Source organism: Planktothrix tepida PCC 9214, assembly GCF_900009145.1.
Lineage (GTDB): Bacteria > Cyanobacteriota > Cyanobacteriia > Cyanobacteriales > Microcoleaceae > Planktothrix > Planktothrix tepida.
The window spans coordinates 576,311-633,981 of sequence record NZ_LN889812.1 but is presented as its reverse complement, the minus strand read 5'-3'; the positions used below and the strand labels follow the sequence as shown (position 1 = coordinate 633,981).

The 57,671-nt window shown below is 39.3% G+C and carries 44 protein-coding genes and 1 pseudogene (2 of these 45 running past the window's edge); 11 read left to right on the top strand and 34 right to left on the bottom strand.

Annotated features, from left to right (window positions below; translation table 11 throughout):
* Positions 1-1,923, bottom strand: the 5' portion of a protein-coding gene (locus PL9214_RS22625; RefSeq protein WP_139295131.1) for an ABC1 kinase family protein. It extends 147 nt beyond the left edge of the window; only the first 1,923 of its 2,070 coding nucleotides appear in the window; it begins with the start codon at positions 1,921-1,923; its stop codon lies beyond the left edge, outside the window.
* A 160-nt stretch (positions 1,924-2,083) separates the two neighbouring features.
* The gene (locus tag PL9214_RS22620) at positions 2,084-2,518 is read right to left on the bottom strand and encodes a hypothetical protein (protein WP_072721114.1); all 435 of its coding nucleotides are present in this window, start codon (positions 2,516-2,518) and stop codon (positions 2,084-2,086) included.
* Positions 2,519-3,260: 742 nt separating this feature from the next.
* Between PL9214_RS22620 and PL9214_RS22615 the strand changes: the two genes are divergently transcribed.
* Entirely contained in the window at positions 3,261-4,535 is a 1,275-nt protein-coding gene (locus PL9214_RS22615) for an NAD(P)/FAD-dependent oxidoreductase (RefSeq protein ID WP_072721112.1), read from the top strand.
* A 348-nt stretch (positions 4,536-4,883) separates the two neighbouring features.
* On the opposite strand, the gene PL9214_RS22610 is transcribed toward PL9214_RS22615, so the two are convergent.
* The 3 genes from PL9214_RS22610 to PL9214_RS22600 all read right to left on the bottom strand — a co-directional run bounded on the left by PL9214_RS22610 (position 4,884) and on the right by PL9214_RS22600 (position 9,498).
* Entirely contained in the window at positions 4,884-6,731 is a 1,848-nt protein-coding gene (locus PL9214_RS22610) for an AAA family ATPase (RefSeq protein ID WP_072721110.1), read from the bottom strand.
* 169 nt (positions 6,732-6,900) lie between these two features.
* Complete coding sequence (locus tag PL9214_RS22605; protein WP_083580133.1) at positions 6,901-8,802, bottom strand: ArsA family ATPase; 1,902 nt, start codon at positions 8,800-8,802, stop codon at positions 6,901-6,903.
* Between the two features lie 12 nt (positions 8,803-8,814).
* Positions 8,815-9,498: a GvpL/GvpF family gas vesicle protein gene (locus tag PL9214_RS22600; protein ID WP_072721108.1), complete on the bottom strand. Its 684-nt coding sequence runs from the start codon at positions 9,496-9,498 to the stop codon at positions 8,815-8,817.
* Positions 9,499-9,640: 142 nt separating this feature from the next.
* Between PL9214_RS22600 and PL9214_RS22595 the strand changes: the two genes are divergently transcribed.
* Complete coding sequence (locus PL9214_RS22595) at positions 9,641-9,958, top strand: gas vesicle protein (protein WP_072721106.1); 318 nt, start codon at positions 9,641-9,643, stop codon at positions 9,956-9,958.
* Positions 9,959-10,160: 202 nt separating this feature from the next.
* Here the strand turns inward: PL9214_RS22595 and PL9214_RS22590 are convergent, their stop codons facing one another.
* The 12 genes from PL9214_RS22590 to PL9214_RS30805 all read right to left on the bottom strand — a co-directional run bounded on the left by PL9214_RS22590 (position 10,161) and on the right by PL9214_RS30805 (position 19,147).
* Positions 10,161-10,403, bottom strand: a complete 243-nt coding sequence (locus PL9214_RS22590) for a gas vesicle protein GvpG (RefSeq protein WP_072721105.1) — start codon at positions 10,401-10,403, stop codon at positions 10,161-10,163.
* A gap of 14 nt (positions 10,404-10,417) precedes the next feature.
* Complete coding sequence (locus PL9214_RS22585) at positions 10,418-10,633, bottom strand: GvpL/GvpF family gas vesicle protein (protein WP_437126728.1); 216 nt, start codon at positions 10,631-10,633, stop codon at positions 10,418-10,420.
* Between the two features lie 131 nt (positions 10,634-10,764).
* Positions 10,765-11,685, bottom strand: coding sequence for an IS5/IS1182 family transposase (locus PL9214_RS22580; RefSeq protein WP_072717485.1), 921 nt, complete (start codon positions 11,683-11,685; stop codon positions 10,765-10,767).
* 67 nt (positions 11,686-11,752) lie between these two features.
* On the bottom strand, positions 11,753-12,298 hold the full coding sequence (locus PL9214_RS22575; RefSeq protein ID WP_083580132.1) for a GvpL/GvpF family gas vesicle protein: 546 nt from the start codon (positions 12,296-12,298) through the stop codon (positions 11,753-11,755).
* 15 nt (positions 12,299-12,313) lie between these two features.
* Complete coding sequence (locus PL9214_RS22570) at positions 12,314-12,790, bottom strand: gas vesicle protein K (protein WP_072721103.1); 477 nt, start codon at positions 12,788-12,790, stop codon at positions 12,314-12,316.
* A 90-nt stretch (positions 12,791-12,880) separates the two neighbouring features.
* Positions 12,881-13,327 carry a gas vesicle protein gene (locus PL9214_RS22565; RefSeq protein WP_072721220.1) on the bottom strand — a complete coding sequence of 149 codons (447 nt, stop codon included), beginning with the start codon at positions 13,325-13,327 and terminating at the stop codon, positions 12,881-12,883.
* An 8-nt stretch (positions 13,328-13,335) separates the two neighbouring features.
* Complete coding sequence (gene gvpN, locus PL9214_RS22560; RefSeq protein WP_072721101.1) at positions 13,336-14,481, bottom strand: gas vesicle protein GvpN; 1,146 nt, start codon at positions 14,479-14,481, stop codon at positions 13,336-13,338.
* Between the two features lie 399 nt (positions 14,482-14,880).
* Positions 14,881-15,267: a gas vesicle protein GvpC gene (gene gvpC / locus PL9214_RS22555; RefSeq protein WP_072721099.1), complete on the bottom strand. Its 387-nt coding sequence runs from the start codon at positions 15,265-15,267 to the stop codon at positions 14,881-14,883.
* Positions 15,268-15,481: 214 nt separating this feature from the next.
* On the bottom strand, positions 15,482-15,697 hold the full coding sequence (gene gvpA / locus PL9214_RS22550) for a gas vesicle structural protein GvpA (protein ID WP_002735503.1): 216 nt from the start codon (positions 15,695-15,697) through the stop codon (positions 15,482-15,484).
* An 878-nt stretch (positions 15,698-16,575) separates the two neighbouring features.
* The gene (locus tag PL9214_RS22545) at positions 16,576-17,220 is read right to left on the bottom strand and encodes a hypothetical protein (RefSeq protein WP_072721097.1); all 645 of its coding nucleotides are present in this window, start codon (positions 17,218-17,220) and stop codon (positions 16,576-16,578) included.
* Between the two features lie 96 nt (positions 17,221-17,316).
* Positions 17,317-18,720, bottom strand: a complete 1,404-nt coding sequence (gene mgtE / locus PL9214_RS22540) for a magnesium transporter (RefSeq protein ID WP_072721095.1) — start codon at positions 18,718-18,720, stop codon at positions 17,317-17,319.
* Between the two features lie 232 nt (positions 18,721-18,952).
* On the bottom strand, positions 18,953-19,147 hold the full coding sequence (locus PL9214_RS30805; RefSeq protein ID WP_139295130.1) for a hypothetical protein: 195 nt from the start codon (positions 19,145-19,147) through the stop codon (positions 18,953-18,955).
* Between the two features lie 182 nt (positions 19,148-19,329).
* Between PL9214_RS30805 and sbcD the strand changes: the two genes are divergently transcribed.
* Positions 19,330-20,556 carry an exonuclease subunit SbcD gene (gene sbcD, locus PL9214_RS22535; protein WP_072721093.1) on the top strand — a complete coding sequence of 409 codons (1,227 nt, stop codon included), beginning with the start codon at positions 19,330-19,332 and terminating at the stop codon, positions 20,554-20,556.
* Between the two features lie 2 nt (positions 20,557-20,558).
* Here sbcD and PL9214_RS22530 read toward each other — a convergent pair whose 3' ends face one another.
* Positions 20,559-21,857, bottom strand: coding sequence for a CBS domain-containing protein (locus PL9214_RS22530; protein ID WP_072721091.1), 1,299 nt, complete (start codon positions 21,855-21,857; stop codon positions 20,559-20,561).
* Between the two features lie 174 nt (positions 21,858-22,031).
* Between PL9214_RS22530 and PL9214_RS22525 the strand changes: the two genes are divergently transcribed.
* Both PL9214_RS22525 and PL9214_RS22520 read left to right on the top strand, forming a co-directional pair.
* Positions 22,032-23,912 (top strand): hybrid sensor histidine kinase/response regulator, encoded by a 1,881-nt coding sequence (locus PL9214_RS22525; protein ID WP_072721089.1) that lies wholly within the window; start codon positions 22,032-22,034, stop codon positions 23,910-23,912.
* Positions 23,913-23,951: 39 nt separating this feature from the next.
* A complete protein-coding gene (locus PL9214_RS22520; protein ID WP_186440436.1) occupies positions 23,952-24,638 on the top strand; it encodes an N-acetylmannosamine-6-phosphate 2-epimerase in 687 nt (228 codons plus the stop codon).
* A gap of 58 nt (positions 24,639-24,696) precedes the next feature.
* Here PL9214_RS22520 and PL9214_RS22515 read toward each other — a convergent pair whose 3' ends face one another.
* Together PL9214_RS22515 and PL9214_RS22510 are read right to left on the bottom strand one after the other, a co-directional pair.
* Positions 24,697-25,707: a lysylphosphatidylglycerol synthase transmembrane domain-containing protein gene (locus PL9214_RS22515; protein WP_083580131.1), complete on the bottom strand. Its 1,011-nt coding sequence runs from the start codon at positions 25,705-25,707 to the stop codon at positions 24,697-24,699.
* 1 nt (position 25,708) lies between these two features.
* The gene (locus PL9214_RS22510) at positions 25,709-26,449 is read right to left on the bottom strand and encodes a C40 family peptidase (RefSeq protein WP_072721086.1); all 741 of its coding nucleotides are present in this window, start codon (positions 26,447-26,449) and stop codon (positions 25,709-25,711) included.
* 72 nt (positions 26,450-26,521) lie between these two features.
* Here PL9214_RS22510 and PL9214_RS22505 point away from each other — a divergent pair, with 72 nt between their 5' ends.
* Positions 26,522-27,457, top strand: a complete 936-nt coding sequence (locus PL9214_RS22505; RefSeq protein ID WP_072721085.1) for a serine hydrolase — start codon at positions 26,522-26,524, stop codon at positions 27,455-27,457.
* 58 nt (positions 27,458-27,515) lie between these two features.
* Here PL9214_RS22505 and PL9214_RS22500 read toward each other — a convergent pair whose 3' ends face one another.
* From PL9214_RS22500 to grrP, 8 genes and pseudogenes are all read right to left on the bottom strand, one after another.
* Positions 27,516-27,710: a hypothetical protein gene (locus tag PL9214_RS22500; protein ID WP_072721083.1), complete on the bottom strand. Its 195-nt coding sequence runs from the start codon at positions 27,708-27,710 to the stop codon at positions 27,516-27,518.
* Positions 27,711-27,828: 118 nt separating this feature from the next.
* Complete coding sequence (locus PL9214_RS22495) at positions 27,829-28,224, bottom strand: response regulator (protein WP_072721081.1); 396 nt, start codon at positions 28,222-28,224, stop codon at positions 27,829-27,831.
* 35 nt (positions 28,225-28,259) lie between these two features.
* Complete coding sequence (locus PL9214_RS22490) at positions 28,260-32,225, bottom strand: PAS domain S-box protein (protein WP_072721079.1); 3,966 nt, start codon at positions 32,223-32,225, stop codon at positions 28,260-28,262.
* A 101-nt stretch (positions 32,226-32,326) separates the two neighbouring features.
* Positions 32,327-33,007, bottom strand: a complete 681-nt coding sequence (locus PL9214_RS22485; protein ID WP_072721077.1) for a winged helix-turn-helix domain-containing protein — start codon at positions 33,005-33,007, stop codon at positions 32,327-32,329.
* A gap of 276 nt (positions 33,008-33,283) precedes the next feature.
* Positions 33,284-33,409, bottom strand: a pseudogene (locus PL9214_RS33290) (ChaN family lipoprotein); the annotation flags it as partial.
* Positions 33,410-33,649: 240 nt separating this feature from the next.
* Positions 33,650-33,868, bottom strand: coding sequence for a superoxide dismutase family protein (locus PL9214_RS32790; RefSeq protein WP_254175459.1), 219 nt, complete (start codon positions 33,866-33,868; stop codon positions 33,650-33,652).
* Positions 33,847-34,233 (bottom strand): superoxide dismutase family protein, encoded by a 387-nt coding sequence (locus tag PL9214_RS22475; protein WP_083580130.1) that lies wholly within the window; start codon positions 34,231-34,233, stop codon positions 33,847-33,849. The genes PL9214_RS32790 and PL9214_RS22475 overlap by 22 nt, the downstream gene beginning before the upstream one ends.
* A 110-nt stretch (positions 34,234-34,343) precedes the next feature.
* On the bottom strand, positions 34,344-35,237 hold the full coding sequence (gene grrP / locus PL9214_RS22470) for an extracellular substrate binding-like orphan protein GrrP (RefSeq protein ID WP_072721075.1): 894 nt from the start codon (positions 35,235-35,237) through the stop codon (positions 34,344-34,346).
* 131 nt (positions 35,238-35,368) lie between these two features.
* Between grrP and grrA the strand changes: the two genes are divergently transcribed.
* Positions 35,369-35,710: a GrrA/OscA1 family cyclophane-containing rSAM-modified RiPP gene (gene grrA / locus PL9214_RS22465; RefSeq protein WP_072721074.1), complete on the top strand. Its 342-nt coding sequence runs from the start codon at positions 35,369-35,371 to the stop codon at positions 35,708-35,710.
* 85 nt (positions 35,711-35,795) lie between these two features.
* Entirely contained in the window at positions 35,796-36,986 is a 1,191-nt protein-coding gene (grrM, locus tag PL9214_RS22460) for a cyclophane-forming radical SAM/SPASM peptide maturase GrrM/OscB (protein WP_072721072.1), read from the top strand.
* A gap of 81 nt (positions 36,987-37,067) precedes the next feature.
* Here the strand turns inward: grrM and PL9214_RS22455 are convergent, their stop codons facing one another.
* Positions 37,068-37,667 (bottom strand): hypothetical protein, encoded by a 600-nt coding sequence (locus PL9214_RS22455; RefSeq protein WP_245824336.1) that lies wholly within the window; start codon positions 37,665-37,667, stop codon positions 37,068-37,070.
* Positions 37,639-38,265, bottom strand: coding sequence for an orotate phosphoribosyltransferase (gene pyrE, locus PL9214_RS22450; RefSeq protein ID WP_072721071.1), 627 nt, complete (start codon positions 38,263-38,265; stop codon positions 37,639-37,641). The genes PL9214_RS22455 and pyrE overlap by 29 nt, the downstream gene beginning before the upstream one ends.
* Positions 38,266-38,418: 153 nt before the next feature.
* On the opposite strand from pyrE, the gene PL9214_RS22445 reads away from it, so the two are divergent.
* Positions 38,419-47,259 (top strand): CHAT domain-containing protein, encoded by an 8,841-nt coding sequence (locus tag PL9214_RS22445; RefSeq protein WP_072721069.1) that lies wholly within the window; start codon positions 38,419-38,421, stop codon positions 47,257-47,259.
* 117 nt (positions 47,260-47,376) lie between these two features.
* On the opposite strand, the gene PL9214_RS22440 is transcribed toward PL9214_RS22445, so the two are convergent.
* Entirely contained in the window at positions 47,377-49,710 is a 2,334-nt protein-coding gene (locus tag PL9214_RS22440; RefSeq protein WP_072721067.1) for a VIT domain-containing protein, read from the bottom strand.
* A 148-nt stretch (positions 49,711-49,858) separates the two neighbouring features.
* Here PL9214_RS22440 and PL9214_RS22435 point away from each other — a divergent pair, with 148 nt between their 5' ends.
* Both PL9214_RS22435 and PL9214_RS22430 read left to right on the top strand, forming a co-directional pair.
* Positions 49,859-50,653, top strand: coding sequence for a hypothetical protein (locus PL9214_RS22435; protein ID WP_072721065.1), 795 nt, complete (start codon positions 49,859-49,861; stop codon positions 50,651-50,653).
* Positions 50,653-51,882: a DNA methyltransferase gene (locus tag PL9214_RS22430; protein WP_072721063.1), complete on the top strand. Its 1,230-nt coding sequence runs from the start codon at positions 50,653-50,655 to the stop codon at positions 51,880-51,882. Before PL9214_RS22435 ends, PL9214_RS22430 begins: the two co-directional genes overlap by 1 nt.
* A 157-nt stretch (positions 51,883-52,039) precedes the next feature.
* On the opposite strand, the gene PL9214_RS22425 is transcribed toward PL9214_RS22430, so the two are convergent.
* The 3 genes from PL9214_RS22425 to cobN all read right to left on the bottom strand — a co-directional run.
* Positions 52,040-52,960 carry an NAD(+) kinase gene (locus tag PL9214_RS22425; protein WP_072721061.1) on the bottom strand — a complete coding sequence of 307 codons (921 nt, stop codon included), beginning with the start codon at positions 52,958-52,960 and terminating at the stop codon, positions 52,040-52,042.
* 152 nt (positions 52,961-53,112) lie between these two features.
* Positions 53,113-54,645 (bottom strand): DUF1574 family protein, encoded by a 1,533-nt coding sequence (locus PL9214_RS22420; RefSeq protein WP_245824335.1) that lies wholly within the window; start codon positions 54,643-54,645, stop codon positions 53,113-53,115.
* A gap of 77 nt (positions 54,646-54,722) precedes the next feature.
* Positions 54,723-57,671: the 3' portion of a cobaltochelatase subunit CobN gene (cobN, locus tag PL9214_RS22415; RefSeq protein WP_072721057.1), read on the bottom strand. 789 nt of this gene lie beyond the right edge of the window; 2,949 of the gene's 3,738 nt are visible here — the last part of the coding sequence; its start codon lies off the right edge, out of view; its stop codon occupies positions 54,723-54,725.

Genomic DNA, 57,671 nt, shown 5'->3' with positions numbered 1-57,671 from the left:
TCTGGCGGCAGCTCGTTGGGCTAATTCTCCAGCTACTTTTTGACTCAACTGTCGGACTTCCGGTTTAACAATTAAACTCGGAACACGCTGCACTAATAGCATCGGATCAAACCCTTTCGTTTCTTGAAGAATACTCACAATGCGTTGAATATGTTCTAAATTATTTTGAGTGGAGGTGACTTGAGGTTCTTTTGCAGGAGTAGAAACCAGTTTCACCCCCATCCATTCGGCGACTTTAGATTGAGCCGTCGTTAACGCATTACGAGAAGCAACATCAATACTTTTAACAAACTCATTGCCTAACTGTTCCCGAATAAATTCTCCCCGTTCTGAGAATAAAAAGTCTAGGGTTTGATTTAACACTTCATTAATATCATAATCATCACTATTTCGAGCATTCTTGAGTAAATTTTCTAATCGATTCCATCGGAATGAACCCTCTTTAAACAATAAATCTTTCAAGGACGTTCTTAATTCAACGGAAGGATCAGTTAACAATCGTTTGGCTACATAAGGATAAGCTTTACTTAAAACTTTAAAGTTCGGATCAACATTAATAGCAATGCCTTCTAATGTTACTAAAGATCGAATAATTAACGCATAGTATGCCGGAACGCGGAATGGATAATCATACATTAATTCCGAGAGTTGATCCGTAATACTCTTAAAATTCAATTCAGCAACACTCGCTCCTAACGCATTACTAAATACTTTTTCTAAAGCCGGAACAATCGGTGTTAAATCGGTATCGGGCGTTAAAAATTCCAACTTGACATAATCTTTAGCTAACCCTTCAAAATCTCGATTCACTAAATGCACAACGGCTTCTAATAACCCATAGCGTTGATAGGGTTTAACCTCGCTCATCATGCCAAAATCCAGATAAACTAACTTACCTTCAGGGCTGGCTAATAAATTACCTGGATGGGGATCGGCATGGAAAAACCCATGTTCTAATAATTGTCTTAAAGAACATTGCACCCCAACTTCAATTAAGTAACGGGCATCAATGCCTTGGGCTGCAACTTCTTCTAAATTGGTTAATTTAGAACCGTTGATCCACTCCATTGTTAATACACGGCGTCCCGTATATTCCCAATAAATTCGAGGCACATAAATATCCTGAATATTGCCGTAAAGTTGTCGAAATCGTTCCGCATTTCGTCCTTCATGGTTGTAGTCCATTTCTTCATAAATGCGACCCCCAAATTCATCCATAATGGCGACTAAATCACTACGGATAAACTTAAAGGTTTTCTTAGCCCATTGTGCTAAGGTTCGTAAAATATAAATATCGAGGGCAATGCTTTCAGATAACCCCGGACGCTGGACTTTGACCGCGACAACTTCCCCAGTTTTTAATTTACCTTTATAAACTTGTCCTAAAGAGGCGGCTGCTAAGGGTTCAGGGCTTAATTCAGCATAGATATTTTCTGGGCGATCGCCTAATTCTTCTTCAATAAATTGATAGGCGACTTCATTGGCAAAGGGAGGGAGTTGATCTTGTAATTTGGTTAATTCTTCTAAATATAAAGGGGGTACTAAATCCGGTCGAGTGGATAACGCCTGTCCCACTTTAATAAATGCCGGGCCGAGTTCTGTTAAGGTGGTTCGCAGTTGAATTGCGCGTTTGCGATCAGTTTTTAGGTTTTTTCCGCCTTTGCCATCTAACCATAATCCCAAGGCAAAGAAACCCAATTTTCCAATAATGCTTAACAGGCGTCCCCAGACTTGGAACACACGAGAACGGTAATAATCTGCAATGGCAATCGGATCGTACCGTAATGCAGGCTGATTAGATTCATCATCGATTGTCACCTCTGACGGTTGAGGCAGTTGGTGATGTTCTTCCACAAATTCTGAGGACACATCAACGGTTGGCGGAAAAACAGATCTGCTCGGTTGCAGGGGAGTAATGGTCATCAGGGGTGAATCTGAATCAAGCTGGGGCTTTGCAGGCAATACCGTCTTGACTTCCATAAATGTAGGACTTAGGTGGGAATTTCTGTTAACTATTGTAACAATATCTCAATCAAGTCCTTTACTTCCCCAGAAAGACCGTCCGATTGATGGGGAATTAACCCTACTCACAATTCCCTGTTTCTGTTGTGTGGGTCAGTCGGTTGCAAATATTCAAGAGATAGAGGCGGGTACTCACCGGAAGACGGGGTAAGGGAGCTTCCAGATTCGGCCAGGTGGGTAAATCGAAGCAGGGACAACAATTAGGAGGCATTCCCGCAACTTTCACCGGAACTGAGAGAGAACAACGGGCACAGGATTCAATTTCCCATTGTGAGGAGAGCAGATCTTCAATGGTTTGCTCTGTGCCTTCCAAATAACACTCCCCAGAGTCAGGGGAAAGGATTTCCTTCCAGCAGTCCTCAAACTCGCGGCTATATCTGTCTCCTTGAACGACAGGTTGGGGTAAGCGAGATTCTGCACCGTTGCGAATTAACACTTTTTTACCTAACTGAAACCAGTAGGCTAAATATTGTTTAACTTGGTGTTGTGAAGCCATAAGTCTACTGTTTTAAGGTTTTAATTGCTAAATTTAAGGTTGACGGAGCAGAAATTTAACCTAAAAGCAGAGCCAATCGACTAATGGGTATTTCCTTATTTTTATTCTAGGGGTTAAATTGCCTCTTAACTCCTCCTTAAATCTATATTAATCCTAAAATTAAATTCCGAATAGGATAAATATTTTACAATTACTTTCGAGGAATCCGTAATCCTTTAATACCGATGAGATGGCTTTGTTTTGGAAAAAACATAGAGTTTAATTATAAATATGTACTATATTATCGATTGATAACCAGGTACTTTTTTATGTATTAATAAATATAACAAATAAATTAATTTTTGTAAATCTTCATAAAGATAGATTTTTATTTTTTAAATGATGAGCAATAAGTGATTGTATTCATAGACTTTTAAAATAAATTCTAAAAAAGCAATATCCTTTAGCAATCAATCCATAAATGATTAGAATATAGATTCTAAATTAATACTTTTAAAGCTCTTTATCAAAAATTATAAAATAAATTTATTGATTAATGTTAATAATTATTCTCCCCAAGATTTGCGGTGAAGGAGTTAAGGTAGATATCTAAAAAAATTTCTAACAGAGAATAAAAGGGTTGAGGAGAAGCCTAAAATCATCCTTTGGGCCATAATTCTTAAAAGTTGTTAATGGATTGTGCCCAAGGGTGACTTCCCCTCTACACTCAAAAAGGAGATTTGTCCAAAAGCGACCAGCCATTATGTCAAGTACAAACCTACAAGCATCAAATTCCGATACAACACCCCATACAGCCCGCCATCAAATTGTGATTGTTGGGGGAGGAGCCGGAGGAATTACCGTCGCCGCCCAACTGATGCGGAAAGATTCTAGCCTGGATATTGCTATTATTGAACCCTCAGAGAAACATTACTATCAACCCGCTTGGACGTTAGTGGGTGGGGGTGCTTATAACATTGACGATACGATTAAAGACGAAAAAGACTGTATTCCTCCTGGTGTCAAGTGGATTAAAGCTTATGCGGATCAATTTGAACCGGAAAATAATGTAGTCATTACCCAAGATGGCCAGCGCATTCAATATCAATACTTAGTGGTTTGTCCAGGGATTCAAATTGATTGGCATTTAGTCGAAGGATTAAAAGATGCCATTGGTAAAAATGGAGTCACAAGTAATTATTCTTTAGAATACGCGCCCTATACTTGGGAATTGTTAAAGAATTTTAAAGGGGGAACGGCAATTTTTACCTTTCCATCCACACCCATTAAATGTGGAGGAGCACCCCAAAAGATTATGTATTTAGCGGATGATACCTTCCGCAACAATGGGGTACGGGAAAAAAGCCAGGTTATGTATTGTACAGCCGTTGGTAAAATGTTCCCCATTCCGGGCTATTGTGAAGCATTAGAAAAAGTCGTGGAACGTCGCAATATTGATGTTAAGTATCAACATAATCTCAAAGCGATTAAACCCGAAACCAAAGAAGCCATTTTTACTGTCACAACGGCTAATGGAGTGGAGGAAGTCAGGATTAAATATGATTTAATTCACGTCACGCCACCCATGAGTTCCCCGGATTTTATTAAAAATAGTCCCTTAGCAGTACAACCGGGGGGATGGGTAGATGTGAATAAAACAACGTTACAACATAACATTTATCCGAATGTATTTGCGTTAGGAGATGCTTCTTCCCTACCGACTTCTAAAACCGCAGCAGCAATTCGGAAACAAGCACCTGCATTAGTGGAAAATCTCTACAGTTTAATTCAGTCTCAAAAACTAACAGGAAGTTATGATGGTTATACCTGCTGTCCGTTAATTACGGGTTATGGAAAAACGATTATGGCGGAGTTTACTTATGAAAATAAACCTGACTCTAGTTTTCCCTTTGACCCCACACAAGAACGTTATAGTATGTGGTTAGCCAAGCGTTATATTTTACCTTGGTTATATTGGAATCGGATGTTAAAAGGTGCGCCCTTTGAGGCAGATCGTTTGAAGTCGTTGAAAGGTTAATTTTATTTGAGAAGCCGGGTTTTTTCAAAGAACTTTAGGAAGAACTTAAAGCTTAAAAAATCCGGTTTCTCGAAAAAAAGAGTTTTAAGATTAAAACCCACATTCCGCAGATGAAGGCTAAAATTTTCCACTGATTCTAAAAAAATGCGTGGTGCTATATTTTACCCTTTCTCTCAATTATTATCCTACATTAAAAAAAGCCCAAATTATTGCTATGTAATAATTTGGACTTTTATTGGTTCCAATTTAATCAGAAATTAAATCTTCTGAAATATCTGTGGAATGGGAGTTGTAAGTTAACCAGAGATGCTTAACTTCGTTCACCCTGACATAGGGGACAGTAGGATATTAAGTTGCACGCTGTTCAACTAACACTTGATAAGCAGCATTGAAATCACCCGTTGTAATCCGAATCTCAGTCGGGTCAGTCATTCCCTGATGCCGATAACGACGAATCGCTACCAGTGCGGCTTGGTTACATAATAACGCTAAATCCGCCCCATTCCAGCCTTCCGTTGCTTCGGCCCAATAACCTAAATCCACATCCTGTAAAGGACGTTCATCGTTATGGACTTGTAAAATTGCTAAACGACTAGAAGCACTCGGTAAATCCACTTTTAACTGTAAATCTAACCGTCCCGCCCGTAATAAAGCTGGGTCTAACGCATCCGGGCGGTTTGTAGCCCCAATCACCAAAATCGTCGCCCCCGTTTGCAATCCATCTAACTCGGTCAAAATTTGTCCCACAACTCGGTCACTTACCCCAGAATCCCCGCTATAACGGCCTCTTGCTGGAGCTAAGGTATCAATTTCATCAATAAACACTACACAAGGCGCAGCTTGACGAGCTTTGGCAAATAACTCCCGTACCGCTTGTTCACTGGCTCCCACCCATTTACTCAGAAGTTCCGGGCCATTAATACTAATAAAATTCGCTCGCGCCTGAGATGCAACGGCTTTCGCCAATAAGGTTTTCCCCGTTCCCGGTGGCCCCCAAAGCAAAATGCCTTTGGGTGCTTGGGCTTTGGTTTGCATATATAATTGGGGATGGAGTAATGCTCCTTCCACAGATTCCTGTAGGGTTTGTTTAATTTGTTCAAGTCCGCCAATATTGTCCCAAGCGATATGGGGAGATTCCACTTCCACAGACCGCAACACCGCAGGTTTAACTTCTTTGAGGGCTTGCAAAAAGTCGGACTGGCTGACTGTCATGATTTCTGGAATTTTGGATTCAATCGTAGGAACCTGACGTCGCAAAGCACTATAGGCTGCTTTCTGGCAAACTGCTTTTAAATCTGACCCCACAAATCCCACGGCATTATCCGCAATCAAAGCTAAGGAAACCGATTCATCTAAGGGCATGGAACGGGTGAGAATCTGGAGAATTTCTAAACGTCCATTGCGGTCAGGAACCCGAAACTGCACTTCTCGGTCAAACCGTCCGGGGCGGCGTAAGGCGGGATCAAGATGGTCGGGGCGGTTCGTGGCGGCAAGAACAATCACCCCTTGAGCTTGGGAAAAGCCATCCATTAAACTCAGCAGTTGGGCAACGAGTCGTTTTTCCACTTCCCCTTCCACTTTGCTGCGATCAGGAGCCATGCTATCAATTTCGTCAATAAAAACGATACAAGGCGCATTTTTTGCGGCTTTCTCAAAAATTCCTCGCAGTCGTTGTTCGGCTTCCCCATAATATTTACTCATCACCTCTGGCCCGACTAAGGCAATATAGTTAACACCGAGTTCTTCCGCCAGGGCACGGGCGGTCAGGGTTTTGCCTGTTCCTGGGGGGCCAACCAACAGCACCCCACGAGTGGGTTCGAGTCCTAATTTCGCTAATAAGTCGGGGCGTTTTAGGGGAATGGCAATCAGTTCTTTGAGTTCTTTGAGAACTTCTGTCAATCCGCCAACGTCTTTAAGGGAAGGGGTGGTAGCTTCTTCTGGGGGTGTCATAGTGTCTTCAAATCCTGAATCTGAGGGGGAAGATGAGCGACTGCGATTGACCTCAAAATCACCCCCACCAGAACTGCTCGTGCGGGGAATGCCGCCTGGACGGGGAATCCCACCAGAACGGGGAATATTACTCAAGGGACGAGAACTAAACTGCACTTCAGTTTTAATTTCTCCTTTTTCAAGTTTTTCTTCTAAGGTTTTCGCCAGTTCGACTAATTGCTCAAAACCTTTGAATAACTCTGTCATAAAATTTCTCCTGAATCAATTGAACAATAGAGGCTGGGTAGATAAGATGGGGTTGAGGAATCTAAGGTTTACACCTATAGTAGCGATGAGTCCAGGTAAAAAACCGAAAAACCGGGGTTTCAATGATTTCTCATGTCCTAATTGCACCAGGGGGTTGCTATCAATGCCTTTAAAACAGAAGATCGGCAGCCCCTTTAACTCGGGCTAGAGGTTCCACTGACCGAGGTAAACTGGGTAGGCGAATCAGAGTTTGATCCGGGAATAAATCCCGATCAATTTCCTCATGCGCGTGATAACGGTTCTGCACGACATAGCGTTGATAGACTCCCATTTTTTTCAAAGATGCTGTTAATCGAACTTGTTCGGCAACAATGGCATCTTGGGCTTGCAGAATCCCAATAAATTCTGTATGTTGGGGATTTTTTAGTTTTTTCTGGGCTTGCATCACTTGTTGCCTTAAGGTTCGCAATCGCCCCATTAAATCTAAACGCCCTAATACATTTTGATACTTCATCCACAGCTTAAAAATCCAAGCTAACCACTCCCCTAAAGCGGTTGGCATTTCTAAAAAACGCAGAAGATGACCGGTAGGAGCCGTATCTAAAATAATTAAGTCTTGTTGTTTCTGGTCTAATAAATCCATGACGGTTACTAACGAGAGCATTTCATCAATTCCCGGTAAGGATTGAGCTACAATTTGTCGCCAAGCCTCAGGAGTATAGGCCAGTTTTATCGATCCGTCTTCCTTGCCTTCACCGCTAATCATTTCTGCAAGTTCCCACAAATAATCATTGCGAAATTGCTCTAAAACAATATCAGCATCGACTTCTTGACCGCTTAAATTGGCGGTTAATTGTGTGGGTTGATGTCCTAATTTTTCCCCAAAGGCATCTCCTAAAGAATGGGCTGGATCAATAGAAATAATCCGAATATTTTTCTCAGGATAACGATGGGCTAATCCCCAACCTAGGGCAGCAGCAACAGTTGTTTTACCTACACCTCCCTTTCCTCCAATGATAATTAATTGACGTTTTTCAGCAATAAAATCGCTAAAACTAGGGAGAATTTTTTCTGGCCATTGGATAAGAGGTGGGGGAACTAATTCTACAGTTTCAAGGGTTTGAATTTGGCTCATGATCAGATCTAAAGCTTCACCCCCTAGAGGTTCTGTTGATTGTTGGGGAAGGGTAAAAATGGCATCTTGACCCGGAAGTTTAAGGAATTTACTCAGAAGTTCTTGTTGTTCGCTATAGCGATCTAAGTTTAGGTTTGATGGGGATAAAATTCGATTGATAAATAAACTACCGCAGGGAATATTTAAGTGCTGCAAACTCTTGAGTAATCGTTCGGTTTCTAATAAACTCATCGGTTCTGCAATGGCCACAACTAAACAAACAGTGAAACTGGCATCTTGCAATAGTTGTTTTCCTTCGGTTAATTCCGATTTCATTTTGACCAAAAAGTCATCCACTTCATCCGCATTGTAAGTTTTTACAAAGGTTTGGGAGATGACTCGATGTTTTTCTTGAAATAATTCCAAAGAATTTAAAATAATCTCTAAAAAATCTTTAATTCCTAATAAATTTAAGGTATGACCGGAAGGAGCCATATCAACAACAATTCGATCAACTATTTTTTCAGTGAGTAACCGTTGAATTTCTAATAACCCCATAATTTCATCTAAACCGGGCCAGTCTAAATCCCAAACAGGGGTTAAATCTTCTCCTTCAACAAAGCTGCCTCGTTCAACTAAGAGTTCTAAAAATTTTCCATATTTTTCTTTAAATTCTAATAGTAATTTTCCCGCATCTAACGCTCTAACCTTTAAGTTCGGTAAGTCTTTTAAAGGTAATGCTTGATCTAAGACTTGTGTTTGTAAGATATCTCCTAAAGAATGGGCTGGATCTGTTGAGATTAATAGGATTTGTTCATCAGGAAATAATTTAGCCCAACGACGAGCAAATCCACAGGAAAGGGTGGTTTTTCCCACTCCTCCTTTGCCACTAAACATGACTAAATGGCGAGAGTCATAAGGGTTAAGAATGTTGTTTACAGGGTGAAAGTTAGTCATATATAAACTCAGTTAAATAAAGTGATAGGGTGGAGAAACTTGTCCTAATTGCAATTCCCAACGAGGACAAACTTTCTGCCAATTCAAGAAATGATTAGTTAGGAAAGGTTCATCTTGACAAGGCACTAAAAGATAAATTCGTGATTCTGCTCCTGGACAAGCATTGATAATCGTTGATTGATACTGATCGGTAACTAAATGAACGACCTTTTGCCATTCTGTTGCTTGCAGGATATAAAAGTTTTGTTGGGTTTGATAGTGCTGTTTTTTAACTAAAAAATATTGTCTTCCCGTCATCTCTGAACCTAGAACAGGTTCCTCTAACTTACGAGGAATACATTTTAAAATATATTCCCCTTTTCCTTGGAGTTGTTGGAGCTTTTCTTGGTATTCTTCGCTATTAGAACCGAGATGATCAAGTAAATTGTCTCCCTCTAAAAAAGACGTGCCAAAACGTAAGGGTAAAACTGTCGTTTGCTGAAACAATTCGCAGATGACACGATCATGGGATAAAACCGCTTGAATTAAGCGTTCATTATCCTTTTGTAAGGCATCTAAACAGACATCTGGTTCTACTAGAGCCGAGATTTTTCCTGAAGCCATCAGTAAAACTGGGCTGGCAATTCCAACAGGTAATTTCAAGATCTGTTTTGGAGTTTTTAAAAAAGCGTAAGCATATAAATTATATAATTTCATAGGGCTGGCAAAAGAAATTTTTCAAAAATTTTACAAATCTTTGTATTGGAAAGTTAAATTTCGGTTTTAGTCTTTTTTTTAAGGAAACCCTGTATAACATCCAATTCCTCGCTATAATATTATAAACTATTCAGGAATTCTTATGACCAGTAATCGTGTTAAAGGCCCAATCAAACCTAAAATCAGCACTATGCCTCGGAATAAATCTGAAGCATCTCAGCAACTTGAATTGTATAAGTTGATTACTGAAAAACAGCGCATCCAAAAAGAATTACAATTGATGGAACAGCGACTTCAACAGTTAAAAAATCGTCTCACGGTTCTGAATCATCAAATCGATAGTACAGAACAGACTATTCAAGATTTACGCCAAGCTAATCCCACTATACCTAAAATGCTTCATCCTTCTAAACCGATTGCTCAGTCTTCTAATTTCCAAGCCTTTTACCTGGAATATTAAAACTGAAGAGTGCGGGTTAAAGATGAGAATTGCTTGAATTCTTTACCTTGTAAAACCCGCTTTTTTAAGATCATGATAGAAAAAAATAATCCTATCTCTAGTTTTTATCAATCAATTAGATTATGAAAACGCAAGATTAGGATTTTAATTCAACAATAATTTTTATCTTTTTCTACTCATGAAGACGATCAGAACATTGAGGCTAGTTCTCTACAGACTCTTCTTCTAAAGCTTGAATTTTTAATAAAAGTTCTTCTTCCTGAATTTCAAATTCTTCCTCAGAAATGTTGCCCATATCATAAGCTAGTTGTAATGATAATAATAATTTGTGCAAATTTTCAGTGTCATCATATTCCGTATTTGCACGCTCTTCAATTTTCTCTCCGATCCAGATTAAGCCATTCAGGGGCCCGGTAACAGGAAAGCATAAAAGATCAAGAAACATAACTGATACTCTCCTTACATGAGTTGAGCAAAGGTATAAGGTGCTGTTAAATTGTTGTAGCGAATTCGCAAGCGATCGCCAAATTGTTGATCGATCGCTTCAACTTTCTGACTAAATTCAGATTCTTGATCCCAAGGAATTAAATAAGCCGTATTGTAAATCATATCATCCATCATCGGCTCGTTTTCTACAACCTCTTGAGCACAATAGACATCTCCGAAAATCTCCAAATGCCCTCTATCGCTACTTTTGGAATCTCTAGCACTCCTGTGACGGCTTCTCCAAAAGTAACGGATTCATAGGCTTTTTCAGTCACATTAATAATAACTAATGAATTTTATCTCTGATATACAATTATTTCTCAAAAGAATTCTGGGCAATTCTTAGATGGTAATACAATCGCTCCTATTCGCCATCTTATTAATCCACATACTGTCAAGATTACTGCTTCATAATTTTGCCTCTTTAACCGAAATCTTTCTGAAGCAACTCGATAAATTTTTATCAGTCTTATTAAATGTTCAACTACAATCCTTTGTTGGGCTTTTAACCGATTTTCTTCTCGCTTTTCCGCCGACATCTCTTGATTCCTCGGTTTCTTATACGGTGTATTAATTGCTGTTTCTCCTACATAAGCTTTATCCCCTCTGTATTTTTGATTATTCCCCAATTCCTGGCTTCTTTCTCTCCACAATTTCAGATCACTTGTTGCTCCGGTATAACCCACAGCTACATCCACTATTTCTTTTCCATTTGGCATGACAATGACTTGATTTTTAAAGGTATGTGTCTTTTTCTTTCCTGAGTAATATTTTTTCTGCTCTTCATTGTCTGTTGGTCTTTCCCTGGGCTGTTCATAGCTATCTACTACTAACTCAAATTCCACCAGAATTTTTTCTACCCACTCCCAATCACTCTCGTTTTTTTTTACTTGCTCTAGCAAACTCGCTGGTAGTAATTCTCTCAAGATTTTTATCCAGTTATGGAAAATATCATTCGCTGTTGATTCACTGACTTCAAACTGTAACCCTAACATTTGAAATGTCGGCATTTGATGCAGATAAATTAGAGTCAGTAAGATTTGTTCCTCCACAGATAATTTCTGCCGACGACCCCCACCTGCTTTAATCAACCTGATTTTAGTTTTTTCTTTTTCCTGTCGTTTTTCTTCTTCTAATAACTCCGCAGCTTGAATGAGTTCTATCATCTGTTCATATTCCATCCCTAATAGCCTTTTTGCTTGCTGGGGATTCTTGTCCAGATAGTCTCTTAATTTACTCATCTCTAATCCGGGGTAAAATTTAATTTTATCATCTTTTTACCCCTCCTTTTTTCTATTTTGGAGATGTCTAATGATTTAATTGATCTCGAAAGACCTGAACAATTTCTTGTTTACATTGGTATAAGCTGTTTTCAATCCTTTGACCAATATAGATAATTTCTTCCATCGTTAACGTTTTGCCGAGCATATCATCCCGTTGTTTTTTTAACTCCTGATCGCACTCCAGAATTCTTTTTAATTCAGAGGAGCTATCCCAAAAAATCTTAATGCTAACTTCTCGTTTTCCTGACAATTTGGTAAATAAATCTTTGAGTTGATTCTGATAAGGGATAATCAATTGTTCTATCACCGTTTCCCAGGTTTTAACAACCAATCCAAAACGCAATGGTAGCAAAGTACGGAACCCTGCTTCCATTACGTTTTCTAGGACTTTTTCATGACAAATTAGATAGCGACGGGAAGCCAAATATTTCTCTTTATGAACAACAGAGTAGAGAAAACTAAATCCTTCAATGACTTCACTGTGAACGAGTTCATGATCAATCCCTTCCCAAACCATTTCGTCAGGAATCTGATCGGCAAATATTCCATATAAATAAAGACCCGTAGCCATAAATCATCTCCAAAATTAAAGGGGCTGAGAAGTTAGCACTAAACGAAGCTTTAGATGAATTAAATCAAGTTTGGCTAAACCTAAATCGACATTTCCTTCTACAACAACTCCAGTATTTAAAAGTCGGTCAACCAATTCTAATATAGAAGGACTGGCGCTATATTCTCCAGGGTAATAGCTTCCTGGGGAGGGTAAAAGCGTACCAAATTCTCCAAGATTGATATTCAAATCTTTCGGATCGACTTCAAAAATTGCACACAAATGGAGAATTTGCTCTTGTAATTTTTGCAAACTTTCTGCGGCTCTATCTAAATCAGCCTCGCTGAGAATTCTGCCTTCTTCCATGCGGCGAATGATTTGAGCTTCTAACAGTTGACGTACCAGTTCTACCACCGTTAACAGTAAAGGTGCTAAACCCCCTTTACTATGAGTTGTTTCAGAAGTCGGTAAGATCTCATCGGCAGTATCACAAGGTGTGCAAACAAGTGCCATAATCGCAGTTAGTAAATAGGTTTTTGGCGACGAAGCTCAAGCCTGGAAGTTCGCAAACTTGAAATTTTATCTAAGTTTAAATGAGGCAAACTACCCCCTAACTTGTTTGGACTTAAGCAAAGAATTGTTTGGCTTTTCGGAATGTTCTTCATCGTTCGGACTGGTATCATGGCTTTCTATTGCACTCGATTGGGTTAAGGATTTTAAGGCTTTAAGTTCAGCTTCTAAGCTCTGGAGTCGCTGTGAAAGTTCTTTATTTTCTGTTAATAAAGCTTGAGATTGACTATTAAGATAGGGGTCACTTTCCCACCAATTAATTCCAATCTCCCGTGCTTTATCAACAGAGGCAATTAATAGACGAATGCGGATATGTAGAAGTTCAGTAGAAGCGATCGCCACAGAAATATCGCCCGCAATCACAATTCCTTTATCTAAAACTCGTTCAAGGATATCCGCTAAACTAGAACCTTGAGTAGCCGTTGTTATGGAGCTATTTGAGTGGCTTTTGATGGGGGGAGCAAAAGTAGAGGAAGTCACGGTTGGTTTCACTCAAAAAGAATATAAAACTGGTCTTGTTGCTTCAACAATTTCTTTTGCAGTAAAGAACGAATAGCTTTTTCCGCTTGATTTTGCTTGAGGTTTAAAGTCTTGTAAATTTCATGAAAGCTGGCTTTGTGGGTTTGCTGCAAATAATGATAAATTTTCTGTTCATGTTCCTTTAAAGCATCAGGAGGTAACGCACTGGCATTTGGACTATCCGTTTCCTCTACGACAGGTAAGGATTCTGTTGAATTCTCGTTGAGAATTTCCCATAAAATAGTTGTCGATTGATCGATGGGTAAATTAGTCCGTGATAAGAGAACATCTGCACAAATATCGCGGAAATCTGCGTGATTGGGGGTGGCAACAATCTCGTGTTCGGCGCAGACTTTGGCAATCATTAAACAAGAGCGCAAACCTGATGTTTTTTCAGCCGTAGTTTTCAGACGGAAAGTTTTGACGAGGTTGACAATAAATAACGCATCTTCTCGACGAATACCTGTTTTTTGGGCGAGAATTTCAGTCTGAGTTAGTTCATCCGGTTCTGGCATATTAATGGTTACCAACCGATCCATTAAGGCATCTTGGGTAGCATGAACCCCACAATATTCTTCCGGGTTAGAGGTAAAAATTGCCCGAAACTGAGAATGGACTTGCAGGTAATCGGGTTGATTGCTAGTGGGCGGCAGGGTCAGAATTTTTTCTTCTAAGGCGGAGAGTAAAACGTTGTTGACTTCGGGTCGAGAACGGTTAAATTCATCATAAACTAAGGTAAATCCTTCTCGACAGGCCATCGTCAGTCGAGAATCCACCCAATTATGTTTGAGTTCGTCCTCAACTTTGAGAACGCTGTGGATATAGTTATCCATCAGTTTTTTGTGGGTATAACCTGACTGACTGCCAATTAAATCGGAACTGGTGAAGTCATCATCTCCAAAAATCAGCATTACGGGTCTAGCTAAACAATTGGCTAGGTGCATGGCTAGTGTGGTTTTTCCGGTTCCGGCTGGGCCACGCAGATGAATGGAAAAACCAGAGTGCAGGTAACGTAAAGCCCGGGTTGTAATTTGATGAATTGAAGGTGTAACAACAAATTGACCAGGGCGAACGCGGAGGACAGATCTTCTTGTTTGAGGTTCAGCAACTGTCATGGTTGAAATCTAGTAAACGTCAATAAATTTTCTGAGAAGCTTGATGAAGAAAGTTGACAAATTGCAAACAAATGTGCTATTCTGTAAATACAGTTATATATAGTTACCAAAGCTACAATTCGTGCAAATCTGTTAGCGGTAAGACTAACCGTTATTGCCTGCTAAGGGTAAAAGGTAACTAGCCCTTAGTTTGCAGGAATCCTGTATCCGTTAGGACAGGAGTTCTACTTCTACCATGAGTTTGGGATCTCAAAAGAAGTAGGATTAGTCATACTAGGTTAAAAACCTAAAACTCGTTGTTGTATTTTAATGATAACCCTCTAGTTTAGCTCGACAAAAAGCGACTAGAGGGGTTTTTTTATCCTAGTCTTTGAGCTTGGTTAAAACGAACCAGGAGAATTATTTTCCAAAAACATAGATAGACAACTCTTTACGAAATTGGCGCAAATCTTGTTTTTGCTGCTTCGCTTGAGCTAGACGTTCTTTTTGGATAGCTGTTAAAAACACTCGATTTTCTTGTTTCAATTTTTTGTGAAATTGACTTAGGGAAATCGCTTGTTTCTTGGCTTGGGACAGACGTTCTTTGTGGATAGCTGTTAAAAACACTCGATTTTCTTGTTTCAATTTTTTGTGAAATTGACTTAGGGAAATCGCTTGCTCTTCAGCTTGTTGTTGTCTTTTAACTTGGGTAGCCGACAGAAAAGCTTGAGTCTCTTGGCAGAGTTCAGCCACTTCTTCTGCAATTGATAAACGCTCCTGTCGGAATTTTTCCATGAGAGCAGTCATGGGGTTTTCCTCAATAACACTAAATCATGACTAACCCCACTCATCAGCCGAATATTGACAGCGACTGACTGGGGTTAAACAGTACAAATACCTGCTTTTCCCGCTCCCTCATCCTATGGAGTCTTTACGAAGGTTAGGGGATAAAAGAAAAGCAGACAATTGTTCAGAACTTGAAGATTCCTCAATCAGAAGATTGAAAAATCTATTATTAATCTTAGGCAGGAACCGCAGCGGATTGAGTCAGACCAACAGCTTCAGCATATTTCAGGTAGGTTTCAACAGAAGCGATAACGACGCGGGCTTCAATTGCTAACAGTTCAATTCCCACAAGAGAGACACGAGCCCAAGCATCAATAACGATCCCTTTGTCAAGAATGCGATCAATAACTTCAGCTAAACTAGAGGAAGAATTGGTTTTTTCGACAGCCATGGTTTTGTACCTTTATTACTCATTGTTGTTTGTTTTGTCTAGGGTTAAGAAGTCTTTCACCTCTCCCTGACACTTTGAATCATACCAATTGTTTTTTAAATTTGTCAACACTTTTTCAAAAGTTTTTTGTTAAATAATGTAAAGCTTATTTTGTTTTTTTCAAAAGGTTTTTATTGCATTATGTAATAATGTAAAGTTCATTTTGGTACAATTACGGATATTTTGATTAAACATAAGAGAAATTACGGTCAATAAAATTGATCGAACATCAATACTTTGATTAGGATCAGGGTAAAATTGTTGTCCGAGATCAGTTAATATTCAGTAAAAATACAACTTGTTATAGTAATTTTTTACTCTCAATATTAATTATGTCTGACTTTAAACTCCTTACAGTGTTAGGGTTTTAGGTATTTTCAAGAGTTAACTCAGAAGTCTTTAATTCCCTGGCAATACTTACACCACCCAGAATTGATTCGAGAGTTTAGATAAGTACATCCGTATACTTACAGTATACATCCGTAAATATACGGATGTATATTTAAAGAGGTACGGAGATCTTATCGCTTGAAACAGCCGCTTCTTTGGATGGAATGCCAAGAAAATTGATTTGAGATCCCCTTTAACAGTTGGAGTCTTTAGAATCCTCGTCACTTGATGTCAAGACCAGTCTATTTAGGGTCTGCTGAGTTCAGATCAGCAAACAAAACAGCCAACAGCCCAGAGGAGAGATATGGCAACTGGTGTATCCACGGACTGTTAATAGATCTCTGCGGGTTCCCTTGTTTTTTGATCTAATATAATTAGAAGGGAAAAGACAAAGGATACTGAACCATTTAATAATGCAGCAAACCTAGACTCTTGACTTTTGACTCTTGTTATGAATTGACTTGTCGCTTAACTTCCTGTTCAACTTGCTGGGGAATTTTAGCGAGTTCTACGGAAAGTTGTTGTAGAGATTGTTCAACCTTTTGATGCAGTTCATTCATTTGATGTTGTTGTAAATTTCCCCATTGAGGTAATTGATTAATAAATTGTTGAAGATCGACAATAACATGAGTTAAGCTATTGATTTGTTCCAATTCAGGCCGTTTTTGGAACGTTTGGACAATCACTTCTAACTCAGATTGCATCATTGTTAAGGTTTTTTCTAATAAATTTTGACGTTCTAATAGATTTTGAATCACGATCATTAAAGATTGTAATTCCTGAGCTAATTGAGGATTCGGAGTAAAGGCCAGCCCTGAAGAAATATTTAAAGTATTGATTGTGTTTTTTAATTGATCCATTAATTGATCTAAATCTGCTTGATGTTGCTGAACTAAGCTTTTTGTATTGGTAGCACTTTTCCGAGTTTGTTGGGCTAATAATTGACGATTAAGCCAATTCAATCCTAAAGCTAAAGATCCCGGAATCACTGCATAAGTTATGGGTTGTCCGTTGAGAAGACTAAAAGAACCAATAATTGCAGCAATAATCAAAATTAATTCTACGAATTCAGGCCATCGTTTATGATTCAGCATATTAATAATCTCAAGTGAAGTTAAATAAAGGTTTCCGGTGGAGAAGGAGAATCGTGGACGCTGCTTTAAAAGTAACAATCCCGATAATCACCTCCTCTAAATTTGCAAAATCAATCGAGCTAAATTAAAATAAATTAACACCCCTAAAACATCAACAGCCGTTGTAATAAACGGTGCTGACATTAAAGCCGGATCTAATCCTAATGAACGGAATAAAAAGGGCAAAGAGGAACCCGCTACCGAAGCTAAGATGGAAATCGCGACTAAACTAACCCCCACCGCCACAGCAACGGGTAAATTCCCTTGTACAACAAATGTATTGGCCCAAATTGTAGCTAAAATTCCTAAGATTGTACCTAATAATGCTCCCGCTAATCCCTCGCGCATAATCACTTGTAATGGCCCCATTGCCCGGATTTCATCGGTATTCATCCCCCGAATCACAACGGTAGAAGATTGTGCCCCCACATTGCCTCCTGTTCCCGTCAGTAAGGGAATAAAAAACGACAGTGCCACCACCTGATGCAACAGATCCTGTTGCATTTTCAAAATTGAACCCGTTACACTATTTGTTAAGAGTAAAACTAATAACCAAACCACCCGTCTGCGGGCGATTGTTAGCAAATTTGCCTGAAAATAATTATCGCCATCGGTTTGCACCCCCCCCAAAGCATAAATATCTTTTGTGGCTTCCTGTTGAATAATATCTAACACATCATCAACGGTAATAATTCCCACTAATCGCCGTTCGCTATCTACCACTGGAATTGCTAAAAAATCGTACCGTTGAATAATATCCGCCACTTCCTCTTGATCGGTGTCCGTTTGCACAGAAACAATATCTTGATTCATAATTTCACCGACGGTTTGTTCCAGTTGGGCTGTGACTAAATCCCGCAATGATAAAATCCCTAATAACCGCCGATCTGAATCCGTAACATACAGAGAATAAATCGTTTCTGTTACATAGGCTAAACTGCGGATTCGTTCTAAACTTTGACTGACGGTAAAATATTCTTTGAGAGAAACATACTCCGGGGTCATGATTCGCCCAGCCGTTCCCGCTTCATAGCCTAACAACAACGCCGTTGATTGACGTTCTGTGGGGCTTAATTCGGCAACAATTCGCCGCACGACGGAGGCGGGTAACTCCTCAAATAAACGCGCTCGATCATCGGGTGACATTTTATCTACAATGTCGATGACTTCTTGGCGCTTGAATTTCTCGCACAGAGACTGTTGAACGCTAGAGTCAAGCTGTTCGTAGACTTCGATCGCCTCATCTTTGGGTAACAACCGAAAAGCAATCACCTGCATGGTTTCGGGTAAACCTTCGATGGCTTCGGCGATATCCGCCGGTTGTACAGGCTTAAGGATGCTTTTGGCGGCTGTTAAGTCTCCGAGCTCCAGTAACACTTGTAGTTGTGTCCGCACCAACTCGCGTAACTCTTTACGAGAGATGGTTGAGGTTGGGGGTATTGATTGATTGGCTTCAGTCAAAGGCAGCCCTCCTAAAACAGTTCTGCATCCAGATCAAGTCTAAAGGCTTAGGGTGAACCTTAACCTTTTAAATCAAAAAGTCAACAATTTATAAGTAAATAATAGGGAACAGGGAACAGGGAACAGGGAACAGGGAATTAGAAATATGTAAATCATTATGTTTGGGTACTTACAACGAGGTTAACCTACCATTTCATCATCGGTAAAGGATTTCGCTGATTTGTGAATAATTCTATCTTCGCTTATCATGAAAGCAACCTGCAATGATGAACTTTTCCCGATCATCGGGTGTAGATTGGTGAAGGAGAAAACAGAAATTAACCACTCGATAAACATGGTTTTTATAAGGTTGATATTGACTTCCGATTATTGGCTTCCAGGGTTCTAGGATATTTTCTAACAAAGGGATGCTAGTTTCAATTTGCATCTGGTGTTCTGGTTGGGGTGTTGATGAATTGATTATAGAGCAAGTTAGTCGTTTTCTATCAAGTTACAATTAAACACCGATTTGTTGTTTCCCTTTAGCGTTAAAGATTAAAGGCTGAAGCCTAACAACAAATTCTCTGATTTAGATTATACTAAAATAAATCCAGTTATATCAACTCAGCAATGATTAAAATTTTGCACCTTTCCGATATTCATTTAGGGAGTAGTTTTTCTCATGGTCGAATTAATCCTGAAACGGGTTTAAATAGCCGATTAGAGGATTTTATTGCCACGTTGGGACGTTGTATTGATCGAGCGATCGCAGAACCCGTTGATTTAGTTTTATTCGGGGGAGATGCCTTTCCTGATGCAACCCCGGCTCCTTATGTTAAACAAGCTTTTGCGTTTCAATTTCGGCGGTTAGTGGATGCAGAAATTCCAACGGTTTTATTAGTGGGAAATCATGATCAACATTCCCAAGGACAGGGGGGAGCCAGTTTAGGAATTTATCGCACATTAGGGGTTCCCGGATTTGTTGTGGGGGATAGCTTAGAAACCCATACCATTCAAACTCGAAATGGAGCCATTCAAATTATTACTTTACCTTGGTTAACTCGCTCAACGTTATTAACTCGTCCTGAAACCGAAGGACTGTCTTTAGAAGCCGTTAATCAACTGTTAATTGACCGTTTAACCGTTGTTTTAGAAGGAGAAATTCGGAGTTTAAATCCACAATTACCCACAATTTTATTAGGACATTTAATGGTTGAGAGAGCGAATTTAGGAGCCGAACGATTTTTAGCCGTTGGTAAAGGATTTAATATCCCTCTTTCCCTCTTAACGCGCTCTTGTTTTGAATATGTCGCCCTAGGTCATGTCCATAAACATCAAAATCTCAACCGCACAAATGATCCGCCTGTCATTTATCCCGGAAGTATTGAACGGGTTGATTTTAGCGAAGAAAAAGAAGAGAAAGGATTTGTATTAATTGAGGTCAAAAAAGGACAAGTTAAATGGGAGTTTTGTGCTTTACCTGCTCGTGCTTTTTCTACGATTAAAGTTGATTTATCCAAAGCCGATGATCCTCAACAAATGTTAATAAAAGTTATTCAAAAACATAAAATTGAAGAATCTGTTGTGCGTTTAATTTATCAACTGCGTTCTGATCAATTGGATTTAATTAATACCACCGAATTGCATCATCTTTTAAGGAGTGCCCATACCTATACTATTCAACCGGAATTAGTCAGTCAGTTAGCTCGACCCCGTTTACCGCAATTAGGAACACAAGGGAGTAGTCTTGAACCGTTAGATGCTTTAAAAACCTATTTAACCAGTCGAGAAGATTTGCAAGGATTTCAATCTGAAATGATGGAAGCTGCTCAACTGTTATTAGCCGGAGAAAAATAGAATCAAGGTTCAGGGGGAGAATTAAGATTCCGTTGTTGCAATGTCCGTTCAATTAAGCCAATTAAATGCTGTGGATTTGCCTCTGAACTAGGATTTTCTTCTGGGGTGAGGGCTAATTTTTCTATTTTAGAAATGAAAGAAGGAATCAACTCAGGACTCATATTTTTAGCTTGTTCTACAATTAAAATAATTAAATTCGGATCATAATTATCAATCAGTCTCTCTAATTCCTTAACAACCAGTTCTGCCCGTTCTAACTTCGAGAGAATAGACCGAGAGATCTCAGCGTCATTTTCAGCAATATCTTGGAGTTTTTGAGCATGAAATCTAAAATGATTGGCTACTTTATTCATCTGCTGATTGACATTTAAAATTTGATTGAGCAGTTGATTGATTTCTAAATTAATCCGACTAAATCCTTGAGAAGGAGATTGGGATTGATGAGCAATAATAGAAGCTTGTACGGCTAAATGACGAATTTGTTGAAGAATCTTAGCAATTAAATTACACGCCGAATGAATAGATTCTAAATCGTTAGAAATAGATTCACTAATCCTTTGAACATGAGTTGTATCAGCATGGATAGAATTTGCACTGACATAAATTGAATGAAAAGATTTGTTGGTTTCTCCAATCACTAGCTGACTTAATTGTAAAAAATCTTCATTAATCTCCGTAATTTTTTGTGCAGTTTCAAAAATTTCTTGTTGCTTGATTTTTAAAAAATCACCATAATTTTTTTTGATTACTTCTTGCTGGCTTTGATAATATTTTGTATATTTTTTAAACTTTCTTTGTTCAACTTCAATAATTTTAAAAGAATGTTCAACTTGGGATTGTTGCTGCTGAATCAAAGTTTGAGCATGATTTAAGAGTTGATTTTGAGCTAATAATAAAGTTTGAATATCGAGAATTCGATAAAATTTATTATCAAAAACAACAACAATCGGCTCATAAATTAATTCTTTAGAGCGATTCAATGCACTATTGACAGCTTCTCCAATTTTACAATTTTGATCCAGCAACAAGGCAGGAATCCTCAGATAATCGAGCAGCATTTGAATCGGTTGATTGAAATACAAATTTTCTCGCTGGGTAGTATTCACTTGTTCTCGAAACTTCGCCCGTGAAATCATGCCTAAGAAGTCGCGGTTATCCATGATAATAACGCCCGGTAAATCGGGGTTTTGGGCAAACTTCTTAGCTACACTCTGTCCTAAAGTGCTAGAACTGACGGTAAAGTCATAAGAAAGGACAGAAGCTAAGGTAGAATCAAAAGTGATGGGAGATTGGCTGCTCATTCATTTTGGCGGTTCAACGCAAACAGGGGTTCTTCCAAGATCATACTGATGAGGTAAGACTGTTCTGTCCATCTTAGAACCGTAAACTCGCAAATAGCTACAAAAATGGCTACAACCTTTTTGTTTTTTCTTCCTCCCCCCCCCTATTCTTTAGAGTGACGGTTATATAAGCCTGTGGACGATGCCTTATACCAGCAGCTTCAACAAGAACGACTTCTGAATCAAGTCACGACTCAGATTCGTCAGAGTTTGGATTTATCGGTGATTTTGTCAACTGCGGTTAAACAGTTGCGACAATTTTTATCGGTTGATCGGTTGCTCATTTATCAATTTGAGCTACAATACCTGTCAACTGTAGAAGCCCCTGAATTGGACTGGGGAGGAGAACGAACATTAGAACAATCATCCCAGTTCAGGGGTGAAGATGTCCCAGGATATCCCTATGGAAAAGTGATCTATGAAGATCGCTCTTCTCATAAGATTCTTTCCGTTTTAAATTTATCAGAAGATCAGCATTGTTTTAAACAAGAGTGTAGTTTTTTAGATAAATATCGTCAAGGTTTTATTAAATCCGTTTCTAATGTAGAACATGACTATGCTCACACTACCTGTTTTATTGAATTTTTAAAACAATTTCAAGTTCAATCTCTCATCATTGTTCCCATTGTAGTTCAAGACAACCTTTGGGGTTTATTAATTGCTCATCAATGTCTCAAACCCCGCCAGTGGAAAACAATGGAAAAACGATTTTTAAAAAAAATTACCCAACATTTATCCATTGCGATTCACCAAGCTCAACTATACGCCCAACTTCAACAACAAAAACAAACCCTAGAACAACGAGTCCGCGAACGAACACAAGCCCTTCATGATGCTTTATTAGGCGCGCAATCTGCCAACCGAGCGAAAAGCCAATTTTTAGCCACCATGAGTCATGAATTACGCACCCCATTAACTTGCGTGATTGGCATTTCAGAAACGTTATTACGCTACTCTGGAGAACAACAAGCCAATCAAAAAATGCCCCTTGATAAGCAGCAACGGTATTTAAAAACAATTCATGATAGTGGCGAAAAGTTACTGGGACTGATTAATGATATTTTAGATTTATCTGAAGTAGAAGCCGGAAAAACCGTCCTCCAAATTAGTGAATTTTCTTGGTCTAAATTAGTCCATCAAAGTCTAAATTCTTTTCAAGAAAAAGCTCAAACTCATCAGATCAATCTCACCAGTGATATCAAAATAAAACCTCATCAAAACCGATTTACAGGAGATCATGAACGGATTCGGAAAATTATCTTTAATTTATTAGAAAATGCCATCAAATTTACCCCAGATGGCGGTCGAGTTACCTTAAAACTTAAGGTAGATAATAATATCGCTATTTTGCAAATCGAAGACACGGGAATTGGAATTCCTGATGATAAAAAGCCTTTATTATTTGAAAAATTTCAGCAGTTAAATTCCGCTTATGATCGTCAGTATGAAGGGACAGGGTTAGGATTAGCCTTGACAAAACAATTGGTTGAATTACATGGCGGTGTCATTCATGTTGAATCTACAGTGGGTGTCGGTTCTATCTTTACCGTACACTTACCCGCTTTACCTTTAATGTCTAAAAAACCTCAAGGTGAAATTACTGAATCTCCGTTTAAAACTTCTTTGCCTTCAGTGTATCTCAATTCTCCTCGTCGCAAGTGTGTTTTAATTGAACGGGATGAAGAAACCGCAACTTTAATTTGTGACTTATTAACCGCCTCTGGATATCAAGTGGTTTGGTTAATGGAAGGATTTACCGCCGTTAAACAAATTGAACTGTTACAACCGGATGCGCTCATTATTGACCTGAATTTACCGGGACAATTCAGCCATGAAATTCTCAATCAACTTCATCATCAACCCCAAACCCAAAAAATTAAAATTTTAGCCTTAACCTATGAAAGCTGCTTTCTTGATTCCAAAGTTAACCCCTCTTTTGAATATTATGATTGTTTAGTTAAACCGATTCAACCCGACGAGTTACTCAATAAAATGATAGCCTTAAAAATGAATTAAATCTTAACCCATTTTACCCTTTACTATTCACCTTAAACCATGAAATCGGAAATTTTGTTACCCTTAAAACACGGATTAATTGTATCCTGTCAAGCTCCTGTTGATTCCCCATTGCATAATCCAATTGTGATTTCAGCGATGGCGGAAGCAGCCGTTAATCGAGGTGCTGTAGGGGTGAGAATTGATACCCCAACTCATATTGAAGCGGTGCGTCAACAGGTTTCTCAACCGATTATTGGTTTATGGAAACAACAAATTTCAGGGTTTGAAGTGTATATTACGCCTCGATTTGAAGATGCTGTCGCCGTTGCTAAATCTGGTGCTGATATTATTGCCATTGATGCGACATTGCGAGAACGTCCCCAAGGAGAAACTGTTCGGAATTTAATTACTAAAATCCATCAAGAATTAGGGAAATTAGTGATGGCGGATGTGGATAGTTTAGAAGCCGCTAAAATTGCCGCAGACGCAGGTGCAGATTGTGTGGGAACAACATTATATGGTTATACCCAAACCACCCAACATCAGTCTCCCCCCAGCTTTGATTTATTAACTCAAATGGTGAATCAGTTATCAGTTCCGGTGATTTGTGAAGGGGGAATTTCTTCCCCAGAAATGGCGAAACAAGCCTTGGATTTAGGTGCTTATGCCGTTGTTGTTGGGGGGGCAATTACCGGAATTGATCTGTTAGTTCAAGCGTATCAAAAAGCGGTTTCTTTATCATAAAACAGGGAATAGGCAATAGGCAATCTTGCTATAGGGAAAGGGGAATAGAGCCAACAGTTTATGTTATTGGGTGAGAATGATCTAAAAATCGTTGATCTAATTTAGCTAATAATGCCCCCACTGTTTCAGCGATAATAGTGACTAATCGATAAAAAGTGATGACACTTAATAAAATTGGGGCGGAAAATTGGTGACTCAATAATGCTAAAGCCATTGCTTCAAAAACCCCTAATCCTCCTGGTGCGCCGGGAATTAATAACCCTAATAACCAAGAAAAACTATAAGCTCCCAATAACAACGAAATTTGATTAAAATGTACGGGCTGGAAAGCTAATAAAACAAACATAAACCCCGACCATCTTAATAAAATAAACCCCACTTCTCCCAATAAAGGTCTGAAGGGGTAATGATCTAATTGACAAGCGGGTTTTTCAGGAAGTTCAGAAAGTTTTTTTTTAAATTTTGACTTTTCTAAAAATCTAAGAATCGGGTTTAAAATAATAGGATGAATTCCAATACCCAGAACAATTAAAGCTAGAATTTGTAAGATCCAATAAGGACTACGATAGCTGACTAAAGCCACCCCTAATGCTGCCGTTGCCATCATTAAGGGTTCTAATAATACACTTAAAGCAGCAGCTTCTAGGGCAACACCAGAATCCTTCATTGCCACAATTCGCCCATAAAAATGCCAAATATTCCCCGGCAAATATTTAGCAATATTAGTAATTAAATACAGTTGTAATCCCCAACGAGGTCTAACAGGTTGCTTAAACTCTTTGACAATTCCTAACCACACCCAGGCTGACCAAGCATGGGCAAAAAGCGTCACCACAAGAGCTACGGCGAGATACATCCAACCTGTTGAGGTAATCTCAATTTCAGAAATTTCTTGCCAATGCTTTCTAAAATTTGCAGCCAAGAAAAATAAGGTTCCGCCTACAATTATCCATTTTAAATACGGTTTAACAAAACCGAGGATGATTTTTATCAGCTTGAGGAAACCTCCAGTGGTTTGAAGTTCTGCATCTGAGTTTGGCTGGTGAATTTTAAGTTTTGTGGGTTGCATTTTAGAGTCCTAATGAGTGAGTTGAAGCAGTAGGTTGATAACTAGAAATGACTCGTCCTACCCCTCGCAACTGTTGAAAATAATACTGAATACAGGCATCCCCTTCTGGTGATAAGACATCTATTTTAATTCCATTTCGACCGTGTTCACGCCCCGAACTGTGGATATATTGTCCTTCTGTGAGGTACAATCCAACGTGGGTGGCTTTTTGGGGCGTTCCAAAAAAGATTAAATCCCCAGAAAGAAGACTAGAAAAATCTAAAGGGTCTCGATGGAAGGTTATCGGTTGTGTAAAGGCTTCCTGTTGATACGCATCTCTCGGTATCCAAATTCCCGCCGAAGCAAATGCAGCTTGCATTAAACCCGAACAATCATAATTAGGGCTAACTGTCCCTCCCCACAGATAATAATTGGGGGTTTCCATTGCAGCTTGAGTAAACTCAATAACCTGGGGAATGGCCGCTTGAATTTCAGCATCGGAGAAAACCGGGGCGTGATAAGGTTGAGTCGCCATCTCTAAATGGTTTTGATCACCCGTGGGTAACCAAGCCGTATAATCGTCTTCGCAGAGTTGTACTAAAATACTCGTTGAACGATTAATCTGATTTTGGGGTTCAGGAAGCCAACGTAAATAACGTCCTTTTCTCGCTTGCGTCGCTAAAGTTTTGCACTCGCTCGAATCATAGAGATCTAAATTCTCTCTACAGATATACTCAATCGAATCTGATAAACATTCAACCATGATAGATGAGTCGATAGAAAAATAGACATCCACTGCCAACCGTTAACCATTAACCCTCAACCATCAACAACAATGACTTTTTTCCATTCCGATGAACAATTAGAAACCCTGGGCAAAGGCATTATAGATGCAACGCGCACACAATTTCCATCTGTAGCCGAAAATCAACTCGCCATGACCTGGTTAGTATATGACCCCCCCATTTCGGTCAATACCGGAGGCGCCTTAACCCCGGAAGAGTTTTGGAAATATCCTGTTCGTGGATTTCATTATCGGGGAATTGAACGAATTTATCCGGCTAGTATTGTGAAATTGTTTTATTTATTAGCTGTTTTTGAATGGAAAGAAAAGGGGATGTTACGGACAACCCCAGAATTAGAACGGGCGACGAGAGATATGATGATTGATTCAAGTAATGATGCCACCAGTTTAGTCGTTGATGTGTTAACGGGAACCACCAGTGGCCCCGAATTACCCATAGGGCCGTTCGAAACGTGGAAAAGTCAACGTAATTTGGTCAACCGTTATCTGAAAACCCTCAACTGGCCGGAATTTGAATCGATTAATGTTAATCAAAAAACGTGGTGTGATGGCGCCTATGGTCGGGAACGAATTTTTTTAGGAGAATTAATGGAAAATCGCAATATGTTAACCACGAATGCAACAGCAAGATTATTGCATAGTATTATTGGTGGTGTTGCGGTTTCTTCTATGGCTTCGGGTCAGATGATGAAATTAATCAAACGCAGTCTTGACCCCAAAGAGTTAGCAGAAAATCCAGAAAATCAAGTTACGGGTTTTTTGGGTGGTGGACTCCCGAAAACTGCAAAATTGTGGTCAAAAGCAGGTCATACTAGCCAAGTTCGTCATGATGCTGCTTATATTGAACTTCCTTCTGCTCGACCATCCGTATTAGTGGTATTTACAGAAGGAAAAGCTCAAAGTAAAAATCAAGAACTCTTACCGTTTATTTCCCAAAAGGTTGTAGAAGCAATGAAAACCCTTTAAAGCAACTCGAACGAAGATAGCTCTTTCTTAAAGTGGGTTTTTACTAAACTTTTAGAGACTAATGAACCATGTCACTTAAGGTTATAGACAGGCATGGTTTGCCAACAATGACGACAAAACCAATAAATATTTTGGTTTTGGATATTTTTATAAATCGTATACCCTGTCTTTCCTTGATAGGAAATTCCCAAATAATAGCATCTGGCTGAGAAAGTTTTGCTTGTTGTAAGCCGTCTAAAGTTGAACTAGCCACTTACACACTCCACCCCCCTAAATCAGTCAAGCAAGCCTGTAAAACTTCCCTTAAGTGTGGGTTTTTGTGAATTAATAAAATTGTTTTTGGGGTCATCACCCCCCTCTAAACCCTTCACTTACTCTGATGTAATAAATTCATCCCATCCTAAAATCTCTGCTACTTCTGTGATTAAGGTCTGAGGTTGAATGGGTTTAGAAATCACCCCATAAACACCCATCTGGGCAAATTTGGCTCGATCACTGGGTAACACTCTGGCGGTGAGTAAAATGACAGGAATTGAACCCGTGCTAGAATTCGACTGAATGCGTTCATATACAGTAATTCCATCCATTCCCGGCATCGATACATCCAGCAAAATGGCATCTGGTCGTTCAGTTTCAAGGATTTGTAAACATTGCTCACCCGATGCTGCTCCTAGGGTTTCCCATCCGGCTAGGTCTTCGAGGCACATCCGCACCAGTTCCCGTAGATGTTCTTCATCATCAACGACTAGAATTTGTTTACCTTTCATAAGCACTCACAGATAATCGGATGAGAGTTTGAGGCTCAAAACTTGACGGGAAAGGGGAGAGTGAAGAAAAATGTACTACCTTCGTTTAGTATACTCTCAGCCCAGATCCTTCCACCGTGCTGCTCAATAATACTGCGACAGATGGCTAATCCTAAACCTGTTCCTCCTTTTTCACGGGAGTCCGATCCATCAACTTGTTGAAAACGACCAAAAATTGCTTCTAGCTTATCGGTTGGAATACCCCGTCCGTGATCCCTGACTTTGAACAAAACACAATCAGCCTGGGGTTCTGCACTCAGGTGAATCGTGGAATGGGCAGGGGAAAATTTCATAGCATTACTGAGTAAATTTGTCAAGGTCTGAATAATAGCATCTGCCGCAACCCAGACTTCGGCATCGCTAAGGATAATCACTAAGGAGATTTGTTCTTGAGAAGCGATCGCCTGTATTCCATCGACCGCTTGCTGCATTAAATCCGTAGCGTTACAAACGGTTTTATCGAGAATCGCTCGTCCCGACTCCAACCGTTCTAAATCTAAAATATCATTAACCAAATTCACTAACCGCTTGGTATCTAATAACGCAATCTCAATCATGCGTCGGAACTTTTCAGGTTTTTGAGCATAAATTCCTGTATTTAAAAGTCCCAAGGACATTTGAATGGCGGTCAAAGGGGTGCGAAGTTCATGGCTAACAATTCCAATAAATTCATCCTTAATTTTTTCAATTTTTTGCCGTTCAGTAACATCTTCGCCAATACTAATCATTCCAATAATCTTTCCCTGTAAATCTTGCAGCACCGTATTATTCCAAGCAATCAATCGTGTTTCCCCGGATTTTGTCAAGATAGCATTGCGATAATAGGGATGATGATTTTGAGTTAAAATTTCTGAAAAAACTACTTGCATTGAGTCTTGAATCTCGTTAGGACAGAATTTTTCAAACCAGCTTTGACCCAAAACTTCTGTCTTGTCATAGCCAGTTAAACTCAATAAAAAAGGATTAACATAGTTAATATTGCCGTTGCAATCGAGTTCGACAACAATTAACTGCACATTATCCAACAGCGATCGCCAACGTCGTTCCGCTTCTCGTAATACCGCTTCGGTTTGTTTGCGTTCTTGGAGTTCCAGTTTAAGTTGTCGATACAGATCCGATTGCTGAATTGCGATCGACAATTGACTAGCGATTTCTTGTAATAATTCGATTTCCCAGGATTGCCATTGACGAGAGGTAGAATTTTGGTAAATTGCTAACAATCCCCAAACCGTTTCTCCTAAAAAAATCGGGAAAACCGCATAACTTTTAGCTTGAAATTGTTCTAATAATTCAATATGACACGGTTGAAGCCCAGCCGTGTAAATATCATTAACAATAAAGTTTTCTTTATTACGGAAACGACCGCCTTGAGTATCTTGGAGATAGGTATCTTCCCAAGATTTTTGAACCTGATCTCCCACCAATTTGAGCCAACCCGGAGCCACTGACTCGATAACAAAATCCCCACTCCAATCGGGATTAAATTGATAAATAGCAGCCCGATCCGTTTGTAAAGTTTGTCTAACTTGTGTTACCGCATTATTGAGAATGGCATGGAGATCTAACGATTGGCGAATGGCTTGAGTGATAGAAAACAGTAGCTCTTCCTTTCTCGATTTCTGGCGTAAGGCTTCTTCCGCGTGTTTGCGCTCGGTGATATCCTCAACCACAAAGGAAAATAGGGTTCTGTGAGTAGAACTGTTAACAATAGGGCAAACCGTAGCCGATAGCCATTTCTGAGTTGTTTCAGTGCGATGCAGATATTGAAATTTTACAGGAACACCCGTGCATTCTGCTTCCCGATAGTAATTAAGCCACATTTCTATATACTCTTGCTGGACACCGATCTCGCTGGCAAAGTGATTTTGCAGGGTATCAGATTCAATGCCAAAAAACTCGGTGGTGGCAAGATTACTCGAAAGATGAAAGATATCATGGGGGTAAATTTCAACGATACCCATCATCATTTGCCGAAACTTTTCTTCGCTATCGAGGAGGGCTTTTTCAATCCGTTTGCGATCGCTAATATCGGTAATCATACCCAATGCCCCCATAAACTGTCCCGCCTCATTGATAATTGGGTTAGTGCCGATAATGCACCACAACTCTGAACCATCTTTACAGCGAAACTTAAAGTCATGTTGCTCAGAAATTCCCTGACGGCGAGCTTCCAACTGAGCCGTAGCGAACGCTCGTTCCTCTTCATCCATAAAGACAAACAAAGATTGATCCATCATTTCTGCCACCGTATAGCCTAACATTTCAGCCATCCGAGGATTGACAAACGTGGTATAGCCTTCTGCATCAATGATCCAGACCCCTTCATTAGCCAGGTCAATAATCTGACGATACTTCTCCTCGCTGACCTTGAGAGCTTGTTCTAGTCGGTTTCGTTGAGTGATATCCTGTGCAAAGGAGAGAACCGAGACTAAATTTCCTGATTCATCCAAAAGAGCCGAGTTGTACCATTCACAATCAATCACCGTGCCATCTTTGCGATAATTGCGATTACGGCAAATGATGGGTTGACCTCTGAATAAGTCTTGCGCCTTGCGGTTAACCATTTCTTCATCTCTTTCAAAGATAAACTGCCATTCGTACATAGTTTTACCGAAGACTTCTTCCGCCGTCCAACCCAAAATCTTCTCAGCTTGTTTTGACCAATATTGTACCCTCATTTGAGAATCCCAAATGACCGTAGCCAAGGGTGTATTTTCGATATGAAAACTTAATTGTTGCAGGGTTTTCTCCAGTGATTCTTCAATTTGTTTGCGTTCACTAATATCTCGAACAATTCCATATCTAATAATACTGCCATCTGCTTGAAGATGTGCAACGGCACGGGCATGAACCCACTTTAACTGACCCGATGGGGTAATAATTCGCAACTCGTGTTCCAAGGGTTCTAGGGTTTGCAGAGAGTGAGTTAATAAGGCTTTATAGACCGGAATATCTTCTAAATAAAATTGTTCAAATATGAGAGAACTATTGTTGAGAATTGGCTCGGACTCCCATTCAAAAATAGCGCAAAAGGCAGGACTAACATAATCAAATCGAACGGAACCATCCGGGGCATGAATAATGGTATAAATCCCTCCAGGTACATTGGCAACCAGGTATTGAAATTGAGTTTCACTTTGTTCCAAAAGATGACTGGTTTGAGTCAGTTCTCCCGTTCTTTCTAATACCCGTTGTTCGAGTTCAATATTCGATTTTTTTAGGTCAAGTTGTGTCTGTTTACGCTCGTCAATATTTATGATCGTGCCCATCATCCGCACGGCTTGGCCTGTTTCGTTATAAAAGGTCTGTCCCCGTCCTTCTACCCAATGAATACTGCCATCGAGCCAAATAATTCGATACTCGTACTGATAAATCTGGTGTGTTTGGATCGCTTGTGCGACGGCTTGATTAAAACCGTTAACATCCTCTGGGTGCAAGCGAGCGAGGAAGGTTTCATATCGCTGATCATATGTACCTGCAACCCACCCCGATAACTGTTCGGCTTCCGGTGATGCTTTGAGTTCTCCAGTTAAGATATTCCAATCCCACATTCCCATCTGGGCTGCTGATAGGGCTATGCGTAATTGTTCTGCATTTTCCTGGGCTAATTGTTGACTTAATCGTTCAATCTTTTTTTTACTTTCTACAAGTCTGCTATTGAGGAGATTAATCATTAGGGCGACTACGAGGAAAACACCTAACCGCAAGAAATCCTGGGGTTGAGTCAGTACAAATTGATACTTGGGGGGGATAAAGGCATAATCAATGGCTACTGTAGATAGGATAACGGCTACAATTCCGGCTCGAAAGCTTCCATACCCGGTACTCAGAATAATGGCAATGTAGAAAAATGCTCCAACTGTGCGAACTAAAAGCGGTTCTAGCCAAAGAGAGAGAAGAAAGGCAATAGCGGTTAAACTCATAGCAACTGCATAAGGTAAAAATCGCTGATACAGTCTCATGGCGGCTTCCTCTCCCTGGCGGTATATATTAATTGTCGCTTATGGATGGCGGGAGTAGGTACGCTCAATGAGACCGATCACCCGCGTGACCCAATCGAGGATCACTCATTTGGATTGGGTTTGTTGAATTCTTGTCTTAAGGCAGTGACTTGTTCAGAAAACTGGGCGATTTCTGTTGAGGTTAGGGGGGAATCATGGATTAGTAAATGCTCAATCATCCGGGCTAGGTGGGAGCCATTGGGATATCCAAAGGTTGCTAATGATCCGGCTAATTTATGGGCTTCTAGTGTGGCAGATTGTTTTAACTCTGGATCTAATTTTCCCGTTAATAAAGCAATTTTTGCTCGTTCTAATACGGCTATTTGTTCGCTAATTACCCCTCTAAAACTGTCCAACAATTTTTTAATTTCAGCTTGAACTTTAATCCGAGATTGTTCTTTAGAGTCCCCCTTTTGGGATGAATTTTCTAGTGGAGAATCCGGCTTAAGTCGATATCCCATGCCATAAACGGTTTCAATAATTTCTTCTGTTAAGCCCCCATTTTTAAGTTTCTTGCGTAAATCTTTAATATGAGTAATAATAGCCCGTTCTGTTGGGGCATCATCAAATCCCCAAAGGCGATCCAGAATGGCACTGCGGCTAAAAATTCGTTCAGGATTTCGCAGGAATAATTCTAGTAAATTATATTCTGTTGCTGTCAGAGGAATAACACTTTGATTAATGCTGACTCGACCCGAATCGGAGTCTAACCCTCTTCTGTCAGTTTCCGAAAAACCTTGCATTTTTTGAATCCTAGAGCCTAGACAGAGCAAGTGATCGCGTTATTTTTTCTCAGTAGCAATTCCTGAGAGTGCGAAATTAGTCAAAATGCGATCGCCACATCCCAGACTGTTGACTATAACGTGGCTTTGGAAATTACTAATCATAGGAAAAACCGGAGAGTGACAGAAGAGGGATATCATAATTTTGTCAAAAAATTGTAATCTTTTAATGTTTCTGTTGTTCCTAGATGAGCAATGGGTAATCAGCAACAGGCCTTGTCAGGAACCTTGACCTTTTGGGACTCCATAGCCATAAACAATATGACCTTGACCTGCTAAGACAATGACCTGAAAATCTGGGTTATTTTTAACAAAATTTACTATCGCATCTGCCATGGTTTCATCCCATAAAATTTGAGCTTGATGATCTTTAACATTATTGTGAGTTTCCCCTAAATAAATTACCTTTGCTTGGGTTAATTCTTGAATCACAGAATCTCGATTCATTGAAGTCACAACAACTGGAGCATCTGATAAAGAAACTGCCAACCCTGATTGAGTAAAAGTTGGCAGACTACACAATAAATAAATTCCAAAAGAATAGGTTAAAACTGGTGTCAAGGAATAAATATTCATCTGCTATTTTTGACCCTAATTAAACAGTTAAGCATTTAACTGAATCACTCCACAGCCTAAACGTCCCCCTCCAGCACCGCCTTTGACTCCAGTTGTACCTTTATCTTCATCAACATGAACAATAAATGCGCTACCATCTTCATCAAATAAACTTAATGGCCCTGGTGATAAACTCACCCGATTTGTGGTGTAAGTTAACACGGCTTTTCCATTCGCATCTGCCACTAAATTGGGTAAATCTCCCATGTGAAACGGATGGTTAGCATCAGGATTTGTTTCTCCAAAAGGCCCTGGATCAAAATGAGACACAAGGCCGCGTTAAAATCCGGTTCACAACTGCCTTTTTGATGAATATGAAACCCGTGTTTTGTATTAGCAGGTAAGCCATTAATTTCGGCTTGAACCCTCACTAACGGTAAAATACTATCGGTTTGAATTTGTGTTAAGGTTACTGTTCCTGATAACTGTGATTCTGAGGTTCCCTGCACAACAGCCTGAGCTTTTAAAGCATTATTCGCTTCCGAACTATTGGGTTGAGTACAACTGACTAGAAATACTAAGGTTAATAAACATCCCCAGAAAAGAGAATTGATCTTTTTTAGGATTGCCATTGGATTTTCTCATCAAGAATAATATTAGTTTATCACATTAAATCTGATTTTTACAAAGGATAGGGGGTAATCCCTATTTAACCCCCTATTAAGTCTTAGGTTTTTCTGTATTATTTACTAATCCGAATTTGTTCTCTGGAGTTAACGACCTCTGTAAAATAGTCTTGAATTAACTTGGGGTCAACAGTTATAATTCCCTGGGGGCCAAACCAACGATTAACAATTTCAACAGAACTCGCTTCTCCATCAAGATAACCTTGCATGAGTCGGATAATTGAATAGTTGACAATATCCAAGAATTTAGAGTTATTTTCAGGAACGATACAGGCAATTCCTTCTCGATTATAAGGTTGATTAACGGTGGTCATAAACGCATTCGGTTGGCTGACAGTTTGACGATATCCTTCTAAAGCAATCATATCGGATGCTAAGGCATCAATACTCCCTGAAGCAACGGCTTTAAATCCTTCTTCCAAGGTAGAAATTGAAACAAATGTTGCATTGGGTTGAACCAATTTAATCACCTGTTCTGCAATCGTTTTAGGTAACACACCAATGCGTTTACCTTGTAAAGATTCGGGAGAACCTAAACTACTTCCTGCTTTTAATAAAAGGGTTGTACCACTTCTGGCTAAAGGTACAGAGAAATCAACAAATAAATCCCGATTCCAAGTAAAACCAACATTACAAGCTAAATCAATTTCTTCCCCCTGCATCTTCGGCATTACGTTTTCAGGGGTGATTGTGACAAAATCAATTTGAATTGAGCGTCCCAATTGTTCTTCAACTCGTGCTTTAATTAAATTCACTAAATCTACCGAATAACCGACTAATTGACCTTTATCATTCACATAAGATAAAGGAACGGCTTCCGTTAAAGTTCCAACGGTTAAAGTTCCTGTCCGCGCCGCCCGTTCTAAAACTGTTTCTGCATGGCTTGTTAAGGAAAAACCCAAAGTTAATCCTAAACTCATTAATACCGTCAACACTGTTTTTTTAATCATGGATACGCCTCAAATTAGGTTAACCTGCTGGATAATAATGGTAAGATTATAGCAAGCTCTTGCAATATGAGATATAATCCTGACAGAAAATAGATTGACCGGAAAATAGAGCACCCAGTAAACACAACGATATGAAAATTCAAACAGCTACCGGATTTGTCGGTTTTATTTTATCTCTTTCAGCTTTAAATGTTGCTGTCGCAGAAGCTAAAACTGCATCTATATCTCCATCTTCTGAACAATCTATGACCACTATTGAACAACGGTTGTCTCGGTTATCGGCTACGGTGAAAGCTCAACAAGAACAACTCTCTGAATCTGCACAATTACCCCCAAATATCGGCATTGGCCTAGGTTGGGCTAATGGTAACGGTCGAGGTTGGGTAAATGGTCGTGGTGGTGGAGGTTGGGTAAATGGTCGTGGTGGTGGAGGTTGGGCTGATGGGGGGGGCGGTTTCTTTAATCGCCGTTAGAGTTTAGGAAATTAGGGCTAGGGTGTTCAATCTTAGCCTGTTTACTGAATTGCGATTGTACTCGGTTTCATTTTATATTTTTGGTATGATTTCCGATTTTAATATTACTGATTTTGGGCCGATTAATTTAGTTGTTCTACAAACAACATCCTTTTGTAATTTAGATTGTGATTATTGTTATTTACCTAATCGAGAACAAAAAAATCAATTATCTTTAGATTTAATTGAGCCGATTTTTAAAACAATTCTAACGAGTCCATTTGTACAGCATGATTTTAGCGTCTGTTGGCACGCGGGAGAACCTCTCGCTGTTCCGATTTCTTTTTATGAAGCAGCTTTTGAATTAATTGCAGAAGCGAATCAAAAGTATAATTCTAAATCCTATAAAATTTGGCAATCTATTCAAACCAATGCCACCTTAATTAATCAAAAATGGTGTGATTTATTTAAAAAACATGATGTGTTAGTTGGAGTGAGTCTTGATGGCCCTGATTTTATCCATGATGCTCATCGTAAAACCCGCAAAGGAACTGGAAGTCATGAAAGTACGATGCGGGGAATTTCACTATTACAAAAAAATGATATTCCGGTTTATATTATTGCTGTCCTCACCGAACAATCTTTAGATTATCCCGATGAAATCTTTAACTTTTTTATCGAAAATAACCTGACTGATGTGGGGTTTAATTTAGAAGAAACAGAAGGGGTTCATCAATCTTCTTCCCTAGCCAACCGAGAACTTGAAAACCGATATAAAGCCTTTATTAAGCGAATCTGGGATTTAACCGCCGAAAACCAAGGACAATTTAAAATCCGAGAATTTGAAAACCTCGGTAGCGTTATTTATAATGATTGTCGTTTAGATAAAACCGATATGAATTCTCCCTTTGTAATTGTCAGTGTTGATTATCAAGGGAATTTTTCAACGTTTGACCCGGAATTATTATCGGTTAAAACCAAAGACTATGGAGATTTTATTTTAGGTCATGTATTAACCGATAGTTTGGAGTCGGTTTGTGAGACAGAAAAATTCCATAAAATTTATCACGATATGAAAGCAGGGGTAGAAAAATGTCGGCAAACCTGTCAATATTTCGGAGTTTGTGGGGGTGGCGCAGGAAGTAACAAATATTGGGAAAATGGAACCTTTACTTCTACAGAAACCCATGCTTGCCGTTATCGAACTCAAATTATTACAGATGTTATTTTAGAGGAATTAGAAAAAATCTATCATATAGCAGGGAACAGGGAACAGGGAACAGGGAACAGGGAATAAAAATTTAGTAGAGACGCGCCATGTAGAGACGCGCCATGTCATACAATTTTCTTGAAGAGAAACAAGGAAACAGCCCTGGGCTTATTTACAAAACTCAAATTGAGCGATTTCTTTGGGTAAAGCTGGAGCATGGGGAACTTTAACTCCTTTGGGTGCTAATATCCCAATTCCGTAAACACAGCCGTCTTTAGCACTACAGGTGGCCATATTGAGATTAAGTTCATAATCTTTGAATTCGGGGGGTTTAAAAGTCATGACCGATAAGGTATCTTTCTCCGACTGTAAAACTTTCCCGTCGAGGGTTTTCACACTTAAATTAACGTCGCTACAATTTTCGTCACAATAGCCAACAAATAAATATTCTATAGAAGGATCAAGCCGCATTGTTAAAGGGGCGTTGGCTTTCGGTGGCCCCTTACGAACAACGGGCCAAAATGCCAATTCATAACCGTCTCTTCCCGCCTCCTTAATCACTTCTTTGAGTTTACAAACCACTGTTTTCTCGTCTGCGGTAAGTTCCTTAGCAACCGCAGCCCCCAGGAACACTGTACCTAACAGCAGCGCAAATCCAGGCCCGATTAAATGTTTGCTATTCATCGATAATTTTTGGGAAGGGATGGTATGTCGCAAAATTAGAAATATCAGGAGGATATCACATTTTTGCTGTGTTGTTGATAGCATTATGGGCTTTTAAGTCATCAATCGTAAATAAGCGATGAAATTCTAAGCCTTCCGCCGCGTAGAGTTCACCTCCTCCCTGTTGTCGGTCTACTAAGGCAATAATATGATTTACCGCATAACCCGCATCTTGGAGGCGTTTAACGGCTTTCATCGCCGACTGTCCCGTTGTCACCACATCTTCTAAAACCACCACTGGAGTTCCGGGGGTTAAGGTTGGCCCCTCAATATAAGCTTGGGTTCCGTGTCCTTTGGCTTCTTTACGAATAATTAAAGCAAAAACGGGTCGGTTTTCATAGGCTGAAACCACACTCACCGCCGAGACAATCGGGTCAGCACCCAGGGTTAATCCGGCGACGGCTTGGGTATTTTCGGGTAACATTGCTAATAATAAACGGCCGATGGCTAAAGCGCCTTGAGGGTGGAGAGTGACTTGTTTACAATTAATATAATAGGAACTCTGTTGACCTGAAGAGAGGACAAAATCTCCTTCTTTGTAGGCTAACTGACACAATAAATCTAGTAGCCATTGTCGCAAAGTGGCTAAGTCTGTTGTGGCGACAGACTCGTTTAAAGTGACTTGCTGTTGTTGTTGATTCATTGATGATGAGAAAGGATTTAGTTCATGATTTTAGTCTACAGGAAAAATGACATCCTTTTATAAAAATTTATGATTTTTGATCAAGATCAATAGTTGCCACTTCCTCCAAATTAGAATAGGATGTATCCAGGTTTCTCTGGATTGGCTTAAGATATGACTCGCAAACAAACGGGTGGCTTCAACTTGCAACTATTCCAGCGAATTCCGGTTTTGTTCACGACCCGGATTATTTTTCCTGCAACCCTCTTCATTTGCCTATTTCCTTCTACGATAACAGCCCAAATTATTCCCGCCCAGGATGGAACCGGAACCCAAGTTACGCCTCAAGGAAATCAGTTTAATATTAATGGGGGCCGTTTATCGGGAGACGGTGCAAATTTATTTCATAGTTTTGAAAAGTTGGGATTATCTCAAGGAGAAATTCTCAATTTTATTTCTAATCCTACGATTCAAAATATCTTAGGACGAGTCACCGGGGGAGACGCTTCTTTTATTAATGGGTTAATTCAAGTAACTGGCGGAAATTCTAACCTATTTTTAATCAATCCTGCCGGAATTGTCTTTGGGGAAAACGCCAGTTTAAATATTCCTGCTGCTTTTACCGCAACAACAGCAAGCTCTATTGGATTTGGGAATCAGAATTGGTTTCAAGCATTAGGGGAAAATCAATGGCAAACTTTAGTTGGAACTCCTAGGGATTTTGTCTTTAATTCTGGAAATCCAGGGAGTTTAGTTAATTTAGGAAATCTCACCGTTTCCCCCGGAGAAAATATTACCTTATTAGCGGGAACGGTTCTCAATACCGGAACAATATCCGCACCAGGGGGAGAAATTACCATTGCTGCGGTGAGGGGGGAAAATTTAGTTAGAATTTCCCAAGATGGACATTTATTAAATTTAGAATTAACCTCAGATATTCCTCAAAATTCCCCCGGTTTTACTCCGCTATCCTTACCCGAATTATTAACGGGAGGAAACTCAGGAAATGCTAATCAAGTAAAAGTCAATGAACAGGGACAGGTGATTTTAACGGCTTCGGGGGTTGCGGTTCCTACTGAACCCGGAACTACTATTTTGTCAGGAAGAATTGATGTGAGTTCTCCCACCCAAACCGGGGGAAATCTTCAATTAGCGGGAGAAAAAATCGGACTAATTAATAGTATCTTAGACGCATCGGGGTTAACCGGAGGAGGTACAATTTTAATTGGGGGAGACTATAAAGGATTAGGTGATTTCCCCACATCTGCAAAAACCTTTATTAGTTCCGATTCTTTTATCAATGCAAATGCTTTAGAAACAGGAAATGGCGGTAAAGTTATTGTTTGGTCTGAAGATTTAACTCAAGTTTATGGTTTAATTCAAGTTCGGGGGGGAACACAAAATGGCAATGGCGGATTTGTTGAAACCAGTAGTCGCGGTATTTTAGACATTAACACAACACCCGATATTGCAGCACCATTCGGGTTAGGAGGAACGTGGTTACTTGACCCGAATAATATTGATATTGTCGATGATACCGGGGGAAATACAAACATAAATGCAAATCCTTTACCACCCAATGACTTATTATTTAATACCAGTAATGATAATGCTCGGTTAAGCGTATTTCTATTACAGTCTGCCTTAAGCGAAGGAAATGTTGTTGTAGAAACGGGAGATGTGGGCAACAATTCCCAAGAGGGAAATATTACGTTTCAGACTTCCTTAAATTTTAATGGTATCGGTGGAGAACGAAGTTTAACGTTAAATGCAGCCGGAAATATTATTTTAGACGGACAAACAATTACTGATAGTAATCCCGGTGATGTTGATCAATTAAGCCTTAATTTTAATGCAGATTTTGATAATAATAATAATGGTTCTGTTTTTATTCGGAATGCTATAATTGATACAAACGGAGGAGATTTCACCGCAACAGGTCGAGGAAATCCTACGTTTCGGTCTGGAGTTTTGATAGATAATAGTCAACTGAATACCCTGGGAGGAAATATTAACCTTGAGGGAATTGCCGTTGATAACTTACCCTTTAATCATGGGATTTTATTAACCAATAGTAGCTTAAATTCTGCCAATGGAAATGTTACCTTAACGGGAACCAGTGGCGCACAAACTGATACCAATATGGGGGTATGGTTACAACAATCTACCATTAATTCAGACGCAGGCAATATTAATATTATTGGGAATAGTCAAGGCAGTCAAACCAATAATATTGGAATTTTACTCGATAATAATTCTACCTTACAAAGTACAACAGGAAATATTAGCTTAATCGGAAGTAGTGACAATGGCTTAAATAGTTTTGGGGTTAATTTAAACCAAAGCCAGATTTTAACCGTTGATGGCACTATTCAACTGACAGGAACTACCGCCGGAAGTGATGGGAGTGTGGGAATTTATGTCAGTGAGAGTAATATTGCTTCAACGGGAACCGGAATTATTGATTTGCGCGGCAATAATAACGCTACGGGGGATAATAATGATGGAATTTCTATATTAAATAACGGACTTATTTTTTCGGCTGGAACTGGAAGAATTAATCTATCCGGGGTGAGTGGTGAGGGGAATAATAGCGAGGGAATTTTTATTGCTAATGGACAAATACAAACTCTGGATGGAGATGTTTCAATTCAGGGTTTAGGACGAGGTGCAAATACAAGTCCGGGGATTTTTATTGGGGGGGGAGGTGAAATTATTTCTAGTGGAATTGGTAATATTAGTTTAGATGGATTAAGTAATGCCACAGGGAGTGGGAGTCATGGGATTTCCTTATTTGGAGATGCAAACCTTAGCGCAAAAACAACAGGAAATATTACCTTAATTGGAAGTAGTAGTCCTACCACCAATAGTCAAGGTATTTTTATTCTCGATAACCCTATTCTTCAGGTTAGTAACGGAAATCTCAATTTAACAGGAGTGAGTACAGCACCGTTTAACGGACAGGGTATTTTATTAGGAAATAGTTTGCTAACTTCATCAGGAACAGGAACCATTAATTTAAGTGGAACTGGGAATGGCACTGGGGGAGATAGTAATGGCATTCTTTTAATTAATGCGGCACAAATTAATAGTTTAAGCAGTGGGGATATTAATGTACAAGGTCGTGGTGCTGCGGTTCCCGATAGTGAAGGGATAGGAATTTTTCAGGGTAGTCAAATTCAAACCAATACGGGGTCAATTTTAATCGATGGGGTGAATAATGGTGAGAATACCAGCAGTGTTATTATTGGAGATAATACCCCCATTACAACCACAGGTTCAGGAAGGATTACTATATCAGGAAATCAGGATTTATTCATCAGTTCCTTAACCAATTCAGGGGGTGCAATTAATCTCAGCAGTAGTGGAGGAAATATTAATAGTAGTTCTGGAACTCTGGATAGTAGTTCGGCTGTTGGGAATGGGGGAACTGTTACTATTGATGCGGCGGGTAATATTACTATTGCGAGTATTAATTCCAGCACAACTGCAAATTCTGGTAATACTCAAGCGGGAAGTGTCACCCTAACTTCTGCGAATAATACGGTAACAATTACTAATAATATTAATGCTTCAGCAACCACAGGTCAAGGCAATAATATTACGATTTCTGCACCTGTTCAACTGACCCAACCCACCACTACTTTGAATACTGTAGGGAGTACCAGTAGTGGAAATATTATTTTTAATAATACTGTTAATGGAACTACACCGGGAAGCAATAGTTTAATTCTGCAAGCGGGAACGGGAACGGTCAGTTTTAATGATAGTGTGGGGAATATAAACCCCCTGAATGGTTTAACGATAACGGGGGGTAATATTAATAGTATCGCACCGATTAATATTGCTACTTCTGGATTAACCATTAATGCCAGTGGAGCGGTTAATTTAGCTGATATTTTAGCGAATAATGGCGGAATTGTCAATATTTTAGCAACGGAAAATATTACAACTCAGGATATTATTACTGAGGGTGAAACCATTACGTTAACCAGTAGTAACGGTGACATTAATACCCAAAACGGGATTTTAGAGAGTGGGTCTAGTAATAATAATGGCGGGAACCAAATTATCAACGCATCGGGAACGGTTACGTTAGGAGAAATTAATACCAGTACCACCTCTAGTTCGAGTAATAGTCAAGGGGGAACTCTGGATATTACATCGGGAAATAATACCATTAGTTTAACCGGAGATATTAATACTTCTGCAACCCAAGGTCAGGGAAGTGACATTAATTTTAATGCTAATGTTGTTATTCCGCAGGATAACGTAACGATAACAACAACGGGAAACAATAGTAGTGGTAATGTCACCTTTAATGGAACCGTAAATGGGGGTCGTGGTAATAATAGTTTAACCCTAGAAACGGGAGAAGGAGATGTTAATTTTAATCAAGCGGTCGGCGATAACGTTCCTCTACAAACTTTAACGATAAATAGCGGAACTGTTGTTACTCAGTCCCCGGTTAATATTGAGAATGGCGGAATTAATATTACCGCAACGGAAGATGTTACCTTTAACGATACGGTGACAACGAATAATAATAGTCCCGTAGATGTTATCGCCGAGGGAGACATTACCACAACGGATATTATTAGTAATGGAGAACGAATTGCGCTCACCAGTAATACGGGAAATATTAATACAACGGCGGGTATTCTTAATAGTAGTTCTACCACCGAAGATGGGGGAGAAATTAACCTGAATGCGGCTCAAAATTTAACCGTTGGTGAAATAACAACCCGAACTGAATCTAATTTAGGAACTTCTCAAGCTGGAACCTTGACTCTCGCCGGAAATAGTATCACGTTAACCAATAATATTGATACGTCTGCGACTATTGGGTCGGGTAATAATATTACGTTTAATTCTCCGGTTATTTTAGATGGGGATACCGTTACTTTAACCACATCGGGAACCGCAGGAAGTGGAGATGTTACTTTTAATAATACCGTTGATAGTAATACACCAGGAAATTCTAATTTAACCATTCAAGCCGGGACGGGAACGGTTAGCGTTAATGAAACAATAGGTGGAACGAATACCCTGAATGGGTTAACTGTTAATAGTGGAGATATGAATAGTAATGCTGCTATTACTGTTGACGCAGGAGGGGTTAATCTTAATAGTAGTGGAAGTGTTAATTTAACTGCACCTATCACCACAAGCCAAACCGGAACGATTAATATTAATGCTGAAAATAATATTACTACGGCTGACCTAACTACCCAAGGTCAAGATATTAACCTCAATAGTAATACCGGAAATATTGATAGCAGTTTAGGAACCTTAAATACCAGTTCAACGAATAGCGATGGTGGTGATATTAATATGACGACAAGTACAGACGCGCCATGGCGCGTCTCTGTCGGTGAAATTAACACCAGTACCCAAACCAACCAAGCGGGAACCCTAAATGTTAGTGGTGAAACTATTGCGTTAACCGGAAATATTAATACCTCTGGAAATAACGGAACTGGGAGTAATGTAACCTTTAATAACCCCGTTGAAGTTACTCAACCTGTTAATATCAATACTTCTGGAACATCGGGAAGTGGGAATATTACCTTTAACAATACGGTTAATAGTATTCCTGCTGATAATAACGGTTTAACATTGCAAGCGGGAACCGGAAATATCCAATTTAATAATAGCGTAACCGTTGGCGGATTAGATATTACGGCTGGAACCGTTAATAGTACCTCTCCCATTACCGTTAATACCGGAGATTTTATCATTAATTCCAGTGATACTGTCACCCTTCCCCAAGATATTACCACCACAAATAGCAGTGAAATTCAAATTACCGCAACTAATAATATTGTAACGGGGAATATCACCACCAACGGTCAACCTATTACCCTCAATAGTTCCAACGGAAATATTACAACAAACCCCGGAACTCTCAATACCAGTTCCGAAAATAATGGCGGTGCTATTACTATTAATACCCCAGGAACTCTCAACTTAGGCGGCGTTAATACCAGTACCAATAACGGTCAAGCCGGAACCCTCACCCTGAATACTCAAAATAATCCAATTATTTTAAATAGCGATATCAATACCTCTGCAAATAATGGGGTTGGAAGTCAACAACAATATAATAGTCCCGTTCAACTCGTATCCCCCAATATTACCCTAACTTCATCTGGTAGTAATAGCAGTGGAAATATTAGTTTTAATTTTCCGGTCAATGGGAATAGCAATTTAACCGTTAACGCTGGAAGTGGTAATCTTACGTTCTCAACGGTTGGTGATAGTAACCCCCTCTCTAGTTTACAAGTCAATACTACTGGACTAACAACCCTACAAGGCAATTTAACGGCTAATAATAGTGTTGATTTTAGTAATGCTTCAGGAGGAACCCAACTCGCCAATAATATCAGTATTAATACCGCCGCCAATAATGGCGATATTCTATTTAATAATAGTCCGATAACAGGTTCCCAAACCCTAACTCTTAATGCAGGAAGTGGAACTGTTTCTCTGAATACCGTTGGTAATAATAATAACCCCGTAAGCGGATTAATTTTCCAACAAGCAAACGCCGTTAACCTGTTTGGCGATATCTACACCAGCAGTGGACTCGATTTCTCTTCCGTAAATACCGCAAACGTTGCTGGAAATCAAGTTACATTAAACACCAGTATTGGTAACGGGGCGATTAACTTCCTCGGCTCAACCCTAACAGGTCAAGGAAATTTAACCCTCGATGCCGGAAACAATGATGTAAATTTAGATACCTTTAATTCCGAAGCACCCCTCAACGGTTTAGGCATTACCGCCAGAACCGTCCAAGCCAATGCTCCCATTACCGTAGGGTCAGGGGGACTTAATATTAATGCGAGTAATATTGTTACCCTAACGGGCAATATCCTCAGTAATAGTACGGTTGCAATTACAGCCACTAACGACATTAATACCCGTGACATTACGGCTTCTCAGGGTATCATATTTAACAGTCGCAACGGAAATATTACGGTTAATTCTCTCAACACTTCATCCCCCAATGCTAACGCTGGGGAGATCACCTTAAATACCCCTCAAGGGAATATTACCACCAACAGCCTGAATAGTTCATCTCCCAATAGTCAGGGTGGGGAGATCTCCCTAAGTAGCCCTATTGGAACTGTTACAACGGGAAATATACTGACATCAGGCTTAACTGGCGGTAACATTAGTGTCAATGCACAAACCAGTATTACGACCGGACAAATAAACACCCAAGGCCAAACCCAAGGAGGTAACGTCTTCCTCGACCCCATCAACGATGTCCAGGTTGAATATATTAATGCAGAATCCCCCAATGGTCGTGGTGGTAACGTTTTTGTTGAATCAACGCAAGGCTACTTCCGTGCTACTGGTTCCTTCCCCACCTTATTTTCCCCAACGGGAACCGCCAGTATCTCCACTGCTGGTCGTTTGGGTAGCGGTTCGATCACTATTCGCCATGCTGGCGGGCCACTCAATCCCCCCGTCGCCTCCTTTGAAATCAAAGGTAACTTAACTATCAATGGAACCACCGCCACGATTACAACGGGTGATTTTAGCATTCTTCCCCCGCAAAGCTTTGAGGGTTCATTTACATTAGGAAATATTGCGATTCAAACCGATGACGCGCCGAATATTCCTCCCAGTCAAAATCCCACCCAGGGGAATACCGGAGTTATTATTCAACAAAATATATCAATTCCTCCTAATCAAGAGGAACAACAAGATGAAATTACTTCTGAATTTATTAATAATCCGACTAATTCTTTTCTTCCGCAAGAACTGTTATCAACCACAGAAATTGCCTTTCAATCCAATAATTTAGATTCTAGTATTCTCCTGCTAGAACAATTTAGAAATCAAGAATTTGAACAATATTTAGGAGTGAAATCCACTTTATTAGACCGTTTAGAAGTTCAACAACGCTTAAAAGAATTGGAACTAAAAACCCAACAAGTTTATGCGATTGTTTATATGGTTTCCCGTGAAGACCAATTAGAAATTATTGTGGTTCCTTCCTCCGGTGAACCGTTGCGACATAGTGTTCCTGAAGCGACACGAGAAAAATTATTTCCTGTTGTTCGAGAACTCCAAACCGAAATTACTAACCCCCGAAAACGTAATACTGTGAGTTATCAAGCTCCGGCTCAACAACTTTATGAATGGATGATTCAACCCATAGCAGACGATTTACAAAAATTAGGGGTTTCTACAATTCTTTTTTCCCTCGACCCCGGTTTACGCAGTTTACCCATCGCAGCATTATGGGATGGTCAGCAATTTTTAATCGAAAAATATGCGATTAGTTTAATTCCTAGTACCAGTTTAATTGACTTTCGATATCAACCCATTGGTGAAGCCGAAGTCTTAGCAATGGGAGCGAGTCAATTTCAACAACAAAATCCTTTACCTGCGGTTCCCGTCGAATTAGAAAATATTATTGATATTTGGCCCGGTGAAGAATTTTTAAACGAAAGATTCACCCTCGAAAATTTGAAATCCCAACGTCGCTTATCTAATTTTGACGTGATTCATTTAGCCACTCACGCTGATTTTAAAGCGGGATCTCCCAGTAATTCTTATATTCAATTATGGGATGAAAAATTACCCCTAACAGAATTACCCAGCTTAAATTTAGATAATCCAACGGTAGAATTGTTAACTTTAAGTGCTTGTCGAACCGCTTTAGGAGATCGACGTTCAGAATTAGGATTTGCGGGGTTAGCAGTGCAAGCCGGGGTTAAATCAGCTTTAGCCAGTTTATGGTATGTGAGCGACCAAGGAACGTTAGCATTAATGAGTGAATTTTATCAAGATTTAAAACAAGCTCCCATTAAAGCCATTGCGTTACAAACTGCCCAAATTGATATGATTCAAGAAAAAACTCGCCTCGAAAATGATCAATTAATTACCAGCTTTGGCACAATTCCTCTCCCTCCTGATCTCGCAGGAACAAATATTACCAGCCTATCCCATCCCTATTATTGGTCAGGATTTACAATGATTGGAAGTCCTTGGTAATCAGTTATCAGTTATCAGTTATCAGTTTTTAGTTGGGTAGTGTGAGCGTCCTCGCTCGCTAACAGCCAATAACTAACAACTAACAACCAATAACTAACAAGTAACAGTAGTCAATTATTAACCATCAATTCTCAACGTTAAAATAACAGTTATGGGGTTAGGTTGAGCGGGTTTCCAAGTTAAGAGCGATCGCCGAATTAATTCAATGATTTTAGCATCTTGAATGGTAGAAGCTTCTTCATCTAAAATCACCTGTTTAACTCGTCCTTTATGAATCTTTAACTCAAACACTAAATCACCCTTAATTCCCGTTGGAATTTTAATTGATTGTAAATGTTGAGTTAAAAAAGCGATCGCTTCTTCATCTAATCCCGTCGCGCTCACTATCTCTAAAGCCGTTAAAATAGGAGATGGAGGTTCAAATTCTGAAAATACGCCTTCCGCTTCCGCGAAAAAAGCATTCATCTCTGTTGGCTCTGAAAACGCCAAACTATTATTCATCTTGGGGCTTTGCGCTTTCATCATTCGAGGCATCATAGAACGGCTCGCTCTCGCTGGAGCAGAGGGAGCCTGTAACGCAGAACCATAGCCATAAATCGCCTCATAATTGACTGCTTCCGGCATTTCCACAGGGACTTGCACCGACACCAACGCTTCACTTGGATTCACCCGCACGTCATCACTCACTGCCACAAACGCGGTATACTGAGATAATAGCTGATAAGTGAGAGCCGTTTCCGTTACCGCCTCTACTCGCGCCTTGGTTTCCCCTTGTACCATCTGATTCATCAATGCCTTAATTCGTGAGCGTCCCCACAATTGAGCAACAGCTGGATTCCCCCCAGATTCAAAATTCAAGTTCAACTGCTGTTGATAAGCAGTGCCACCCGCAGCAGACCCCTGAATCTGCAAAATGCCAGAATTGCTATCCGGTTTCTTGCCAAATAAGACTAAGGGTTGTTCTGCAAACAAATCCGATACTAGGGTGGGATAAATAACAGGTTGTTCTCCCTCTCCTTGCCAAGAAACCTCAATACTGGTTAAAACCGGGTTATTAATCTGAGAAAAAAACTCTTGCACAACGGGTTCTACAGGTTCATCATGGCGAATAATCCGAGAAATCCCTCGCCCCAACTCAGCAATGCGGTTAATCAAAAAGCGATTAACGGAACTTCCCGCCCCAAAACTATGCAGGCGGTTTCCGGGTTTGAGATGTTGTTGTACCTCCGCCAGCACTTGATTTTCATTACCAATATATCCATCAGTCAACAACACCACCGTCCGCAACCGTCCCACATCCGCAACCGGGAAATTTAAAACCGCCTGAATTCCCCGTAATAGTTCCGTGCCTCCATCCGCCTGTAATTGATTAATATACTGCAACGCTTGGGCGCGATTTTGGGGGGTGTTCGCCAAGGGAACCGCAGACAACTGTTGCGTGGTATTGGCAAAATCAATAATACTAAAGGTGTCGTCTGGATTCAAGTGATTAATAAACTGTCGCATCAATTCCTGACATTGCATCAGTGGCATACCCTGTTGAGAACCCGAAGTATCGATGAGAAAAACCACATCTTTCGGAACAATCTGATCCGCAGCATACTCAATAGCAGGAATCAAATAAACTGCGAAATGTCCTCCCCGTTCATCGCTTTGGGTCAAAACCGTTGTTTGGGTGTGTTCTCCAGCCACCTGATACCGCAACATCAAGTCTTTATTGGGGATGGTATCTCCCTGAGCTAAGGTAATTCGGGCATTTTGTCCACTATGGTCAATCTCCAGTTGGTGGGAGGGAGAATTAATCCCCAGAATCGGCACTCCTGCATCAATTTCAACCGTTACATTAATATCATGGCGCGATCGCATCCCCTCCGGCAAAATCGGCGCATTTAAACGAGACGCATTGGGAACTAAATCCGTATCTTGATTTTGGGTTAGGGGTGCGCTGGGATCTTCAATGGCTACCCCCGGAATATAACGGGGGCCAACCACCATTGGAAACACAAATTCATAATTTCCTCCGGTAAATTTCAAGCTATCGGAATAGCAAATAATGACATCAATTTGTTCACCGGGTTTAATATTAGCCAAAGATTGAGTAAAAATATTATCCCGTTCTTGTTCTAACAGTCCGGCGGTGCGTCCTTGTTGTTTCGCCAGTTCATAAATTTGTTGGGCTTCTTCCCGTTTTTTAATGTTACCTTTAATGGTGTGATCGCCAATTTGAATCAACATTTCATCGACAGCGGCTTCATCGGGTAACGGAAAAATATAAACTGCTTCTAAGGTTGTGGTAAAAGTATTTTCAAAACTCTGGGTGACTTCCACCCGTGACAGATTCCCCGCAATTTTAGCACTAACATTCGTATGTTTAAGGGGAAAGGCGATCGGTTCTTCGTTAGGGGTTTGAATATATAACCCACTCGGTTGATTTTTAATAATTTGAGGCATAGGGAGATAACCTCTCGGCTTGTTAACTGTTTCTAGTGTAGCTTTGTTTTTTGGGAAATGCCTCTCTGTTGAGATCTTTGCGACATTATTCTTAATTTACACCTTATTGTATACTCAATTGAGGCAAACTAAATTTATAAAATTTACTGTGACTGACGAAAACCTTTATCTGAAGCGGTTTTTAGATCCCATTAAAGTTTGTAGGCGGTATAAACCTAAATTTGGATTAGGAAATCGAGAAGAAGGATTAGATTTAGCGGGATTTCTATCATTATATGGTTCAGATCCGTTTTATTCTTGGATTGGTCTGAATTCAGATTTAATGTATGCTGCTCATAAAGCTGCGGGAGGAATGACTTCTATTTATCGACAAATTGGGAGAGGTTGTGAAAGTTTATTTCGACAGATTATTATTGATCAAGCCAATTATGATGATCCAAAAGATGTTCTATGGTCTTACACAGTGCAGACAAGAAACAATAAGGAAAGAACGTTATCCTTAGATGCTCGATTAGAATTAACGGCAATTCAAAATTATGATGTTAGAGAAAGAGTCACGCAATGGATAGCAAATTATAGTCAATCTCTGGATGTTCCTGCACCTGCAAATGGAGCCGTATTTGAAGTTCGACAAGGTTATAAAAGTAAAGATAGTAAAAGACAAAATGCTGATATTGATAATATTGCCGTTGCTTGGGCTAATGGATACTTACCTGTATTTGCTATTTTTTCCTCACAAATTGATTCCGATTTAGTCTTAAGATATCGGAATAGCCGAGGAGGAATTATCACCGGAACTTTATTAGGAACTAGCCAAAATTCTCTGTTTGTTTTTTCCAAGAATGTGTTAGGCTATGATTTAGCCGATTTCTTGCACCGAAATTCTTCATTAATTCGAGATGAAATATATACAACGCTAGAAGCTTTATTAAGGGCTGAATAATGTTATCAACTGTAAAACAAAGACCGGAATATACCTTTAAACATAATCAGAATTTAGGACGACACGGATGGTTACGTCTGACTCCTGCCTATGGTGTTAAATTAGTTGAAAAGCTTTTAACTTCTGTTGAACCAGACGCAATGATTCTTGATCCCTTTTCCGGTACAGGAACGACAGGACTTGTAGCGGCAGAACAGGGAAAACAGGCAATTTTATTTGATATTAATCCGTTTTTAGTTTGGTTAGGAACTGCCAAATGTAGAAACTATTCTAAGGCTGAAATAACAGATATCAGGAACAGAATAAAACTTGCTTTTAAGGATTATAAAGCTTTAATTAATCAAGACAATTGGATACCCGCTATATTTAATATTGAAAGATGGTGGTCTAGGCATACCCTAAAATTACTGACAGCTTTGCGAACCGCTTTAGTCAATTATTTTGGTGAACCCGAAAATAATCATTATAGTTTAGTGTGGATTGCTTTTTGCCGTCTGATTATCGAAACTTCTTCCGCCTCGTTTAACCATGTTTCTATGTCATTTCAGGAAACAGTTAACCAGTTTGATATAGAATATACTGAAGACTTATTTCTGACTATTCTTGAGTTTATTTTAAAAACAGCAGAAACCAATATTTCAGGGATGATAACTATTATTGAGACAGATTCTAAAACTCTAATCGGATTAGATCATATTAAAGCTGATCAAGTGATTACTTCACCACCTTATCCTAATCGCATGAGTTATATTCGTGAACTGCGTCCTTATATGTATTGGACTAAGTTTATAACTGAAGCAAAAGAAGCTGGTGAAATTGACTGGTTAACAATTGGGGGAACTTGGGGAATTGCTACCAGTCGTTTAAATTCTTGGCAAATCGAAGAAAAAAATTTACCTAAAGAACTATTTATAACTGTAGATAAAATCAACAAATCTGGGGGTAAAAATGCTGATTTAATGGCTATTTATGTGTTAAAATATTTTCATGATATTCATCTTCATTTATCTTCACTGAGGTCTATTCTTAAAGATCAAGCAAATTTATATTATATTATTGGTAATTCAAATTTTTTTAACAATACTGTTGATACAGCATTAATTTTATCTGAGTCTCTGAAAATTTTAGGTTATAAACAGATCAATTATGAAATTATCAGAAAACGAAATTGTCATAAAGCATTATATGAATATTGTGTTTCTGCAAGTCGAACCGAAAGTAAGACATAAACAGACAAATACGCCTACCTTGACTCACTAGGTTATAGAGTTTAAATGGGTAAAAGCTTAACACCTGTTCAAACTCCCCCAGTTTTTGGTAAAGAATTTTTAAGGTTACGTCTATATCTTCTAAATGTTGACGAGCGCTCATTTGTTTTTTCTAGCTTCAATTCCGATGATTATTAATATGGCGAATTCTTGCCCCAGCCCATTGTAATTTTTCTCTTAAAGTTTGATAAAACGAATAATTCTCACGCAGAATAATAAATTTTGCCTCACAATTTGCCATGGAAACATCCACCCGTTGACCGGGCCAAACCGACGTTGCTAATACCCCATCCATCCAGAGTTTAGTATCATGTTCCGGGTCAGCTAACGGCCAAACACTAACAACTGAACCGGGAGGTAAAACGATGGGACGGCTGGATAAACTTAAGGGGCAAATGGGAGTAACCGTAATAGCTGCCATTCCAGGGTGTAAAATCGGCCCTCCGGCGGATGTATTATAACAAGTGGAACCGCTTGGTGTGCCCACAATTAAACCATCCCCTTGATATTGATCAACAACTTCTCCATCCACTTCCATTTCTAAAAATGATGTAGGCATTCGATAAGCAGAAGCTGGTTTTATACACATTTCATTTAAAGCTAAAAAGCGATCACTAACGGGTTCTAAATTCGTGCGATTTCCTTCATAAACAGTCGCTTGTAACATCACCCGACTTTGCACAGCATAACGATCTTGAAACAATCTATCAATCACGGCTTCTGTATTTTCAACATCTTCAAAATACTCGGTTAAAAATCCTAAATGTCCCCCTATATTAGCGGCTAAAATTGGAATTCCTTCCGGGGCTAAATGTCGAGCGGCGGCTAAGGCTGTTCCATCTCCACCTAATACAATGGCTAAATCGATGGGAATGTTACTAGAAGCGAGAAAAACCGGATAGGGGTTATCTTTAGCACCACTTGGCCCCATTAATACATGACATCCCTGCTTTTCTAAATATTTAGCATATTGTTCCGCCCAGCGTTGGCTTAACGGATCTCTAGCTTTATGCGCGATAATAACCTGTTTAATTTCCACGACGCTATCCCATTTTTGCTCAAAGTCTTGTTATTATTATCCCTGATCGATTACCAAATTTGGATAAATTGATTACACTAGATTGGTAGAGCTAAAATTAAGTTAGGGTTCAACTCAAATCTGCCGAGTTTTTTATTGAATAAACCCGGTTTCTAAGATCTAGCACGGGGCCAAGGAATAGACGGGTTAGCAACAATTGTTTGGGCAACGATACTAGCTCCATAACGGTTTAAATGACTGGGATCTGCAAAATAATTATATTGAGTTAATGCCTTTTCAGATAAATCAATAAAAATAAAACCATACTCTTGAGATAACTGTTGCATTTGTTCTTGAAATTCAACTTCAGCCGACCAGCGAGTGCCATCTAAATAATCATCCGTGAGAGGTAAATTCACAAACACCAATTGAATATTATTAGAACGAACAAAAGCGACAACTGAATCAAACGCTCTCGCTTGTTCTCCTCCTAAATTAAAGGCTCGATAATCTCCATCATAAGCTCCAGAAACATAAGGTTTTTGCTGATAATAGGTCTTGGGGTTAAACCGAATCGATAAAGGTAAAAATCCATTGGCTTCAATGGCATCTAAAGAAACAAGAGTTGCAGAAACATTAAATTCTGAAGGGCGATAGAATAAATTCTGATAGCTAGATAGAGTATTATCATTAGAAATTGCAGCTAAACTAGAATCATAATCTTGAATAAAACTAGAAGTTTCAAACTGAAATTTAGGGTTGTCTTTCAGTTTACAAGAGTTTGGTAATTGATAACATTTGGTTTTAGAATTTGGTTCAGCTTTAGCTAATTGGGGACGAATTCCAGCCGCTATTTTTTGATGGGCTTGTGAAGCCATAATTGCCTCATAGGTGCGATCAATTCGACCACTATTAAACGCCCTCACTCCATCCGCCCAAATAATTAATTTAGGGAGTTGTTCTGGGGTTAAAACTTCTCTTAAAATATAATCGACAACTTGCGCCGTTGCACCATTAACTCCAAAGTTAAAAATCCTTAAATTTTGATATCCTTTTTTAGCTAACGCTTGCTGCATTTGTGCCGGATCAACCCCTTGTAAGGCGCGAGAACTGCCCACAATTAAAATATCAGGTCTACCAACGGTACTCAAATAAGATAAATATAATTGTAATTGTTGATCTAACGGTTCACTATCAAAACTGGGAAACTGAGCAACGGAACCCGAACGTGCGGCTTGCTGTTGAGAATAAGCTAAATTTCGCATATATTCAATCACTTTTTTCTCAGCAAATACTCGTTTAGGACTATTAGCAGGAACCGCTTGCATCCACGCCACCGCTTGTAACCATAACCGGGCGACTTCATCCCATTCTGATTTAGATTTAGCGGTTTGGGCTAAATTAGCAGCTTGCAAAGCAAATTTCATCGATTCATCTAAATGATTTTCTTCAATACAAGTTTGAGATTTAGAAAGAGTTTGATTCGATAAATTTTCCTGTCCCACTAATATTTTGTTGGCATCTAATTTCGGAGAATTGGGAATAATAGAAGCTGCGATCGCAGTCTCAGAAGAAGCAGGAGGTTGAGAAGATTGTTTCAATGATGAACACCCAACCGTTAAGATAATAAAGGGAACTGTAGCGATCATTAAGCTATGTTTACCTTTTGATCGCATCAACAAGTTTAATATAGACAATAGACTCATAGCAATTGTTAGCTAGGCGTAAATAGTTTAGGTTAATCGGGCTTTCTCTGAAATCATTATAAATGAAAAAGTTCCAGTTAAACCTTCCCTTCAATCATTCCCTCTGCTTGATGAACAATTGCTCTTAACTGTTCGATCATATCTTGACTTGCTGTTTGCCACATTTTTCGTTGATGGGCTTCTAATAATCGTTCTGCCATATCGCGTAATGCCCAAGGATTTTTTTCTTGAATAAATTGTTGCACTTTCTCATCAAAAATGTAAGTATTCGCTACCCCTTCATACATAAAATCTTCAACACAACTGGCGGTAACATCATAAGCGAATAAATAATCAACGGTTGCTGATAGTTCAAATGCTCCTTTATAGCCATGTCGCATCACGCCAGCGATCCATTTAGGATTAATCACACGGGAACGATAAACTTTAGCAATTTCTTCTTTTAAAAGCTTCACTTTTGGGTTTTCAGGAATCGCATTATCCCCAAAATAAGTTTGAGGATTTTTCCCCGTCAATGTTCTAACTGCAACGGTCATTCCCCCTTGAAATTGATAATAATCATCGGAGTCTAATAAATCATGTTCTCGGTTATCTTGATTATGCAGAACAATTTGCATCTTTTCTAACCTATTTTGAAAGGCTTCAGAAGCAGAAATTCCCTGTTGATACCCAGAATTGGCACTCGTATAAGCGTAACTACTCCAGTTAATATAAGCCGTTGCTAAATCTTGATCATCTTGCCAATTTTGCGACTCAATTAACCCTTGTAAACCTGCTCCATAAGCACCGGGTTTAGATCCAAAAATTCTCAAGCGCGATCGCAAATTTGCTTGTTCAGTTGTTAACCCTTCTTTTACCCATAATTCTGTTTCTTGTTTCACTTGTGCCGCCAAAGGGTTTTGATCTTCCGGTTCATCTAAATTAGAAACAGCAATGACAGCTTGATCAAATAAATCAATTAAATTAGGAAACGCATCTCTAAAAAACCCGGAAATTCTTAAGGTGACATCGACACGGGGACGACCTAAAATTGAAATGGGTAATATTTCAAAATCAATTACTCGCCGCGAAGGATAATCCCACACAGGTTTTACACCTAATAATGCTAAGGCTTCGGCGATATCATCCCCCCCCGTTCGCATGGTTGAAGTTCCCCAAACGGATAACCCTAATGTACGCGGATATTCTCCATTTTCTTGAGTATAACGTTCAATTAATGCAGATGCTGCTAATTCCCCAACTTTCCAAGCGGTTTCTGTTGGAATTGCTCGAATATCAACGGAATAAAAATTGCGTCCTGTCGGTAAAACATCAGGTTTTCCCCTTGTAGGAGCACCGGATGCACCACTGGGGATAAATTGACCGTCTAAACCTTTTAATAAATTGGTAATTTCTTCAGAAGTTTTTAATAAATTCGGTAATAAGTTGTCCTTAATCCAGTTTAATTCCTGTTGAATAAATTTTCCTTGATTCTGAAAATTTGGTAATTTTTCAATTAATTTAATCGCATATTCTTCAATTATAGCTACTCCATCCCCAACAGTTCGGCAGAATTTATCATTGATGGTTTGATTAATAATTTCCCCATAATCTGAGGTTAACGGATCAAATTCTAACTGCCAATCTTCTGCAATGGCGCGAGTTAATCCTAATCGTTTAGCATCAGGATGACGAGCGATCGCTATGATTAAATCCCTGAATTGTTCACCTTGGGGACATTGCCCAAAAATATGTAATCCATCTCGAATCTGTGCTTCTTTTAATTCACATAAATATCGATCTAATTCACTAAAAATAGTATTTTTATCTTGATTAATCGCTTTTTTACTAAATTTAGGTAAACCTAATTCTTCTTCTAAATTTTCCTGTTGAATTAATTGAATAATTCTTTCTGAAATCAACGATAAGCGAGACGGATCTAAACTTTGGGCTTCATAATATTCATCCATTAACCCTTCTAATTGTTGTAATGATCCATATAATTCTGCACGGGTTAACGGCGGTGTTAAATGGTCTAAAATTACCGCTTGAGAACGACGTTTTGCTTGGGTTCCTTCCCCGGGGTCATTAACAATAAAGGGGTAAAAATTTGGCAACGCACCTAATGCAATTTCAGGATAACAATTTTCCGATAATCCTACACTTTTACCGGGTAACCATTCCAAATTTCCATGTTTTCCTAAATGAATAATTGCATTGGCTTTAAATTGATATCGTAACCAATAATAAAACGCTAAATAATCGGGTGTGGGTTCTAAATCCGGTGCATGATAATTTAAACTCGGATCTAGATCATATCCCCTTGAGGGTTGGATACCAATAAAAACATTATTAAGTTGAATTCCTGAAATAGCAAACCCTTGAGAAATCTTTTGTTTTTCGTTATAATAATGCTGCCATCGGTCATGAATTGCCGTTTGAACCGATAAAGGTAACGTTGCAAAATACTGTTGATAGTCTTCAAAAGATAACCTTTGATAAACAGACCGTAACTCCCATCCTTCAGGATCATTTGTTACGCCAGAGGTTAATTGATCAATTAATTGTTCTCCGGTTTCAGGATAATTTTCTAAAGAATATCCAGCATTTTTTAATGCTTGTAAAATTTTAATACAACTGGCTGGTGTATCCAAACCCACCCCATTTGCTAACCGTCCATCTCGACAAGGATAATTAGCTAAAATAATGGCAATACGTCGTTTTGCTGGTGGTTTCTGTTTTAAATTAATCCAATTTTTTACTAATTCTGCTACAAAGTCAACCCGATTTTCAACTGCAACATATCGAACCACATGAGTTTCTAAAGTCAGGTTCCAAATTTCCACTGCTTTAAAAGAAATCACTCGACTAATTATCCGTCCATCTACTTCGGGTAAAGCAACATTCATGGCTATATCTCTAGGGGAAAGTCCCATAAAATTATTCTGCCATTGTTCTAATGTTCCCCCACTGAAAATTACTTGTAAAACCGGAAGATTTAACGTAAATAATGGCGGTTGATTTCCATCTTCTGAAATTGAAGCAAT

What these genes read in the sequence shown, in the direction of transcription:
- PL9214_RS22440 (WP_072721067.1), bottom strand. Translation starts at nt 49,710, where the DNA reads ATGCCTCAAATTATTAAAAATCAACCGAGTGGGTTATATATTCAAACC.
- PL9214_RS22475 (WP_083580130.1), bottom strand. Translation starts at nt 34,233, where the DNA reads ATGGCAATCCTAAAAAAGATCAATTCTCTTTTCTGGGGATGTTTATTA.
- PL9214_RS22545 (WP_072721097.1), bottom strand. Translation starts at nt 17,220, where the DNA reads ATGCTGAATCATAAACGATGGCCTGAATTCGTAGAATTAATTTTGATT.
- PL9214_RS22530 (WP_072721091.1), bottom strand. Translation starts at nt 21,857, where the DNA reads ATGAGCAGCCAATCTCCCATCACTTTTGATTCTACCTTAGCTTCTGTC.
- PL9214_RS22420 (WP_245824335.1), bottom strand. Translation starts at nt 54,645, where the DNA reads ATGAGTCTATTGTCTATATTAAACTTGTTGATGCGATCAAAAGGTAAA.
- PL9214_RS22445 (WP_072721069.1), top strand. Translation starts at nt 38,419, where the DNA reads ATGACTCGCAAACAAACGGGTGGCTTCAACTTGCAACTATTCCAGCGA.
- PL9214_RS22575 (WP_083580132.1), bottom strand. Translation starts at nt 12,298, where the DNA reads ATGGCTACGGGTCTTTATTTATATGGAATATTTGCCGATCAGATTCCT.
- gvpC (WP_072721099.1), bottom strand. Translation starts at nt 15,267, where the DNA reads ATGACTGCTCTCATGGAAAAATTCCGACAGGAGCGTTTATCAATTGCA.
- PL9214_RS22495 (WP_072721081.1), bottom strand. Translation starts at nt 28,224, where the DNA reads ATGAAAGGTAAACAAATTCTAGTCGTTGATGATGAAGAACATCTACGG.
- PL9214_RS22595 (WP_072721106.1), top strand. Translation starts at nt 9,641, where the DNA reads ATGACCAGTAATCGTGTTAAAGGCCCAATCAAACCTAAAATCAGCACT.
- PL9214_RS22520 (WP_186440436.1), top strand. Translation starts at nt 23,952, where the DNA reads ATGAAATCGGAAATTTTGTTACCCTTAAAACACGGATTAATTGTATCC.
- PL9214_RS30805 (WP_139295130.1), bottom strand. Translation starts at nt 19,147, where the DNA reads ATGCAAATTGAAACTAGCATCCCTTTGTTAGAAAATATCCTAGAACCC.
- gvpN (WP_072721101.1), bottom strand. Translation starts at nt 14,481, where the DNA reads ATGACAGTTGCTGAACCTCAAACAAGAAGATCTGTCCTCCGCGTTCGC.
- PL9214_RS22570 (WP_072721103.1), bottom strand. Translation starts at nt 12,790, where the DNA reads ATGGCACTTGTTTGCACACCTTGTGATACTGCCGATGAGATCTTACCG.
- PL9214_RS22430 (WP_072721063.1), top strand. Translation starts at nt 50,653, where the DNA reads ATGTTATCAACTGTAAAACAAAGACCGGAATATACCTTTAAACATAAT.
- grrM (WP_072721072.1), top strand. Translation starts at nt 35,796, where the DNA reads ATGATTTCCGATTTTAATATTACTGATTTTGGGCCGATTAATTTAGTT.
- PL9214_RS22515 (WP_083580131.1), bottom strand. Translation starts at nt 25,707, where the DNA reads ATGCAACCCACAAAACTTAAAATTCACCAGCCAAACTCAGATGCAGAA.
- PL9214_RS22620 (WP_072721114.1), bottom strand. Translation starts at nt 2,518, where the DNA reads ATGGCTTCACAACACCAAGTTAAACAATATTTAGCCTACTGGTTTCAG.
- PL9214_RS32790 (WP_254175459.1), bottom strand. Translation starts at nt 33,868, where the DNA reads ATGGGAGATTTACCCAATTTAGTGGCAGATGCGAATGGAAAAGCCGTG.
- pyrE (WP_072721071.1), bottom strand. Translation starts at nt 38,265, where the DNA reads ATGAATCAACAACAACAGCAAGTCACTTTAAACGAGTCTGTCGCCACA.
- grrA (WP_072721074.1), top strand. Translation starts at nt 35,369, where the DNA reads ATGAAAATTCAAACAGCTACCGGATTTGTCGGTTTTATTTTATCTCTT.
- PL9214_RS22510 (WP_072721086.1), bottom strand. Translation starts at nt 26,449, where the DNA reads ATGGTTGAATGTTTATCAGATTCGATTGAGTATATCTGTAGAGAGAAT.
- PL9214_RS22580 (WP_072717485.1), bottom strand. Translation starts at nt 11,685, where the DNA reads ATGAGTAAATTAAGAGACTATCTGGACAAGAATCCCCAGCAAGCAAAA.
- PL9214_RS22590 (WP_072721105.1), bottom strand. Translation starts at nt 10,403, where the DNA reads ATGTTTCTTGATCTTTTATGCTTTCCTGTTACCGGGCCCCTGAATGGC.
- PL9214_RS22505 (WP_072721085.1), top strand. Translation starts at nt 26,522, where the DNA reads ATGACTTTTTTCCATTCCGATGAACAATTAGAAACCCTGGGCAAAGGC.
- gvpA (WP_002735503.1), bottom strand. Translation starts at nt 15,697, where the DNA reads ATGGCTGTCGAAAAAACCAATTCTTCCTCTAGTTTAGCTGAAGTTATT.
- grrP (WP_072721075.1), bottom strand. Translation starts at nt 35,237, where the DNA reads ATGATTAAAAAAACAGTGTTGACGGTATTAATGAGTTTAGGATTAACT.
- PL9214_RS22485 (WP_072721077.1), bottom strand. Translation starts at nt 33,007, where the DNA reads ATGCAAGGTTTTTCGGAAACTGACAGAAGAGGGTTAGACTCCGATTCG.
- PL9214_RS22605 (WP_083580133.1), bottom strand. Translation starts at nt 8,802, where the DNA reads ATGACTAACTTTCACCCTGTAAACAACATTCTTAACCCTTATGACTCT.
- sbcD (WP_072721093.1), top strand. Translation starts at nt 19,330, where the DNA reads ATGATTAAAATTTTGCACCTTTCCGATATTCATTTAGGGAGTAGTTTT.
- PL9214_RS22455 (WP_245824336.1), bottom strand. Translation starts at nt 37,667, where the DNA reads ATGCTATCAACAACACAGCAAAAATGTGATATCCTCCTGATATTTCTA.
- PL9214_RS22490 (WP_072721079.1), bottom strand. Translation starts at nt 32,225, where the DNA reads ATGAGACTGTATCAGCGATTTTTACCTTATGCAGTTGCTATGAGTTTA.
- PL9214_RS22615 (WP_072721112.1), top strand. Translation starts at nt 3,261, where the DNA reads ATGTCAAGTACAAACCTACAAGCATCAAATTCCGATACAACACCCCAT.
- PL9214_RS22610 (WP_072721110.1), bottom strand. Translation starts at nt 6,731, where the DNA reads ATGACAGAGTTATTCAAAGGTTTTGAGCAATTAGTCGAACTGGCGAAA.
- PL9214_RS22600 (WP_072721108.1), bottom strand. Translation starts at nt 9,498, where the DNA reads ATGAAATTATATAATTTATATGCTTACGCTTTTTTAAAAACTCCAAAA.